The sequence below is a fragment of the Rivularia sp. UHCC 0363 genome (assembly GCF_034931125.1).
Classification (GTDB): domain Bacteria; phylum Cyanobacteriota; class Cyanobacteriia; order Cyanobacteriales; family Nostocaceae; genus Rivularia.
This window is the reverse complement of record NZ_JAYGHM010000001.1, coordinates 127,366-171,073: the sequence shown is the minus strand read 5'-3', so window position 1 is coordinate 171,073 and position 43,708 is coordinate 127,366. Positions and strand designations below refer to the sequence as shown.

Genomic DNA, 43,708 nt, shown 5'->3' with positions numbered 1-43,708 from the left:
TAATTGTTCACTGGTCACTATTTAAAGAATTGTTGCAAAATATTAAATAGTAACGTGTAGAGAGTAATCAGCTAGTGGTAATTTACGCCCCTCGTACCTCGTCTAATGATGAGCAAATGCTTGAAGGAAGTGAATCGTTAATTTCTTTTGCAGAAAGACATATTGGACCATGCTCTGATGATGTCGCAAAAATGCTGAAGATTTTGGGTTTTGATAGCTTGGATGAATTGATTGATAAAGCGGTTCCACGAACAATTCGCGCTGAGGGTAGTTTAAATTTACCGTCAGCTTTAAGCGAATATGCTGCGCTAGCAAAGTTAAAAGAAATTGCTCAGCAAAACCAAGTTTTTCGTTCGTTTATCGGTATGGGATATTACGACAGTATTACTCCAGGGGTAATTCAAAGAAATATTTTGGAAAATCCCGGTTGGTATACTGCTTATACTCCTTATCAACCAGAAATTGCTCAAGGAAGACTGGAAGCGCTGCTGAATTTCCAAACTTTAATTATCGATTTAACGGGTTTGGAAATTGCTAATGCTTCACTGCTTGATGAAGCTACCGCAGCAGCGGAAGCAATGAGTATGAGCTATGGTGCTTGCAAAAATAAAGCAGATACTTTCTTTGTTTCTCAAGAATGTTATCCCCAAACAATCGCCGTGTTGCGGACACGGGCAGAACCTTTGGGAATTAAGATTGTTGTTGGGAACCACGAAGAATTTGATTTTTCTCAATCGATTTTTGGGGCTATTGTTCAATACCCCGCTACAGACGGTGCGATTTACGATTATGGCGATTTTATCAAAAAAGCCCATGAATCGGGAGCTTTGGTAACAGTTGCGGCTGACCCTTTGAGTTTGAGTTTGTTAACTCCACCGGGAGAATTGGGCGCTGATATCGCGATCGGTAGTACTCAACGTTTTGGTATTCCGTTGGGTTTTGGGGGACCCCATGCGGCATATTTTGCAACGAAGGAGAAGTATAAACGTCAGGTTCCCGGACGGATTGTTGGTTTATCAAAAGATGTTCAAAGTAAACCCGCATTGCGTTTAGCATTACAAACCCGCGAACAGCATATCCGACGTGAAAAAGCAACTAGCAATATTTGTACCGCACAGGTATTATTGGCGGTGATGGCTAGTATGTATGCGGTTTATCATGGGCCTGATGGAATTAAGCAGATTGCTCAAAAGATTCATTCTTTAACTACGAAGTTGGCTGAAGGGCTCAAGCAGCTTGATTACAGCATTAAAAATGAATATTTCTTCGATACGCTGCGAGTGAACTTAGGAAACCGCACTCAAGAAGAGATTTTAAAAGGTTGTCAAAATAAGAAAATAAATCTTCGCATTTTTGATGATAATTCCGTCGGAATTTCCTTAGATGAAACTACCACAGAGGAAGATGTAGAAGATTTATTAGAGATTTTTGCTCTTGGAGACAAGTTAACTTTCTCTTGGAAAGAGTTAGAAAATCTAAAATCTATTGACGCGAAAGCGTCTTCCGGTAGGGTAATCCAAAATCCAAAATTACTCAGAAAAACCGACTTCCTAACTCACCCAGTATTCAACCGCTACCATTCGGAAACGGAATTATTGCGTTATATACATAAACTCGAAGCCAAGGATTTATCCTTAACTACATCAATGATTCCTTTGGGTTCATGTACGATGAAGCTTAATGCAACTGCGGAAATGATACCCGTAAGCTGGGCGGAATTTGGCAAAATACACCCGTTTGTTCCTTTATCGCAAACCCAGGGCTATTCGCTTTTATTTGAACAACTTGAGAAATGGTTGGGAGAAATCACGGGTTTTGCAGGAATTTCGCTACAGCCGAACGCTGGTTCTCAAGGCGAATATGCGGGGCTTCTATCAATTCGGAGATATCACGAAAGCCGTGGAGAAGCACATCGCAATATCTGTTTAATTCCGACTTCTGCTCACGGGACAAACCCGGCAAGTGCGGTAATGTGCGGGATGAAAGTTGTTACGGTAGCTTGCGACTCAGAAGGTAATATTGATATCAACGACTTGAAAGAAAGAACGCAAAAACACGCAAGCCAACTTGCAGCGTTGATGGTGACATATCCTTCAACTCACGGCGTATTTGAAGAAGGAATCAAAGAAATTTGTGAAATTGTCCATATTCACGGGGGACAAGTTTATATGGACGGTGCGAACATGAACGCCCAAGTTGGTATTTGTCGTCCCGGTGATTTTGGTGCAGATGTGTGTCATCTGAATTTACACAAAACCTTCTGTATTCCCCACGGTGGCGGCGGTCCGGGTATGGGACCAATTGGTGTAGCCGCTCATTTAGTGCCGTTTTTACCCGGAAATCCGGTAGCTGCTGACTCAAATGGTTCGGTTTCCGCTGCTCCTTGGGGAAGCGCCAGTATTTTAACGATTTCCTGGATGTACATCGCTATGATGGGTGCAAAAGGTTTAACTCAAGCAACCAAGGTAGCAATTCTTAACGCTAATTACATGGCGAAAAGGTTAGAAAAACACTATCCCGTGCTGTATGCAGGGAAAAATGGTTTAGTCGCTCATGAATGCATCTTGGATTTACGTTCATTGAAGAGAACGGCGAATATTGAAATTGATGATATTGCCAAACGCTTGATGGATTACGGTTTTCATGCTCCTACGGTATCATGGCCCGTAGCAGGTACCGTGATGGTAGAACCAACTGAAAGCGAATCTCTTGAGGAATTAGATCGATTTTGCGATGCGATGATTTCCATCCGCGAGGAAGTTGCTGAAATAGAAGCGGGTAAAGTGGATGCTCAAGACAATGTTTTGAAAAACGCACCTCATACCGCAGAAAGTTTAATTATCGGTGAATGGAATCATCCTTACACCCGCGAACAAGCCGCTTACCCGGCTCCGTGGACGCGAGAACATAAATTCTGGGTTGCTGTAGGGCGGATTGATGCTGCTTTTGGTGACAGGAATTTTATTTGTTCTTGTCCTTCGATGGAAGAGTATTCGGAAGAAAGTTAAAAATGTAGAGATGTAGCAGTGCTACGCAGGATAAACGCATCTTAATTTTAAAGGTATAGAGTTTATTGTACTCTATACCTTTTGTGCGATACGCCGTCTTCGTTGCCCTTTAGGCGATTGGTTGCTTTTAGCTAGACCCATCAAAATTAATATGGTGGACTACTACTTCGCCACATAAGTTATAAGGTGTCATGGTAGTGCGAGCGTCCCGCTCGCTGGTTGCTTTTAGCTTGATGATTTTAACGAGCGTTTGCGTAAGCGCAGATTCGCGCAGCGATCGCAACCGTGGGTACCCCGCAAAGTTGGTGTGACAGACTACTAGTATTCCACCACATAAGTTATGAGGGGTTAACGTAGTGCGAGCGTCCCGCGATCTATTGGTAACGAGCGAGCTAGAAGCTCGCACTACGAGCGCATTACCCCGTAAAATCAATGTGGCGGAGTACTAGTTTGGCCCGCCCGATATCCTAGTAAACGTTGCCGAAATTCGTATAAAGTGTTTGGGCTTAATGCGAAAGGTGCGTTCTTTTGTATGCGAAAAGCGACGCGACGATTCAATAACAATGGACGGATCGTGAATATTTCTAGTGGACTGGTAGTTCGTCCACCCGCAGGATACGGTCTCCACGTGGGCAGTAAAGCAGCCGTCGAACGCATGAGCAAAGTGCTGTCGATTGAATTGGGAGATCGCGGTATTACCCTAAATTGTGTGGCTTCTAAACCAACCAACTCCTAATCTTTGCAGAAGCTAAATCAATAAGACTTGTCGCTACTATCAAAATAATCAGAATTGCACAAACTTTTTGATATTCAAAAGATCCGAAGCTTTGATATAAAGAAAAACCAATACCACCAGCACCGACAATTCCTAATACTGAAGCAGAACGTACATTAGCTTCAAAACGGTACAAGGTAAAAGAAGTCCACAAAGGAATAACTTGAGGAATTACTCCATAAATTATTTCTTGTATTTTACTTGCACCAGTGGCGCGAATTCCTTCTACAGGAGCGGGTTCGATCGCTTCGACAGTTTCGGAGAATAATTTACCTAAAGTTCCGGCAGTATGGAGAAATAACGCTAATACACCCGCAAACGGTCCCAAACCGACGGCGACTATAAATATCAGCGCAAATACTAATTCATTGATAGCACGCATCGCATCTAAAAGTCGGCGCGTTGGTTGGACTACCACTGACGGGAAAATATTATTTGATGCGAAAATTGACAGCGGAATTGCTGCAATAGCCGCTAACAAAGTTCCCCAAATTCCCATTGATATAGTAATAAGTGTATCTTCTAAATAAGTTTTCCAATCAGTAAAATCTGGTGGAAAGTATTGGGGAATATAGTTAGCTATTCTACTAATACGTTCTGGTTTAAGAAATAATAAAAAATTTATTTCGCTTTGCAGAGCAGATAGAAAGAGAATTAATATTATTACAATTAAGTATACAATCCTAGTATTAGTTACTAATTTTGCTTCTTGCTCTAACATTGCTGCTACAGCAGGATTATTAATATTTTGAAAATTTGATTTGTGTTGCTTCATTCAGGATAGAATTTTAATTATCTAATTATTTAACTACTCTTGTTACAAGGTTCTACCTTGTAATACATTTCTAGAGGCTCTGCCTCGTGTTTGTATAAAGGCAGAGCCTTTAAAAAGTCGGTTCCCAGCCAGAGACTGGGAACCAGTTGAAGCCTCTGGCTGGGAACCAGTAGAACCAGTTGTTACGAATTAGAAATTACTTCTTGATTTCCTTGATTTCCTTGTCAAATTCTTCAAGTTGTTTTTTCTTTTCTCCTGGTTTTAAGTCTTTATTTGATTCAATTTCTGCCTTCTTTTTAGAAATTTCTAAGACGCGAATTGTATCCCAGGTTTTATCTTCTGCGGGGACAAATCCTTGCCATTTTAACGGTTTAAGAACTTTTTCGTCTTTATAGCTGTAGAAGAAATTTTTAATCTTATTTTTAAGCTCTTCTGGTAAATCTTTGCGGTATGCAATGGGGTCGCTGGGAATAAGAACTGAAGTCCAGATTATTTCAATTTTCTTGCGGGTTTCTGGGTTGATTCCTTCTAAACGCGATAAAGATTCGCTGTTGTTTGTAGCGACATCTATTTGATTGTTGGCTACTGCTGATGCTGTTGCTTCGTGATTACCTGCAAATATTAAACGCTTGAATGCTTTTTTCGGATCGACGTTATTTTTAGCAAATATATAGAAACTGGGAACTAAAAAACCAGAAGTGGAATTGGGTTCGTTAAATGCAAAGGTGAGGTTTTTGGCATTTTTGATTACATACTCATCACCTTTGTTTTTTCCTAATGCTTTAGCTTGTGCTGCGATCGCACTATCTTTGTTAACAATCAGGTGAGATGTGTAACCCGTTGTTCCATCATGATTAATAGTCTGAGCAAATACTTCAGCGTTGGATCTTCTTGCAGCTTCAATATAAGATTTACCTCCGTACCAAGCTAGTTGAACATCACCAGCAGCCATTGCTTCTATGACACCAGAGTATTGAGTAACATAGTAAGGCTTAATGGAAATACCAACTTGTTTTTCCATTTCTTTAACAAAAGGTTCCCAAGCCGGTTTTTGATTAGCCTGAGATTCCATAGAAACGATGCCAAATTTAATTTCCTTTATGTCTTTATTTTGATTATTTTGAGAACTACAAGCAGCAAGAAATACGGTACCTGTCAAAGCCAATCTAAACAAACCAATGCGTTTAGTAAAAGAACGTCTCTTCATTGTTATTCTAAGTAGATAAATATTTAATTAAGACTTAATAAGGACATAAATTACGCAATATCACTATGTCCTCTCATCACAAGTTCATCTGTTGCTGCACCATAAATTTCTTGAAGTTTGGCGTTATTAAGTTCTAAAGTTGCGCCGTCAAACATTACTTTACCAGTTCTTAGAGCAATTGTACGATTAAAATAATTACGTACTACTTGAATTTGATGTAAAGAAGTTACTACTGTAATTCCATTTTCTCGATTTAGTTCGACTAACAATTCCATCACCTTACGGGAAGATTCTGGATCTAAAGAAGCGATGGGTTCATCTGCCAGAATGATTTTGGCACCTTGAACTAAACAACGAGCGATCGCCACTCTTTGTTGTTGTCCTCCTGATAGCATGGAAGCCCGTTTGTAAGCTTGTTCGAGGATTCCCACTCGTTCTAGTGCTGCTAATGCTTGCAATTTTTCTTGTTTGGTAAATAGGTGAAGTATCGAACGTACTAGAGATAATCGCGATAGATTGCCGATCAGAACGTTTTCAATTACGCTCAGACGATTTACCAAATTAAACTGCTGAAAAATGCAGCCCATCTGACTTCTTAAAGATCTAATTTTTGAGTGATTTCGTCCATCGGTTTGTAAAGCTGTACCAAAAATCGCCACACGACCCGAATCTCCAGACAGTAAGCCATTCAGATGACGCAATAATGTAGATTTCCCCGAACCAGAAGCACCAACAACAGCAACCATTTCACCTTGTTTTATAGTACAAAATATGTTTTTGAGTGCGGGTTTACTTTTGAAACTTTTTGATAAGTCAGTAACTTCGATTGCAACCGTAGTAGTCATTTTTTGTAATTTAAATGTATCCGATATTAGTATCCGGCAATTATAATTCGTCAAGGCTACTTTATTGCCTATTAAAATATTACATAATAATAGATATAGCCGATTTCTGAATCAGGTATATATAGCTAAGTATATTAATTATTGATTCAAAAATATTATTCATACTCAATGCCCAATCTCCAATCCCCTATGCCCCATTTCCTAATATAAAAATATTTCTTTTTTTTGTTTGAATGTTCTCAATTATACACACAAAAATAGATGATATCTGATAGATTCAGTACAGATAGCTCAAGGAAGGGATTTAACGAATAAGCCTAATGATAAACAGTCAATCCTTATGAAGTGAATGACTCTACGATTAGTTAGAAGCGAAGGTTTGAATTAAGCAATCGGAGGCAGAGTCGAAAAGAATCGGGGGTGGATACTGTATTGGGTAAAAGTTATTGTATCAGTAGTTACAAGAGAAGTTTGTGACTTCTTGATGACTTACTGACGCTACACCTGACGTGAGATATCTAGCAAATTAAATACAAATCGAGAAAGTTTGTATTAAAGAGTTGAAACACTCATCCATACCGCAGAAAAATTTCCCAAATCCCAATAGTGTGAGGAGACAAATTAGCATGGCTAAGCTTTTGTTCAACGTATTGAAGCTAAGTCCAATCGTTCTTGCTGCAACATTTTTCGTTTCCAACGGTGCTTTTGCTGCTGAAGAAAAAGTTAATTCTGTTGATGAATTAGCTCAAGTAACTTCCGTTTCTCAGTTGTCTGATGTACAGCCTTCTGACTGGGCTTTCCAAGCTGTTCAATCCTTGGTTGAACGTTACGGCTGTATCGCTGGTTATCCTGATGGAACTTTCAAGGGAAGCCGCGCTTTAACTCGTTATGAATTTGCTGCTGGTTTAAACGCTTGTTTAGAGCGCATGACCCAGTTAATCGCAGCTAGCGGTAATGGCAACGTATCTACTGAAGATATGGCTACCGTTGACAAGCTACGTCAAGAGTTTGGAGATGAATTGGCTGCTCTACGCGGTTCAGTTGATGCTCTAGAATATCGCACCGGCGAATTGGAGTCTAACCAGTTCTCTACCACCACTAAGTTGAAAGGTGAAGCAATCTTCGCTGTTTCTGATGTTTTCGGTGGAAAAGATTTCGGTGGAGCAGAGAAAAACAATGGAGACAACGCTAAGACAACTCTTAGCGATCGCGTTCGCTTAACTCTCTCCAGCAGTTTCAACGGTAAGGATGAGTTGGCTTTGCGTTTGCAAGCTAACAATATTACTTCGACAGGATCTGGCCTCACTGGTACTAACATGACCCGTCTGGGCTTTGAAGGTGACAACAAAAACGCAGTTGAAGTAGACAAGTTATACTACTCCTTCAAACCTAGCGACAAGCTCACCATTAAAGTTGATGCTATCGGTGCTGAAATGCAGGATAACACCAACACCTTTAACCCTATATTTCAGAGCAGTGGTTCTGGTGCTATCTCTCGTTATGGACGTTTCAACCCTATCTACCGTGTAGCTAACGGTCAAAGTGCTGTTACCGCTACTTACGGTGACAAAAATACTCCTTTCGGCTTAACTGCGGCTTATGTTAGTGCTAAAAACTCTAACAACCCTGCTACAGGTATTTTTGAGGGTGACGAGACCTTCTTCGGTCAAGTTGAATTCAAGCCTAGCAAGAAGCTCAGCCTTGGTTTAGCTTACGCTAACGCTAACAAAGCCCAGTTCCTTGACAGCAATAGCAAAAATGCGGTTGACAGCATAATTGGTAGTACAGGTTCTGGTAATGCTAACAAGCCTTTTGGTAACGTTTCTACTAGCGCTAACTACTACAGTGCAATGGCTAGCTACCAACTCAACACCAAGACTACTCTTTCTGGTTGGTACGGTTTCGCTAACGCTGACGAAAAGAATAGTACTAATAGCGCAGACATCAACTACTGGGCTGCTACTTTAGGTATCAAGGACTTTGGTGCTGAGGGTAACACCTTGGGTCTAATCTTCGGTCAGCCTCCTAAAGTAACTGGTGGTAGCGGAACTTTCAGAGAAGATACCAATGGTACTTCCTACCACTTGGAAGGTCTTTACAAGATCAAGATGAACGACAGAATCGAAGTTACTCCTGGCTTGTTGGTTATCTTCAACCCAGAGCATAACAACGCTAACGACACCGTTTACGTTGGTACAGTACGTACTACATTCAAGTTCTAATTGAATTAGTCTAACTAGGGAGGTGCGGCGCAGCCGCGCCTCTTTTTATCAGAGCAGATATCTAGTCAGGACTTACGCAATTGTTACAAGACCCTGGTTGGTGCGTGACACTACAACCTCTATGTATTACGTTAAAAATTAGTCAAAGTGTCACAGCACCCTACAAGAAAATATGCCTTTTTGCTAAGTCCTACTAATAATACTCAACGTTAGATAAATGTAATTCAGTCATTCCCAGGTTGATTTTTCTCGTGCTTTGTCAAATTCCGCAATATTTTAGATAAAATATTAATTACTAATTATTAAAAAGTGCAATATAAATTATCTCTCGTAGGGTGGTTTTCATTCCATGAAGAAAGTAGATGTATTGTTTTGAGCAAATTCTAATATTCAATTAATCTCATAATTTTTTACAAGTTTTTCTGCTTAATAAGTAGTTACAAATATTGGATGCGAAATCACTAGTTTCAAGTTGCGTCCAACCTGTCTTCTCACTCACACGGTAAAGGCATTAGGGATAATCCCTTTTATGCCTTTTTTCTTGTTTAAAATTCTTTGTTTAAAGGGAATTGATGTAGACTTCTCATTCCCAGGCTCCAGCCTGGGAATACCTATTAAGTAAGTCTTCGCCTTACACCGGAGGAGCCAAAGAAAATATTTTTTGACTGCTTTTATAGCTGTCGGTAAATGCAATTTCTAGTTGTGATTTCAACTTGTTTGAGACGTAACATTACGTCTCTACAAGGGTTTTCCTCAGCCTCTAGATTAGAAAAAGTGCCTATGAACAATCGGTAATTGATACTTGGTAATTATAGCGGTTTTCATCTGCATAGAATACAAAATGAACCTCACCCCCATCCCCTCTCCTTGGTAAGGAGAGGGGTGCCGAAGTGTATTGCACTCAACCAAAAAGGCTATGTTCACTGACAATTGATTTTGATTTGCCCAACTTGCTTGTCGTAATTGGCTAGTTGCTGCTGTAAATCTTTCCAGCTAACACCATCTAAACTCGGTAATACAACATGGGCTTTACCCACTCGCTCGTTGGGACCTAATCCTACAACTTTCATATCCGCTGCAAGTCCCGCTTCGATTCCTGCTGTTGCGTCTTCTACGACGATGCAGTTTTGAGGTGGTACTCCTAGCTTTTCCGCTGCGAACAAAAACAAATCCGGTGCTGGTTTGGATTTAGCTACGCTATAACCATCAGCGATCGCCGTAAATTTATCGGCTATTCCCAAACGTTCGATGACCGTGCGAGCGTTTTTACTTGAGGAACCCAAAGCTATCTTAATCCCAGCCGCTTGCAATTGTGCGAGTAAGTCAGTTGCTCCGGGAAGCAAGTCGTTGGGTGTAATGCTTTGCATTAGTTCCACGTAGTAATTATTTTTACGTTCCATCATCTCCTGAATTTGTGATTCAGTGGCGGGATGACCGTTTAAAATACCCATCAATGATTCTCTGCGCGGTATACCCCGTAAGCCTTCGTTGGCTTCTCTGTCGAAGGGAATTCCCTCTTCATCTGCTAGTTTTTTCCAGGCTAAGTAATGGAATTCTGAAGTATCAGTAATTACTCCGTCTAAGTCGAAGATAATTCCTTCTATGGAAGTGGAAACTTCAGAAGCGGTTTGAGATGAAGGAGAAATCGGAGTAATAGGGGAAAGCGGAATACCTTCACTTTGTATACTTTCATCTGCTTGGTTAGCATTCAAATCAACTTGATACCATTGATTTTGCCATTTCAAACGGAATTTCAACCGCTTCCAATGCGAAGGAAGGTTGGGATTAGTAGTAATGCCGTTTTCTGTAATTCTAATTCCTGCAAATCCGAAGACTACTGCTTGCCATACTCCACCGGCACTAGCTGAGTGAATTCCCTGAGTTGCATTACCGCGCACGTTATCTAAATCTACTAGTGCAGCACGCATAAAGTGGGTATAGGCTTCGGTGGTTTGATTCAAGTCGCAAGCTATGATAGCGTTGATTGCCGGGCCCAAGGAGGAACCATAAACGTGGTCGGTACGGGGTGTATAATAATCCCAATTTTTAGCAATGGTTTTCAAATCAAACTGATCGCGCATCAAATAAAACAGCATTAATACATCTGGCTGTTTAAGAATTTGTGTAGCTTGGGTTTCTTCAACTCCCAAAATCCCCTGCATTGATTTACTACGCGGTTCGTAATGGTCTAAGTTGACGTATTCTAAATTGAAGAAGCCATCAAATTGTTCGATTAAACCTGTTTTTAGGTCGTGATTTAAGTAGATATTGTTAGCAATAAAAGCAAAATTTTCCAATCTTTGAGGAACTATATTTAGCTTCACTGCTAATTGTGCGGCTTTTTGGGGATAATTTGCTGTTAACCATTCCCATACCGCCCCAACAGTCTGTAAGTGCCACCGCACCATCACATTAGTAAAGGCATTGTTATCAACCTGCTCGTGATTCTCATCAGGTCCAATAACATTAAGAATATCGTAACTTTGACGCTGTTCGTTCCATGTAACCCGACTTTCCCAGAAAACAGCGGTATCTAAAATTATTTCTGCACCATAGTCGCTCATCCATTGATTATCGCCGGTATGCTGCCAATAGTTCCAACTAGCATAGGCAATATCTGCATTGATATGAATTTCTAGCTCCCCACACCAGATACGGACTAATTTACCGTTGGGATCGTGTACCCATTGAGGAGTTACTTCGTCCCCCGTGATGGCACTTTCCCAAGCAAACATTGCTCCTTTGTACCCTAGTTGCTGGGCTTTGCGTCTGGCTCCGGGTAAGGTATGGTAGCGGTAGTTGAGCAAATTACGAGCTAATGCTGGTTGAGTAAAGGTAAGTAAGGGCAGGATAAATATTTCTGTATCCCAAAAGATGTGTCCGCGATATTCAAAACCGGATAGAGTTTTGGGAGGAATGCTGACTTTATCATTGTGACGCGGAGTTGCAGCGAGAATTTGGAAGATATTGTAACGCACGCTCAACTGGGCTTTTTCGTCACCTTCAATAATCACATCGCTAGTTCGCCATACTCGTTCCCATGCTGCAATATGAGTTGCGAGTAAGGTGCTGTAACTGGGTGCTTCCACCAAGTCAATTAAGGCGATTTCCGCTGGAGTCGATGTTTCTCGCGAGGTGTAAACTGCGACTATCTTTTCCAGACTTACGGTTTCTCCCGGCTCGATCTGGAATTTTCTTGTCAGTTCCGAACTGCATTCAACTTCACGCGCAAAAGTATCGGCTTCATTTTCTACCACCAACTTTGCAGCCATACCTAATTCAATTTCTGAGTGCAAAGTTTTACTGTGCAGCCAAATGATTTTATCCGTACCACCTGCTTTGAGAGTTTGCCAATGTTCAATTCCCAAGGTGTGGGGTTCGGCTTCAAAGCCAGCGGTAACTTCAACTTCACCTGCAAAATCTAGAGAAGTAATTTCGCAGCGCACCGCTAAAAAGTGCTGACTAGCTAAAGAAACAAACCGCTCAAAGTGTAATTCGATCTGGTGTCCCGAAGGCGATCGCCAGCGAACATCACGACTAACGATACCCAAACGCATATCTAATTGACGCTTGTATTCGAGTATCTCACCGCTATCCATCCGAAAAGTTTCACCAGCTATTTTTATACTCAAAGGTAGCCAGTTGGGACAGTTTACAATTTCAGTTGCGGCGATCGCTACATCATCGTAGACACCATTAATAATCGTACCCGCATGGTCGTGAGTGTATCCTTCTTCAAAACTACCCCGTACTCCTAAATAACCATTACCAAGCGTAAAAACTGTTTCTTTATGATGTAATTCCTGCGGATTAAAACTTGTTTCTATAATCTTCCAGGCTTGGGAATCATTCAGTTGCTGGGTTTGTTGAGAATTATTAACTGATACGCTTAACATTATTTATAGAACCTCGGTTCGCCTTGTACTGTGTTGGGATGTGATTGGATTTACCAAAAATATTTGTGACGATTTCTGTAATTGTCGCCATTTAACCTGAATGCAGCAAAAATGCTTAGAAGCGGCATCCATAATAAAACCTTAACTGGATATTCCCCTATAGATAGATAAGATTCAGAATTTGTTCTTAAACTGGGAAATCCGCAAAAAGATATTAATTGACACATTTGGTTCCCAAACGTACAAAATTACACGTTTTAGATACAATTTGTCATATTTTCCAGCTTATGGACTGAGTAACCGGAATCTTTCGCGTATTAATAACTGCTAATTGTTTTGACTTCTTTGCACAAAAGACTTAACTTGCTGACAAAGAGTTTCGTTATTTTTACTTATTAATCGTGAATAAACTATTTAAGAAAGTAATCATCCAGAAAATATTTGTTTCAAGCATTGCAATTAACTTGATTTTTACCAGTACAGATTATCCGATAAAAGCGATACCGGCAACTTGCGGGTTTCAACCAATTATAAAAGCTACTGGGATAACAGTTTACTACAATAATCGCCAAACTATCAAAAAACAATATATAACTGTAATTCAAGCTACAAAAGCAAAAATAGTAAATTTAACTGGTACTGTTTTCAAAATTCCTGCGAGTCGAGTCAGCAAAAAATCGCTTTCTCAATTTTGGCAAGATGCAGCTAGTAATAATACATCAACTGGAAAAGCTAGAGTTGTAATTAACGGGACATTTTTTTCTACCAAACAAGACCCTACAGGAATTGCCTTTGGTTTAAAAGCACGCGATCAAATCATTACCTACGGTTACGGCATCGCTAACGAATATCCGGGAGAAATCCGCACGTTTTCGTTCAATCCTCAAGCTGGAACTGCCAGCATCCAATCCTATACTACAGCATCATTTCGACGTTTTCCGGAAGTAGTCGGCGCACTTGATGCAAACGCGAATAAAGCTGCGACAAAGTACTTACCCAGAACCTTTGTAGGAGTACGGGACGATAACGGCGATAATTTAAATGAAACAGTTATATTCTATTCGAGTAATTACGCTCGTCAGGTAGATGCTAGGAATGCATTAAAATGTTTTGGTGCGAATGCGAGTGCAATGTTAGATGGTGGTGGAAGCACCGGAATAATTGTAGATGGGAAACCATTGATAGATACCCCACGGAAGATTCCTCATGCGATCGCGGTTTATGAGGGGAGGTGAGGGAGATGGCGAGAAATTTAAATTAAAATAATAATTATGACAGTTAACTTATCTCTTAATCTGCACTATTTACCTGATAATTTACCTTGAGATAATGCAGTTCGGATTGAATTAGTTGAAGGAATACCAATATTCCGTGCTTCTAGTCAGGTTCAGCAACGTATTGAGAAGTTAATCTATAAGCAACAAGACTCTACTCTTAGTGTTGAAGAAGAAAAAGAATTAGATAAATACGAAGAATTGGATGATTATCTTAGTTTTGTGAACAGGATTGTAAGTAAGGAATACTTTGTTAAGCCGGGAATTATTGTCATCTTATCGTTATAGAATTTCTGTAAAAAGATACGCCTAATTTAACCCACACAGGTGGGTTTCGCTTGTGTAGCAGCGGTTTCAACCGCCAGGTAAAATGCTTTTCTATACAATTCAGGAATTAGAAAAATTGTTTGCTGCTATTAATTATATTTTTCAACAGTGCGAATTACAGTTAGATAAATAATATAGGAATTAGTAATGTGAGCCGTAGATTAGATCCCCCCAACCCCCCTTAAAAAGGGGGGCTTTTGATGACAAAATTCTTTTTAAAAAGCGCACTTTTAATTAAACAAAAATCATGATACTATAAAAATATAATGACAATAGGTGCGCCCATTTATAGTAATTTTCTAAATAATCAACTCCTAAAAAGCAACCAAATCAATAATTACCTTACCCACAACATCTGATTACCACCTTTTTGAAATTCGTAATCAACTTTCCTCACTTCAACTTGGAAACCGCGATCGGTTAATTGATTAATTACAGGTTCGAGATGGGGAGAAGTTTCACCGCTGAATTGAGTTATTACGGGAAAAACTCGCACTTCCGAAGCAACTCGTCGCATTTCCACAATTGAGGAGACGTGAAAATCTGCTGACAATATATTGGAATAGATAAACAAAAAATGAGAGCATAACGCTAAATCAAATTTACCCTCGGTGAAGGGAAGATTTGGTAATTCCGATTTAACATAGCGTTTTTGTGAAATACCTTGTGGGAAGTCAGCAAGAAACTTATTCATTGCAGCCATTCTTACTTTCCCTAGTTCATCGGGAGAAGCAATATCTTGCCAAACAAAATTTTCTAAAGTTGCTTTTTGTGCTTCAATTATCTGGGAATAAACTTGTTGAATGCGACTTTGAATTTCTTCAACGGTAAACTGATAAATAGGGTCGCAAGATATAACTTTACCACCGAGTTGCGTCATCTCGAAGTTGAAACTCGCAGGTCCCCCACCACAATCAACTATATTTAATTTGAGATCGTCTGACGTTAGATCGAACATCTTAACGTACTCTTCTAAGCAGCGTCCCCAAGGTACGACGTTTTCTAACTTTAAAGCCATTCTTTTGAGTTGGGATATAAGTTAGGAGTGAGGAGTTAGGAGTGAGGAGTTAGGAGTTAAAAACTTTATGTAAGATAGAATTGAGTAAATCATTTAAGTAAATAATCTTCCTCTTTTTTAACAGAAGCATCCCTGCGGATTTTAATTTGTAGTGCGAGCATCTTGCTCGCTTGATATACAGATGTTCTATTTACAACTTACATTATTCCTAATTCTCAACTCCTCACTCCTCACTCCTAACTATTTAATAAGTTGGAACTGAAGAATCGACTTCTTTACTCCAAGCGTTAATACCACCTTTAACGTTGGTACCTTCAATTCCCGCTTGTTTGAGAATTCCTAAAGCTTTTGCGGAACGTCCGCCCATTTTACAATGAGCTATGAGACGATGACCGTTGAGCATTTCTTTAACTTTTTCAACACCAGGACCGTTTTCGATTTCCGATAAAGGTACTAAAATGGAGCCGGGAATTTTAGCAATTTCGTATTCATGGGGATTGCGAACATCTAGCAGTACAAAGTCTTCTGCACCGCTATCAATTAATTGTTTCAAATCCTTGACAGTCATCTCTGGAATATCCATTTGCTGTTGAGCCTCTTGTGCTTTTGCTTGAGGAATACCGCAGAACTGTTCGTAGTCTATCAGTTTTTCGATCACCGGACGCACAGGATTAGGACGTAATTTTAATTCCCGGAAACTCATATCAAGAGCATTGTATAACATCAAACGTCCGCTGAGGGTTCTACCTTGTCCGATAATAATTTTTACCGTTTCTGTAGCTTGAATAGTGCCGATAATTCCGCACAAAACGCCTAAAACCCCACCCTCAGCACAAGATGGAACCATTCCCGGCGGTGGTGGCTCTGGGTATAAATCGCGATAGTTTGGACCACCTTCGTAGTTAAATACCGTAGCTTGTCCTTCAAAGCGGAAAATCGAACCGTAAACGTTGGGTTTATCTAATAACACGCAAGCATCGTTTACTAAATACCGAGTCGGGAAGTTATCGGTACCATCCACTACGACATCATAAGGTTTAAGGATATCGAGGGCATTTTCGCTACTAATGCGAGTTTCGTACAAATCAACCTGACAATCGGGGTTAATCTCGTGAATGCGATTTTTTGCAGATTCAATCTTAGGTTTACCCACCCAAGAAGTACCGTGAATCACCTGACGTTGTAAGTTGGAATGATCGACAACATCGAAATCAACAATACCGATACGTCCGATACCAGCAGCAGCTAAATATAACAGTAACGGGGAACCCAGTCCACCAGTACCAATACACAAAACAGCAGCAGCCTTCAAACGCTTTTGTCCCTCCAACCCAACTTCAGGTAAAATCAGGTGGCGGGAATAGCGTTCGTAATCGTCCTTCGTCAATTGGATTTCATCCAAGTTGGGATTGAGCATAACGAGAATGAGTTGGAGGAGCAGACCTTTTATACTACCGAATAATGGGATAATTAGTAATTGATATTTTGTAATTCGTAATTATTAATTAGGGAATAGGGTTAAATATTTGTAGATTATATAGGGGATAAGCAATGGGGTTAAATATTTGTAGATTATATAGGGGATAAGTAATGGGGTTAAATATTTATATTTGTAGTGCGAGCGTCTCGCTCGCTGGTGACTGCTAGCGAGCGAGACGCTCGCACTACTAACCATTTTTATAACTGCTAACTCCTAACTGCTAAGTGCTAACTCTACGGCTGTTAAGGTGTACTAATAAAGTACTAGCTAAAAGCTTATTATTACGTTGCAACCCCTGTTTTGAAATCTAAAATTGAGCGTAAATATCGCTTTTTGACTTCAAATTTTAATAGGTGCAAGGCTAAAACCCTTATTATTCGTTAGTACAAATGCTCACCCTAACAGGGCTACTCCTAACTCCTAACTCATAACTCCCTGATCTCTTCCTGCTGAAACTGAGAATCATCGTCAAGTACCCAACTGTTAACGTCACCTGCTTGACCTTTTTGTACGGAAACGATGATATAAGAATATTCTTGCCAAGCGTAGTTACGGTCAAATTCTGAAGGAATGGCTGGATTATCGGGGTGGGAATGGAAAATGCCGATTATATTCAAGTTGCGTTCTCTGGCAGATTTTTGCAATTGAAACATTTCTTGGGGTGATATGGTATATCTGCGTTTTTTGCCGTGATTTACGTCATCATCGGAAAAATTATTTGCATCTCCATTCCAAGCATTTTCGGTGGGGATGATTTCAATTACCGTTTTGCGATCGCGATACATATGACCAAATATCACACCACAACATTCTTCAGGATAGGTGCTTTCGGCATGGGTCAAGATTGTTTGTAACTGTTCTTTGTTAAGTTCAATCATGCTAATAATATCAAAAGATTGCAACTCACGAAGCACGTACCTATTAGCCTTTGGGATTATATTAGCTGCATTAGTAACTGTTGGCAATCTAATTATTGGTCTGCTGTACGACCAAAGATATATTGCAGCTACTTGGATGATGCCTATTTTATGTTGCGGAATGTGGTTTTCTTTGTTCGCGATCGCATTTAGCGATTTGCCTTTATATATAGTCAATCTTTATGGACTTTGGCAAGAAAAATTATTTTGCTTTGCTGAAGATGTCCAAACTACTATATTTTATATCGTCGTACTTAGCTTATTTTTATCTATTCGTTATAGTTTGGGTTTTGGATTGCCAATTCAGCAATTACTTTAATGTTTTTGATTGCTCATTACCTTTTACTGTCTTTCCTTTCTGACCGATAAATTAAACGATACTTCCTGAGAAATAGTTAAATTTACTCAAAATATTCCTGCCGAAAGATTTATTTATCAAGCTTAAAGCACAAAATAACTGTATGGTGCGAGTAATTAAACAATACTTCTTATTCGATAACTGCCGATTGCTATTTAGATAGGAACTATTAGCTAAAAGTAGTAAGAGCAGGGTATGTTTATTGCCTAAACCTGGTTCTATACTTTTTTGGTTTTCAACAAATATATGGCAAAGCCCATTGAATTTAATCTTTTTGCTCCTTATAACGAAGAAGCAGCTTTACTTGGTTCTTTTTCTAATTGGGAACCAATTGCTATGGAAAAAGGTGAAGATGGTTATTTTCGCGTAAAAGTAGATTTAGAAGACGATACTTACAAATATAAGTTTAAAGTACGTACTAAATCTTGGTTCTTTGAAGAAAATGAATGGGTAGAAGTAACTGACCCTTATGCAACTAATATTGATGCATTGGGTGGTTATGAAAATGCAATTGTTCGTATTAAAGATGGGCAAAAAGTTCTCGATACTTATGTTTGGCAAAATGACGACAAACCTCTACCAGCAGATAATGAATTAGTCATTTACGAGTTACACGTTGCAGACTTCTCTGGTGGAGAAGACGACAAATATAAGCGAGGAAAATATCAACACGTTGTTGAAAAATTAGATTATTTAGTAGATTTAGGAATCAATGCGATCGAATTGATGCCAATTAAAGAATATCCCGGTGATTACAGTTGGGGATATAATCCGCGTCATTTCTTTGCAACTGAGACCAGCTATGGTGAAACGGCGGATTTAAAAAAGTTAATTGATGAATGTCATGGAAAGGGAATTCGTGTTTTTATGGATGGTATTTTTAACCATTCAGAATCATCAGCCCCTTTAACGCAAATCGACCACGATTACTGGTACCACCACGAACCCCGCGACCCCGATAATAACTGGGGACCAGAATTTAATTACGAAAAATATGATGAGAATTTAGATACTTATCCAGCACGAAAATTTGTCGGCGATACAATACGTTTTTGGATTCAAGAGTATCATATTGACGGTATTCGTTACGATGCAGCGCGACAAATTGCTAACTATGATTTCATGCACTGGATCGTAAATGAAGCTAAAAATACCGCTGGAGCCAAACCTTTTTATAATATTGCCGAACACATCCCCGAAACTACAAGTATTACCAACGTCGATGGTCCGATGGATGGTTGCTGGCACGATAGTTTCTATCATTGCATAAAAGAACATATTAGCGGCGAAAAATTCGATTTAGAACAGCTTAAAGATGTCATCGATTGCAAGCGTCAAGGCTTCATGGGTGCGACAAACGTTGTAAATTACATCACCAACCACGACCACAATCGAATCATGGTAGAGTTGGGCGATCGCGAAATTTTCGATCAAGAAGCGTTTCATAGGTTAAAGTTTGCAGCAGCGCTATTAATGACAGCAGTTGGTGTACCGATGGTGTGGATGGGACAGGAATTTGGTGAGTACAAACCCCAGACTCAAGAATCATCTAAAATTGAGTGGGGATTATTAGAAAATGATTTGAATAAAGGTTTGTTTGAATATTACAAAGGTTTAATTAACCTGCGTAAAAATAATCATGCCTTATATACGGAAAACATTGAATTTATTCATGAGAATCCTGAAGCAAAGGTTTTAGCTTACACCCGCTGGAATGATGAAGGTTCTCGTCTGGTAGTTGTAACTAACTTCTCTGAAAATTTCCTAGCTGGTTATCATGTTCCTAACTTCCCTGCTGCGGGTAAATGGCACGAATGGACGGCTAATTACGATATAGAATCTGGTGATGATGGTATTGTGACCGATTTAGGACCCTTTGAAGCAAAAGTGTTTGTCTGGAGTTAAATTTAGTTAAATGACGATAGCGTAATCATAGAAAACCATGTAGAGACGTTGCAGTGCAACGTCTCTATTTTATTGTAAGTTTCAAAAAGAGCTTTAAGAGATGTGAGTTTAAAGCCAAAATCCGAAATACATTAACATCAAGCTGTATAAAAAAGCATTAAGCCTAATAAAGCTAAAAAATCAACAAATATTACAATTAATATTTGGTTTCATTGCCGTTTATAAGTGACGCATTAAATTGCTGCGATGAAAAATATCCTTTATTAACTATCAAGATATAAATCGTAAACTTATGGAAATAACAACAATAATTCAACCAGAAACGACAAGAGATTTAGAAAAACTACCTTTTTTAGTGGAAATAATCGAAAATTTTGAAGATGGTATTTTACTTTTAACTGAAACTGGCGAATTAGTCCATAGTAACGCTAGTGCTTACAATATTTGCAGTCAAATCGAGCAATGTCATGTCAATCAAAATTCCATACTGTCCATAATTCGCAATCTTTGCAGGTCATCGTTCAAAAACCAAATTTATTGCGATAATTCAAATATATGGTCGGAAGATATTGTCATTGCTCCTTCAACTATCTTTCGATTAAGAGTAAGATGGTTGAATCTAGAATTAACTAAGCAACCTTATTTATTAGTCACAATCGAAAATCGCTACGAAACTTTGAAAAATTCAGCTTTATCCGAAGCGAATAAATACCATTTAACGCAGCGTGAAGCAGAAATTTGGAGCCTTTACCGAGCTACATCTAGCTATAAACAGATTGCTAATAAGCTTTATATTACTGTTAATACGGTAAAGAAGCATATTAAAAATATTCGCGCAAAACAGCAAAGATTTTATCTTACCGAAATTCACTCCGGGATAACGTAAAATTTGTCTATCTCACTCAACTTATAAAAAACATCAATATTTTACCCCGGAGATTAAATATAGCCCTTTTGGGTTGAATCGAGTACAAAATTAGACCTCACCTCCTACCCCTCTCCGTATCCACCTGAGAGGGGTGTCCCACAGGACGGGGTGAGGTATGAAGTAAGATCTGTATTTTACCCAAGTGAAAACCGCCATAATTGCATTACCCTAACGAGTCGTACTGCGTTAAACGTGTAGCGTCTCGAAGGGAAATTGCAAATTTTTGATTGTTTTAACTTCCAGGCGTATTGTTTTTTTTGACCGAGAAATATGATTTTTAGCTTAAATTTTGCCTAAGTCTAATTAGGCTTTTTTTGTAGGCGAATTAAAGTATTATAAATCTGCCTTTTCAAACTTTCATCATTTTGTAATTTTAAAGTAATATTGTTGAAGCGTTCAATGCTCAGACCATTATCTTGAACAATCGTCTGAGAACGCTGACAGTACTTTTTGACAATATCTCTAGCTTTTCCCGTTGATAGAGATTCTATGGTTTTAGGCTGATTACAAACAATTGCCGGAAGTTCTTTACCTCCAGAAATTTTCTTGATTTCTTCAAATGCTTGGATGCGGCTTTGCTCTATTGTTAACAAAGCTCTAGAATAATTGGTAATCTCAGTGCTATCAATAGGTGAAGGAGTTTGAGCGTTAGCTTTTGAACTCGTCGTAACTATACTGCTAGCAACAATACTTACAGTGGCCAAAAGACCCAAAATAATAGACTTAGAAAGTATTCGAGCTATGTTAATCCTCTTTAAAGAATGAGTAATTCTCTTCATATACTTTGCGATAATTAACTACAGTAATAAGATGTTAATAAGTTTGAATTGTTTAAAGCGTCAGTTGTTCCCTTAAAGAACGAGCATAAATTCAATAAATATTTTTATTTTCATCTTTTTTTACAGATTTGGCACAGTTCAATGACTTTAGTTTGCAGGATTAAAACTTGTGCAGTTCCTTGTTTTAAATTCACTTCCAATTCAAGTAGTATAGGCAAGCAGGATACTAGTTGCTGCACCGAAAGAAACTGAACTTCGTTAAGCAAATATTTGATGCGGTAATGATTACGAACCTCAGCAGCACTTGCGATCGCTTGTGAAGAACGTTCACCAGTTTCCATCATAATTTTAATCCACAACCAAGTGCGAAACTGACCAATGAGTGTAGCAACTATTCGTAAAGAAGGTTCGGAAGCATTGAGCAAATCTGCTACTAAACTCAATGCTTGGGGAGTATTTCCCATTCTAATCGCACCAGCTAGCTCTAGGCTACTTCTCGTTCCATTTGTGACTAATTGAGCAGCGGTATCAACGTCTACTGGTTTCTTACTATCTTGGACATAAAGCTGTAATTTTTCTAACTCGTTATAAAGTAAGCGTGTATCGTTACCTACAGCCTCTACCAAAAATTCCGCGCACTTAGAAGTTAATTTTAGTCCTAGGGAATTTGCAGCCTTGTTGACAGATTCGATCAGCAAATCCGTCTTCCAGGGCGAAACAAGAGGAAATTCGCGAATTTGGGCAAATTTTTTGAATAATTTCGTTGATTTTAATCTTTCGTCGGGTTTACTAGAATTAGTAATTAATAAGTGAGAATTTTCGGGAATTACGGGTAATGTACGCTGTAACTCAGATAACACCATTTCATCAGATTGCTGAATAATAGAGGCATTCATCAGGCACACCAAACGTCCACCAGTTCCGAAAGGTGGTGTCATCGCTTGATTTAGAGCATCAATTGCAGCATTAGGATGTTCTGGGGGAAAAGTCGTGTAATTAAACGAAATCCAATTCGCATCGAGAACCTCGTCACGTAAATTGGCGATCGCCTTAGACATCGCAAAATCATCTTCGCCCCAGTATATGTGGATTGGCATTGTGAGAGAGGGATTGGGGGACAAGGAGATGGGGGGATGGGGAGAAAGATAATTATGAATTCATAAGTCCTAACTCCTCACTCCTAACTCATAACTCTTTATCTTGGTTAAATTGAGTGATTTTGCCTACAATTTATCCAATGAGTGCGGGAGAATATCAAGCTTGGACGACAATTATCAAACTTACATGAATCGAGTGGCGCGGATGACTCTGCTGTCAGCTTATACTTCTCAAGTTCAGCATCTACAGGAATCTGCTAAATTTGCCTCACATCCAGGGGGAGACAAAAAAGCCGTATCTTTTCCTGGGTATACGCTAATTACCCCACCTCATGGGGAAGAAGATTCAATGAACTCTACTTTCTGCTCGAAGTTACGGGATTATCAACAAGAACTTTTGCAGATGCCGATCTGTTCGGATCTAATTATTCCTATACCTCCTGATAGCTTTCATTTGACTTTAGCGGATTTGATTTGGGATAGCGCTTATCGTGACGCGATCGCAACAAATCCAGATTTTGAAGCACAATTAAAGTCATGTTTTGATGATATTTTTCAACAATATCAAAATTCTGTGACTCCAAATCCTTCAAAATGGCAAATGTTAGGATTAATGCTTATGCCAAGAGCTGTAGCAATTTGTTTGGTACCGCTAGATGAAAATAGCTACGAGCAAATTATTAACCTACGTCGGGCAATTTATCAAAATCCTAAATTGATCGCGTTGGGAATTGAGCAGCAGTATAATTTTACGCCACACGTTACTCTAGGTTACTTTAGCGAGATTACGCCCGATCTAGACCGAGCTAATTTCGCCACCATGCTTTCAGAATTAAATCAGAAATGGACTGAAAACATACCTACATTAACAGTGAGTCGCGCCGAATTACGTAAATTTGATGACATGACCCATTATTACCGAAAACCAAATTTCCCAGTTTTGGCTCTTAGTTAATAAAGTCTTGGGTAATAGGTAATCGGTAATCGGTAATGTGAAGATTGGGAGACAAGCACACACAAGGAAAGACTTATAAACTATTTGTAGTGAGAGCATCTTGCTCCCTAGTTGTTTCTCATCTAGAAAATTCTATTACCAATTACCAATTACCAATTACCAATTCCAAATTTTTATTCCCAACTCCTAAGTTCTCCATTCTTTTCTTGATAAGCAACATAAATAGCTTCTAAAAAAACATCGGAACTAATATTTTGAGGTACATTTTCTAGATGAATAATTTCTTTGATTTGTTTGGCTAATTTTAAAGATAAATCACTTTTCGCTTTTGGTAACATTGCTACCCGTCGCCGTAAGTATTCGCTAATTACAGCAAAATCATCGGGTAACATTGGCGAAAAGTCGGCGATTTGCAGTAACTCAGAACTGAATGCTTTAGCTGGTTCTGAAACTACAATTGTTGTTGATGCTATGGGGAGTTGATTTTGAATCACAATTGTACCAGCTACTAAATCTCCTAAACGTTTTTCTTTACCACCAAGCATAATTAGAAAAGCTCCGATAAATAAGAGCTCATCAACTGGTCTTAATAAAGCCCGTAAAGTTGCTTGGGGTAATCCTACAGGTTTACCGTCATCTCTAATGACGCGAATTTTTGCAAAGCGTTTACCAGGTGTTTGTCCTTGCCATAACGCTTCAAAGAATACAAAATAGCTTACGTAAATCGCGAACACAATAAAAAAGGCGATCGCTAACATCCATAGAGGAGTTTGAGTACCAAAAATTGAGATCCAAAATTGGCTCAGTTGAGTCCAAATCGTTGTCCAAACGACTATAAATAACGCTATTGTTAATCCTAAAACGTGATAGTCAATTAACAATGCCCAAGCACGATTACCAATTCCAGCAAGGGTAAATTCTAATTCTATACTTTCAGGAGTACGGAATTTTACACGTTTAAATATGTGCATGATTAAAGAATTTTTTAATTAAATATCATGGTCGCGTAATTGCAAACCCAAACCTTCGCGACGACTGCGGAGGTCGTAATAAATAGTTGCTTTGATTGCTTGCCAAAAAGGTACTACTATTGCAGCACTTACTAAACTAATAGCTATGTTAATTAAAGATGAAAGTAACAACAATGATGGATTCTCTTGAGTTTGAGCTAATCTACCCAAAGCAAACTGTATCAAAACGTTGACGATAGAAAGCGGAGCCTGTATGGGTATGGTTATTAAATAACCAACCAGCAAAATTCCTACAATTCGCCATACCTGACCCTTGGTTAACTCCCAACTTCTACTAATAGTTGAAGTAGCATCAATATTATCTTCAATTGCCAAAGGTATTTCAACTACAAAAAGTCGAGCCTGTATCCAAAGGGTAGCTGTTAATATAGCGCCCAAGAAAATAATTCCGAACAATATTAGTAATATTACAATACCAGGATTAAGCGTATTCCCTCCACTAGTAAGTGCAGTAATCAAGCCAGCAATTGCTACTGCTGCAATTAAATATAAAATAATTAGAACAATTAAAAAAACTGAGAAAATTACTAACATTAGTAAGTTCATCAGCAAAAACTGCCACAAGCGCGAATTGATGACTTTGCGTCCCGATCTTACGCTTTCAGGCTGATTTACTAATTCACCAAAACATAACCGCGAGATCAAAGCTAAAATCGCCGAACATTTTGCCCAGCCATAAACTGGTACGATTATCCATACATAGGCATTAAATGCTAAACCAAGGTAAGACTTCAGATGAGAACTATACATCCGCAAACCGGCACTGATAACATTACCTAGACTTAGAGGCTGTACTGGATCGGGATTTAAATTAGAAGACATAATACAAATAAGAGCGTTTTTTTGTCTGGAATTTGTTCAAAGGCTATATTAAATTAACTTAAAAGATAGTTTTTCCCAAAAAATTACATGAATATTCAACGTTGGATTGCAAGACGAGAACCAAATTGGCAACGCTTGGATTCTTTGTTGAGACAAATAGAGAAAAAAGGTTTAAAGTCCCTCACAGCCAAGGAAATCAGGGAACTCGCAAGTTTATATCGTTCCGTTGCGGCAGATTTAGCCCGCGCTCGGACTCAAAATTTAGGCAATACTATTATTCAAAATTTACAAACTTTAACAACTCGTGCATATACGCAAGTTTATCAAGGTTCGCGACGGCAAGAGTGGTTGGGAGCAGTAAAGTTTTATCGTTGGGGATTACCTGCAATAGTAAGGCAGACTTTTCCGTATATCGCTTTCGCGACAGCTTTATTTCTTTTAGGGGGAATAGTAGCTTGGTGGTACGCTTGGCAAGACCCAACCTTTATATCTTTAATAGTACCTCCAACAATAATTTCTAAAGTTCGCGACGATGGGGAATTATGGATGGGTTCGATTGTCGGCGTTGAACCTCTAGCATCTTCAGGGATTACAATTAATAACTTAAGAGTATCTTTTGGTGCGGTTGCTGGTGGAATAACCGCTGGAGCCTTCACAGTTTATTTAATGATATTCAATGGTTTATTAATTGGTGCAGTTGCAACTTTAGTCGGTCAAAATAGTTTAGCTTATCCTTTTTGGGCGTTTGTACTTCCGCATGGTTCCTTAGAATTACCTGCCATCTTTCTAGCTGGAGGTGCGGGATTATTAATTGGTAAAGCTATATTATTTCCCGGAAAATATCGTCGTCTAGATGCGATCAAACTTCATGGTTCTCAAGCGGTACAGTTAGTATTTGGGATTGTACCGATGTTAATTATTGCCGGGGTTATAGAAGGTTTTTTCTCTCCTAATCCCAGCATCCCAGACCCCATTAAATATTTAACAGGATTGGGCTTATTCATACTTTTAATTCTGTACTTCGGTCAGAAATCAGCGAACAGCGAACAGTGAATTTTGAATTTTAGATTTTAGATTTTAAGAAACATAGGGAATGGGGAATAGGGAGTAGAAAAAATGTGTTTATTTCATCTAAAACCTCCAGGAGACCCCGACTGTAACGGTACTCCGTTCAGTGGCGGGAGGAATGGAGGGGAAATTACGAAACGTTCCTTGAATGTATTTGAGTTTTAGCAAAAACAATGAGAGGAACAGTTGAGTAATTCCCAATTTCTTGGGTTTAAGTTGCATATGAGTATCCATCCTTTGAGTGAATGCGTTTACAAAACTTGTACGATATTCCTTGAACTAATCCGTGTAAGCCAGAAATATTGAAACTGCCTGATGAACGAATAGCCACTTTTCCGACGTAACAGCCAACTTTTTTACCAGTTTTGACAACTGCTTTAACGATGTCCCCAGTTTGAAAACCAAAATGGATTTTATTACTAGGTACGTATCGATTTGGAAAACCGTATTTATCGGTTCTACAGGATTGTCTAGAACCATGACCGACTGTTTTAATTAACAAAGGCTTAGTTGTCAAAACTTCTAAACTGTCAACAGTACCAACACATCCAGCATCTAACCAATGGGTTTTAGGAAGTTTGAGTCTCGTTCTGTTGAATTTAGTTAAACCGCCTGAGCCCGTGCTAACTGGTAGATTTGTTGTTTTCAATGCGTTAAATAATGCCCATCTGGTAGAATTCACAGCAGCCGCATCTTTTAGTGGACGCTTGGCTTGCAATTGTATTTTCTTACTTAGTTCTGGTTTTTTTGATAGAAAGGTTTTAATATCTTGCGTTCCTTTTTTCTTATTACATTTGTCACAAGCTAGGCAAAGATTTGATATTTTATTGCTCCCCCCTTTGGCTTTTGGATGAATATGTTCTACCTGAAGTGGTACATTTTCTACACCACAGTAGGTGCATTTTCTATCCCATTTGTTGAGTAGATATTCTCTAACTTCGTAGCCCAAAAGTTCACCTTGTTGATACTCAACACCTGATATTTCTGGATTCTCTAGCTGTTGCAAATCAAACCTTACTAGCTCTTGAGAAATGCCAGTTACAGGAGTTAATTTGATGAATTTTTTGACCCAAGTTAATACGGTTTCTACCCGATGCCGCAAAGACGGTGCTAACCATCCTTTTGGTCTAGCTCTATTTGAAAATTTTGGCTTGCGGTATTTAGTGTGTCTTGCTCTTCTACCGCGTCTTAACGATTTTCTAGATTCTAAAGACGCTTTGATGGCGGAACCTCTATGCGTTAATTCCGCACCAAAAACAACTTTATTATCTTTAACTAAAGCGAATCCTGTTACTCTTGAACCGGGATCGATTTTAATTTGAACGGATGAAAGTTTCTTCGTTGAAACATTTTTTAGAATGATTGTGAACGGGTAAGTCCGGTACACAGCAGCTTTTTTAGAAGTTAACAATTTTCTAGCTGTGGCAGGGTGTATAGGGTTACAAGGCTTTTTATCAGTATCGATTACAAAAACAAAATTGGACATAAAGTCCCTCCTTTGCAGGGTAATGTTAGCTTCGACAAAGTTAATAGTCGGTACTTTCCAAACAACACTTCCTTAACCCATTAAAGATGTTTAATTGTTCGGTTCTAGAGCAACGGACTAGCAACAATCCCTTGGTAGGTCTCTTAACACTTGCTATTAACGTAGTACTCGAAGTACTTAGTCTGGTAAACGTTAGGCTCTTTCAAAAGCCCTCACCTACCCGAAGGGAGGTGATGGGTAGTTTACTCGCTTTTAAGGAGATATAGCACTACGTTTTAGGGTTAGGACGTTTTCCGTTCCCTGTTCCCTATTCCCTGTTCTCTTGTAATGCTATACAAGCTACAAAATCCATTGACGCGAAAGCGTCTTCCCGCAGGGTAATCCAAAATCTAAAATCGAATTATGCCATCACCATTCCACCATCAACGTTGAAAACTTGTCCGGTAATGTATGCTGCTGCGGCATCTGCGGCTAAGAAACGCACCATTCCAGCGATTTCTTCTGGTTTACCGTAACGTCCTAAAGGTATCGCTTTGAGAATTTCTTCTGATTGAAGATTGCTTGTCATATCAGTTTCAATAAACCCAGGAGAAACAGCATTAACTGTAATACCGCGAGAGGAAAATTCTTTTGCTAAAGTTTTAGTTAAACCAATTACTCCCGCTTTGGCTGCGCTATAGTTCGCTTGTCCGGGATTACCCATTTGACCCGCAACTGAAGCAATATTTATAATCCTTCCCGAACGCTTTTTCAACATAGTTTTACTGACGGCGCGAGTACACAAAAATACGCCAGTTAAATTAATATTTATTACAGCTTGCCAATCTTCCGGCTTCATCCGTAAAAGTAAAGTATCGCGGGTTATTCCGGCATTGTTAACTAAAATATCAATCCGATTAAACTTTTCTAAAACAGTATTAATTAGCCGATCTACTTCTTCAACTTGAGAAACATCAGCTTGCAGCGCGATCGCACTTCCTCCGGCTGCGGTAATTTCCGATACCAACTCTTCGGCAGCTTGACTAGAATTGGCATAATTAACAACTACGGTTGCCCCTAATGTTGCTAGTTCTTGAGCAATTGCTCTTCCAATTCCCCGCGAAGCACCAGTAACAACGGCAACTTGTTCGCGTAAACTCTGCAAACTTTCGCTCATTAGTTCCATTAGTCTTCCTCAATATAATTTCATCATCTCAACCCGCTAAATATAATAGGCTGATTTGTACCGACGATTTACGTTAATTTTGGTTTAGATATTAGTATTAAACAGCAAAGGTAAAAAACAGGTTTTGTGATATGGCTAGTAAAAAGCAATTCAACAACTTTGAAGAAATGTTATCTGGTGCCGATGTACCAGTATTAGTAGATTTTTACGCTGAATGGTGCGGACCTTGCCAAATGATGGCACCGATTTTAGATCAAGTTAATTCCCAACTGCAAGGAAAAATAAGAATTGTTAAAATTGACACTGAAAAATATCCGGCATTAGCAAGTCAGTATCAAATTTATGCCCTTCCTACATTAGTGTTGTTTAAACAAGGTCAGCCAGTAGATAAAATTGAAGGTGCAATGCAAGCACCGCAGTTAGTTCAACATTTGCAACAATTTCTCTAATTACTTCCGCAAAAGTTTTGTTTGTAGACATTAAAGCTATGCGAGAAAGTTGGGAAGATATAAAAAGAAATGGCTCAGTTAGTTACTAATACTCAGAACCCGGTTTATTTTTAAATCGGGTTTTTTTACGTAAAAAGGGGAAAAATTTTAACTTTTATCCTTTAACCTTTGACCTATATCATCTACTAGTAACGGTGTTTACTGAAAAATACTGATAAATAGTGTAAAAAAAGTGTATGTTAGTCAGAGTCGGATGATATGCCGTCTTAAATATAGGATTTTATGAGCAAGCGTGAAAGTCCGGTTGGATTGATTTCTATTCTAGGAGCTACTTTCGGTCTTAGCATTGCTGGTATTTGGTTGGCGTATCAGTTTGGATTTGGTTCCCATTCGGATGTAGAATATACTTATGTCACAGATACAAAAAGTACATCTGTGAGGGATGAATCTAATAAGTCGGAAGCAGTAATTATTTCTACTCCCACTTCCACCCCTACTCCTACTCCTAAAAAGCTTAAAACAGCAGATGATATTGCTGAAAATCCTTTACAGGTAGAGGTTGCATTTTTAGTTGACTCTAACAAAATTACCAATCAAGGTGTAGAAACGCTAGATAAATTAGAAAAGCAAGTTGTAGAATTTGACCATAAAAGTGTTGGTATACGAATTTTTTCTAATCCTGGTGAATCGGAGTTGAGTCAAGAAATTGCCAGAGAGCGAGGTGAGGAAATAGCTGGTTATTTACGTTATCTAGGATTGAAACACAAGATAGTAATTTCTAAAAGAAGCGCTGACATTCCAGAAGATCGACAATCGAATCAATCCTTAGTGGTTCAATTGTACAAACTTTAATGATGAAGAGGTTGCTAACTTCTCCTCACATTCAAACAACACCATTCTTTCCGCTTCCATAAAGTCGCAACCAACCAGCCATTTTTCTCTAAAACCTCGGTGACAGCGTTAGATTGTTCTAATAAAATACCGCTAAAAATAGCCCAGGTAGTAGGTTTAACGATCGCGCTCATTGAGGGAACTAATTCCATAATAATGTCGGCTAAAATATTGCAGACAATACCGTCTACTGGTTCTGCAATCAGTTTTTGAATTGCTTCTACACTCCCCTGCGCTACCATCAAACGTTCGCTGTCAATGCCGTTAAATTCGCGATTTTCTATGGTCGCATTTACTGCTAAGGAGTCAACATCTACAGCGTAAGCTTTTTTTGCTCCTAATAGTAATGCTCCGATGGAAAGTATACCCGAACCGCAGCCAATATCAGCAATTACCGCAGCTTCTTTTTTTTCTTCCGAGCCAACAAAAGATTGTGGTATATCGCTAAAGCGCATTTCTAGGGATTCCAAACAAAGCTGAGTAGTCGCGTGAGCGCCAGTACCAAAAGCTACACCTGGGTCAAGTTTCACAACGATCCGCTCGGTGTTTTGGGGAGCCGGTATCCAAGAGGGATTAATTAAAAAGCGATCGCCAATTTCTTGAGGTTGCCAATGTTGTTTCCAGCTACTCGACCAGTCTTCTTCGTCGATTAGTTTCCACTGTAAAGAAGGTAACGGAGTTTCCAAACAAAGAGCATCTTGACGCAACCACAGCGATAGTGCAGCTAAGTCTAATAAGTGTGCTTGAAATTCCGGTAAGTATGCTTGTACTGAAATTAAATTACCTTTTTTTTGGCTGGCAGTTCCCCGACAGCCAAATTCCTCAAGCCGCCAAAACACCGAATCTTCAATCTCTGGAGAGCAGAGAATCTGTAGTTCCCACCAAGTTTTTGCCATCGGATTAAAAGAGTTAGGAGTTAGGAGTTAGGAGTTAGGAGTTAGGAGTTATGAGTTAGGAGTTAGAAATAAGAAAATTTATAAGTAAAGATTGTGTCCGAACTCCCAATTACTAAATCCAGTGGTTCTATTTTTCAAACTTTCATCTTCCTAACTTTCAACTCTTAACTCCACACTCCTAACTCCTAACTTTTCATAGGGTTACTGTATATGCATCTCGAATGCCGGGTACCTTGGTAATCTCTTTCAAGATTCCGTCTGGTAAGGGATCGTCTATACTCAAGACCATTACCGCATCACCGCGAATAATTTTACGTCCTACCTGCATACTGGCAATATTAACGTTAAAACTGCCCAACAAAGAACCTATTTTACCGATAAGTCCCGGCATATCGCGATGTACGGTAAATAGCATATAGCGGCTTGGTGGTACGTTGATGGGAAAATCATCAAGGCTAGTAATCCGAATTTCTCCACCACCCAACAAAGCACCCGTTACTGAATGAGTTCCCAAATTACCCGTAGCTTGTAAATGCAGCGAACCGGCATAATCTTTAACTGAATCATCCCGCGTTTCAATCACGCGAATTCCTCTTTCCTTAGCTTCAATGCTAGCGTTAACGTAATTCACTCTTTCGCGTAAAGCTTGATAAAGCAATCCTTTAAGAGAAGCTACAACTAAAGGTTGGCTCTTGTTAGTTGCGAGTTCTCCTTGTAGGCTGACATTAAGTAATTCTACTCTGCCACCGGCAAGCTGTCCGACCAAGTTACCTAATGTTTCCGCTAGCTCCATATAAGGCTTGAGTTCTTCCAAGACATTGGGATTAAGTCCGGGAATATTTACCGCAGAACGAGCTGGTAATCCTAGTAATACATCACGAATTTGTTCGGCTACATCGATCGCCACGTTTACTTGTGCTTCGTTAGTGGATGCTCCCAAGTGCGGAGTCAAAATCACTTCTTTTCCTAAAGCTTTCAAGGGAGAATCACCCAAAGGTTCCGACTCGTAAACATCCAACGCCGCGCCCTTGATTGTACCTTGCTTAAGGGCTGCTGCTAAAGCTTCCTCATCAATGATTCCACCGCGAGCGCAGTTGATAATGCGAGCGTTAGGTTTCATTTTCGCCAACATTTCGGCGTTAATGATATGAGTGGTTTCTGGAGTTTTGGGAATATGCAGCGTGATGTAATCGGCTTGTCGTACCAGTAAATCTAAATCTACTAGCTGAACTCCCATTTGTTCCGCTCTTTCGTTAGAAATAAACGGGTCAAAAGCGAGTAATTTCATTCCCATTGCTTTCGCAACGCTAGCTACATGAGAACCAATTTTGCCTAAACCAACGATACCCAAAGTCTTTTTATAAACTTCAACACCAACAAAACTTTTGCGGTTCCATTCACCGGATTTTACCGAAGCATTTGCATCTGGAATATTGCGAGACATTGCCATCATCATCGCTAAAGCGTGTTCGGCTGCTGCAATGGTATTACCTTCAGGAGAATTTACTACTACAATTCCTTTGCGAGTGGCTGCGGGTACATCCACATTATCAACACCCACACCAGCACGACCGATAATTTTTAGATTTGTAGCAGCTTCAATTACGGATTGAGTCACGGTTGTACCCGAACGAATCATCAGCGCATCATATTCACCAATAATTTGCTGTAATTCTTCCGGCTTTAAATCTAATTTGACATCAACGTTAGCAACTTGAGACAAGATGTCAATTCCTGCCTGGTCAATTGAATCGGAAACTAGAACCTTAGACATAACTGCTTATTTTAAAGCTAATAAGTGTTTGTGGAGAGAACTGTAGAACTTAAACTCAAACGAATGGCGATTTATATATAAATTACTATTTACAATATCTCACGAGAATGACACGCCGACCTATACAGTCTGAAGAAGTTTTCACCGGCACCATGTGGCGTTTTTCTTCATATCCCATCTGTGCCATCCGAATGGCGATCGCCACTCGTACAGGAAGTAAATACAATCCACCAATAACACGATCAGGCATCTACAGTTCATCTATTTATAAAAACTTCAGAAAACCCAAAATATTGTTCAAAATATTATATGTAAAAGTATTTACCGTACAAATTAAGTGACTGTGGTTTATTTGAATAAAAAAGATAATCAATCGTATAAATTTAAACTTGTAAAGTGATATTAATCAAAAAAAATTGGGAATTATATCAGGACTTCCAAATTAAAAAATATTCAATTTTCCGTCCCTAGTGCAAACTATAAGCTCGCTACAAGTACCTGTGCAAAATTAATTTAACATTTCGTTTAGATAGGGAACGGTTATATAACTGAGTAGTAAATATATAAATAATCTTGCTTAACTACTTACTTATGTCTCAAGCGAGCATCTTGTTCACTTACTTATGTCTCAAGCGAGCATCTTGTTCACTTACTTATGTCTCAAGCGAGCATCTTGTTCACTTACTTATGTCTCAAGCGAGCAAGATGCTCGCACTACGATTTAACTTTTCAATAAGCCTAATTACCAAATAATCCAAAATTTCTATATTCCTAACTCCTCACTCCTAACTCCTAACTTTTAACTCCTCACTCCTTCAAAACTTCCCTTCCCGAACTTCTTGACTAAACTCACTTACAGCTTGAGTAATTGTCTCGCGCAAATTTGTATAAACTTTGGCAAACGGCGGTTGTTTTTCAGAAAGTCCAAGTAAATCGGAAGTGACTAAAACCTGCCCGTCGCAGTGAGAACCGGCTCCAATTCCAATAGTAGGAATGCTAACTTTTTGAGTAATTTCTAATGCCAAATCTGCGGGAATATGCTCCAAAATCATTGAAAAAACACCCCCTTGTTCTAAAGCGATCGCCTCTTGCAAAATATTGTTTCGGGCTGCTTCGGTTTTACCTTGTTGCCGTAAACCCATTTGATTTACCGATTGCGGTGTTAAACCAACGTGTCCCATCACCGGAATTCCCGCTTGTACCAAACGAGCGATCGTATCAATCATGGACGGATATCCGCCTTCTAATTTTACTGCCGTAGCTCCCGTCTCTTTTAATACCCTACCCGCCGAATGCATCGCTTGAGCAACGCTTTCTTGATAAGTCATAAATGGTAAATCAACTACCATCAAAGCTTGCTTTACCCCGCGTCTTACAGCTTTAGCATGGTATATCATTTCTTCCAGAGAAATCGGCAGCGTATTTTGATAACCCAAAACCCCAGCCATCGAGTCACCAACCAAAATTAAATCCACCCCACTATCATCTAATAACTGAGCAATCAGATAATCCCAAGCAGTTAGCACCACAATGGGACGATTTTGTTGCTTATATTGAATTAACTTTTGGATAGTAATAGCCATTAAAGGATTTTGGATTTTGGAATTGGGAATTGGGAATTGGGAATTGGGGATTGGGGATTGGGAATTGGTAATTGGTAATTGGGAATTCTCCCCATCTCCCCATCTCCCCATCTCCTACTGCACTGCGCGAGTAAATGCAAGATGCGCTTTTGCTTTTTCCATTTTGGGCATTAGCCAAGCTAAACCTTCACTGGTACCAATCCATAGTTTGTTGCCAACGTCGGGTGCAATAGAAATAATTCTACTGGAAGGAAGACCGGCGACTTTATCTAGAACAGCTCCCGTATATGGATTTAATCTTAACAAACCGTTATCGGTGCCAACCCAAACGCTCTTATCATTAGCAAAACTGATAGATGTCACATTGCGTCCCCGTAAAGCTGTTACAGAACGTAATATTGCCCCAGTTTTCGAGTTAATAACTAGTAAATTATTGGGTGTTCCCGCCCAAATTAATCCTAAAGAGTCAATAGCCAATGTTTGTACGGTTGTACCCGGCAACTCTTTAATCTGTTTCATTACAACAGCTTTGGCGGTATTGACTCGCACCAAACCATCCAAAGTTCCCACCCAAAGATGACCTTGAGCGTCCATTGTCATGGCATTTGCACTGACACCGGGAAGTTTTTTTAATGTGGTCATAATCAATCCTTCATCGGGACTAATCAAAGCCAAACCGTTATCTGTACCCGCCCAAACATAACCGCGTTTGTCAACTTGTAAAGATAATACTCTTTTGGAAGGTAAAAATAAATTCTGGGCTGTAATTTCATTACTGCGGGGGTCTACTCGTTTCAATCCTTCATAGCTTCCGACCCATAAGCGTCCAACTTTATCTTGCACCATTGCCCCAATAGCGTAATTAGGTAAATTAACGCGAGCTAATATTTCGCCTGTATTAGGATTAATCCGTGTTAAACCTCGTCCGTAACCGACCCAAAGATCTCCCGTGTAGTCTGCCTGCAAAGCTTTGACGCTAAAATCGGTTTCTTGGATATTTTCGATTTGTCGTCTTTGCTCTGGTAAAGGCTGTTGTCGCGGTGGTGGTGGTGAAACAGGATAAGCCGGAGTTAGTTCCGATGGATCGACACGCAGAATTTTTTCTGCCGCAACGCGATCGCCAAAACCCGAAAATGTCACCAATCCCAGTAAGGAAGAACAGAAGAATAAACTAGTACGCTGACTAAAAAACACCACGATGATAATCTCTACGAAAACAACTAATCTCAGTGTTCCCTTTTGACAGTTATCAATTATCAGCTAGAGCTAATTCGAGTAATTTTATATTCCATACCCAAAACCCTTATCAAAAAGTAACTATTATAACGACCATTTTGTAAAGGCTTCTTAATAAAAAGTTAAAATATACGTATGATAAGAAATTCAAATATAAAAGTTAAAAAGATTCAAATAATAACCATTCAAATTCTTGATATATTGTGAGACAGGCTACAGATTGCTTCGCGTACAGTTTTGACTTCCGCCGATCGCTTATCTAAATCTCAACGAATAAGTTGAAGTGTGAACCACTTTTTCCTGTTGATTGAGTGAAATTAAGGATTATGCAAGGTAGGCAAAAACAAGTTGTTTGTATCCGAAAGTCCGTGGGACACACGGCTGAAAAGCTCAGTTAATGTCATCATCGATGAGTGGCTGAGAAACCTATACTTACGTAAGAGAAGTGTAAGTATGTCACAGGAGTTGCGGAACGAACAAAGAAATTTTTTTGATTCGCTTGAAGTTTGCAAGGAGAATAATCCCTTGAATACTTTAGACAAACTCTAAGAAAAGAAATCAGTAAGTCCTTCCGAGAATCAGAAGGAAATATTCGATTGTAAGTTCGGCTGTCGCGTAATTTGTAAGCAAAAAGATTAACTTTTAGGATTGGATAAAATATGTCTTACTCTCAAACGAGAACTCAGTCTAAATCAGGGTATGAAGCTGGGGTAAAAGATTATAGATTAACTTATTACACCCCGGACTACACTCCAAAAGATACAGACCTTTTGGCGGCTTTCCGGATGACTCCTCAACCCGGAGTTCCTCCAGAAGAAGCTGGTGCTGCTGTAGCTGCTGAATCTTCTACAGGTACCTGGACAACTGTATGGACTGACTTGCTCACCGACCTAGACCGCTACAAAGGTCGTTGCTATGATATCGAGCCAGTTCGCGGTGAAGATAATCAGTACATTTGTTATGTAGCTTATCCTTTGGATTTGTTTGAAGAAGGTTCTGTTACTAACGTTTTGACCTCGATTGTAGGTAACGTATTTGGTTTCAAAGCTTTGCGGGCGCTACGTTTGGAAGATTTGCGTATACCTGTTGCTTATCTAAAAACTTTCCAAGGACCTCCTCACGGTATTCAGGTAGAGCGCGATAAGTTGAACAAGTATGGTCGTCCTCTATTGGGTTGTACCATTAAGCCTAAATTAGGTTTATCCGCTAAAAACTACGGACGCGCTGTATACGAGTGTTTGCGCGGTGGTTTGGACTTCACCAAAGACGACGAAAATATTAACTCCGCACCTTTCCAAAGATGGAGAGACCGTTTTACCTTTGTTGCTGATGCTATCTATAAAGCACAAGCAGAAACCGGCGAAATCAAGGGTCACTACCTCAACGTAACCGCTCCTACTTGTGAAGAAATGCTCAAGCGGGCTGAGTATGCAAAAGAACTCAAGATGCCCATCATCATGCATGACTACCTGACCGCAGGTTTTACTGCTAACACCACCTTGGCTCACTGGTGTCGCGACAACGGTATATTGCTACACATCCACAGAGCAATGCACGCGGTAATTGACCGTCAAAAGAATCACGGTATTCACTTCCGCGTATTAGCTAAAGCATTACGTATGTCTGGTGGAGACCACATCCACACTGGTACTGTGGTTGGTAAACTTGAAGGCGAACGCGGTATTACAATGGGTTTCGTTGACCTGTTGCGTGAAAACTACATCGAGCAAGATAAGTCTCGCGGTATTTACTTTACTCAAGATTGGGCTTCCATGCCCGGAGTAATGGCTGTTGCTTCTGGTGGTATCCACGTATGGCATATGCCCGCACTATTAGAAATCTTCGGTGATGACTCCGTACTACAGTTTGGTGGTGGTACTTTAGGACACCCTTGGGGGAATGCTCCTGGTGCAACTGCAAACCGCGTTGCGTTGGAAGCTTGTGTTCAAGCACGTAACGAAGGACGCAGCTTGGCTCGCGAAGGTAACGATATTATCCGCGAAGCTGCAAAATGGTCTCCTGAATTAGCTGCGGCTTGCGAACTTTGGAAAGAAATCAAGTTCGAGTTCGAGGCAATGGATACCGTCTAAATGTATTAGTTGTGAGTGTTTCGTTTCGGGTTTTAAGTTTAAAATCGCTTTAATTTAAAACTCAAAACTTATAACTCATAATTATTATGGGCTGGGGTCATGTATGGATATAAAGCAAATTGCCAAAGACACAGCCAAGATGCTGCAAAGCTACTTGACATATCAAGCAGTGAGAACGGTATCGGCTCAAATTAACGAAACGAATCCTTATGTTGCAGCTTGGCTGCATCGCTTTTCTACCAAGGAAAAAATCCAAGATGGAGAAGCGTATATTGAAGAATTATTCCGAGAAAAGCCTGAATTAGCTTTACGGATTATGACAGTCAGGCAGCATTTAGCGGAGGAAGTAGCCGAATTTTTGCCCGAAATGGTAAGTACTGGAATTGTGCAAGCCAACATGGAACATCGTCGTCAGCATCTTGAGCGGATTACGCAATTAGATTTATCTAACCCCAGCGTTCAACAAGAACAACCAACTTTAGATAGTAGCTCGGATGATTCGAGCGAAAACAGTTAGGAGTTAAGAGTTAGGAATGAGGAGTTAGGAGTTTTCATTAACAACTAACAACTATCAACTAACAACTATCAACTAACAACTAACCACTAATAACTAATCAAAAATATGCAAACTTTACCAAAAGAGCGTCGGTACGAAACCCTTTCTTACTTACCACCATTAACCGATGCTCAAATTGCGCGTCAGATTCAATTTATTTTAGACCAGGGTTATTTTCCTGCGATTGAGTTCAACGAAGTTTCTGAACCAACAGAAATGTATTGGACAATGTGGAAGTTACCTTTGTTTAATGCTAGATCTCCACAAGAAGTATTAGCTGAAGTTCAAGGTTGTCGTTCTCAGTTTCCTAACTGCTTCATTCGTGTAGTTGGTTTTGACAACATTAAGCAATGTCAAATTCTTAGCTTCATGGTACACAAGCCCAACCAAGGTGGCGGCGGTTACAGATACTAAGCTTTGAATTTTAGAATATTTTCCCTTCCTACTAAATGTAGGGAGGGAATTTTGGTTTTTATCTACACAATTTGTAGGGTGTGTTACGGCACGGAAAAATATTGATTAAACATTACTATTTGAATAATGCCGTAACGCACCGTTAATTATCGGTTAAAATAATGCGTTTTATATTAAATCGGTTGACATCGGGATTATATATTTTTGAACGTAGAACAACACAAAATTTGTAGATTGGGTTAGGCACAAAAACCAATTTGATTTATAACGAAAAATTATATAAATCGTGTTGTAACCTAACATTACGAATTCAAGGATACAAGATATTTTTAGTTGGGTTAGTAACCCAACATGGCGATCGCGAACAAAAAGTTGGTAGTTGGTAGGTTGGGTTAGACACGAAAGTTAATTTGATTTGTGACGAAAAATTATATAAATCGTGTTGTAACCCAATATTACGAATTGAAGAATACAAGATATTTGTAGTGGTCTTTTTCATTAATTACGATCGGTAATAAATTCGTAGTGCGTTCACGAAGTGTGCGCGAAGCGCAAGCTTCTAGCTGGCTCGTTACAACCAGCGAGCGAGACGCTCGCACTACCCAAACCTGTCAAAACAAATGAAAAGCAGTAGTAGTATACCGGCGATCGGATGTTGGGTTACGGCACAAGATGAATTCTGGTGTTGAAAATCAAAGTTATAAGTGTGCCGTGAAGCCAACCTACGAACTACGGATTATTCCGGTTATCTACGATCCCAGAATCGGTAATAAAATTTCTATATTAGTATTCATATTAATCGCATCTTATATAAAATGACTGAAGCAGATACTATTTCTAATACACAATTACCCCGCACTCGCAAGTCTTTAACACAAGACTTAATTAACGCAGGTTTATCTCCAGGAATAACGGTAATTCTACATTCTTCTCTTAGTTCTTTGGGATGGATTTGTGGTGGTGCAGTTACAGTTATGCAAGCTTTGATGGATGTAATTACACCGTCCGGAACTTTGGTAATGCCTACCCATAATAGCGATTATTCAGATCCAGAACCTTGGCAAAATCCAGCAGTTCCTAGTAAGTGGTGGCAGATTATTCGCGATACAATGCCAGCTTACGACCCAAAAGTTACTCCTACAAGAAAGATGGGGAAAATTGTTGAAGTTTTCCGAACTTATGAAAACGTTTTACGAAGTTCTCACCCAACTTATTCTTTTGCTGCTTGGGGGAATCATGCTGAAATTATTATCAAAAACCATTCTCTTGATTATTCGCTTGGGGAAGAATCACCTTTAGCTCGTCTTTACGATTTGAACGGTTATGTACTTTTATTAGGAACCCCATACGATACTTGTACAGCTTTCCATTTAGCGGAATATCGAATAGGTGATATTAGAACAGTTGATTACGGAGCGCCGATTTTGTCAGCGGGAAAACGAGTGTGGAAAAATTATTTAGATCTTGATTTTAATACCGATTGTTTGCTCGATATGGGTGAGGATTTTGAAAAAGCTGGTTATGTCAAGACTTCACAAGTTGGTTCGGCACCAACCAAGTTATTTAATGTTAGAGATGCCGTTGATTTTGGCGTAAACTGGTTGAAGGATCGAGAAAATAATCCAAAATAGTAGATGGTAGGTTGGGTTAGACACGAAAATCAATTTGATTTGTGACGAAAATATATATTAATCGTGTCGTAACCCAACATTGCGACTGCGGACAAACAAAAATTATCCGTCATCAGAATACAACATAATTATACAATACCGGCGATAAGATGTTGGGTTACGGCACAATATGAATTATGGGATTAAAAACCAACATTACAAGTGTGCCGTGAAGCCAACCTACAAACTAATAGATGGTAGGTTGGGTTAGACACGAAAATCAATTTGATTTGTGACGAAAATATACATTAATCGTGTCGTAACCCAACATTGCGGCTGCGGACAAACAAAAATTATTCGTCATCAGAATACAACATATTGTAGAATACCAGCGATAAGATGTTGGGTTACGGCACAATATGAATTATGGGATTAAAAACCAACATTACAAGTGTGCCGTGAAGCCAACCTACAAACTAAGTATATTTACTGCGACTCGTTCAAGAGTCTGTGGCTTATAATTCGTTGTTAAAATCCAAGATAGAAATGACTTCACAACTATTAAAAGAAATCAGAATTTGCTTTGTTGGCGAATCATTTGTAAACGGTACCGGCGACCCGGAATGTTTGGGTTGGGCTGGTAGAATATGTCAAGATGCCTTTTTGAAAGGTTTTGATATTACTTACTATAATTTGGGAGTTCGGAGAGAAACGAGTACTGAGTTGAGAAAGCGGTGGTTGCAGGAAGTTTCTTATCGTTTAACTCAAGAATGCGACGGTAGAGTTGTATTTTCTTTCGGTGCCAATGATACGACTATAGAAAATGGTAAAACTCGCATTTCTTTACAAGATTCTATTACTAATTTACGGGATATTTTAAGTATAGCTAAAGATTTATACCCGGTTTTAGTAGTTAGTCCACCACCGATAGAAGATAAGCAGCAAAATCAAAGAATGGACGATCTATCAAAAGAGTTTGCGAAAGTTTGTAACGAATTAAATGTTCCCTATTTAAATATTTTCCCAGAATTGATAAGATCGGATACCTGGATGGATGAAGTTAAAAAATATGATGGCGCTCATCCGAGAGCCGCAGGATATCAAGCATTTGCTGATATTGTACAAAACTGGGAAGGTTGGTTAAATTGGTTGAAGCTAGATTAGGTGGTTTTCTTGAAATATTTATCTTTGACCTACAATTTGTGGCTGTTCTCGTTTCGCGGTATTTTGAGGAACAAGCTCTCCTTTTATGCCATATTTAACTAAACCCATATACTCATAAAACATCATCATTGCTTTTCTCGTTTGAGTTAAATGGGGAGCAGGACTTTTATGAGGAATCACTTCAAACCCGACATTGCGAAATGTTAATAGCGATCGCAACATATGAGGAGGGTCTGTGACCAAAATAATTCGCTTGACTCCTTGGGGTTGCAGTACTGAAGCTGTGAATAAAGCGTTTTCTTTGGTAGTTTGAGAACAGTGTTCTTCTTCAAGTGCTGTTTTGGGAATACCTTCTTGTTCTAACTTTTGAACTATTTCGGTTCCATCACCAGCACCGCTCGCAAAAATTAAAGGCGCTCTTTGCGATTCCCAAAGATTTGCTGCAACTTTAACTCTTGAATTTCTAAATACTTGTCCGCGCCCTAATATTACAATAGCATCTGCACTTTGACCTCTATCGGCAGGAACAAATGCAACTAAACCTTTATTTGCGACAGCTGTTATTAACGGAAATTGAGCGCTAAAATAAGTTATTAATAATAAAGTTGCGAATCCACTCCATAAACGTTTCCAACGAAATCTGGGAACAATCCAAGGTAAGAAAATCAAAAATAACAGCGGCAATACTACTAAAATTGGATTCATTAACCAGTCCGCGATCGCGGATTTTAGTTCGAGCCACTGACTGGGAGGACGATTACATAAAGCTTGGTCAAGCATTGGATTTGTCTGTTAAGAAATATAAATGCTCTTTACTGTTATATTAAACTACTTTTTCAATAGATGCCTGTTCGCTACAAACCATTATCAAAACTAACGTTGAGGAGATAAAGTCAATATTTGAAGTTAATTCGAGAGCGATAAATTTAAATTATTAATTTTTTGCTTATATTAATTAAATAAACCTGATTTATTCCGGATTTATTTCAGAAAATATTTTTAAATGATATCCTAAATAATGTAATTAAAAACACATTTAGCCAATTCTAAATTATCACTTATTAGAGGTCAATTATGGCAATTTTAGAGTTAGAAAATGGAAAAATTTATACCGACTTGCAATCTATTAGTAAGGAATTAGCGCCATTAAATATTCAACTTGATTATTGGGCGATCGCAGAGAACCAAGAGTTAGCTCAAAAGCTTGCACAAGCTAGCCTTGATGATAGCGAGAAGGAAGAAGTATTGCAAAGCTTAGATAAGTATTTTGAGCTACTTAAGCAAACAGCAGGCTATAAAGAACGAGATTTAATAGTTTTACATCCAGGAATTTCCAACCTAGATCAAATGTTGCAGAAATTCGACAGCATACACACCCACGCAGACGATGAAGTACGCTATATCATCGAGGGAGAAGGAATATTCGGTTTCGTGCGTCCTGATGGTAGCCAAGTAGAACTTACCGTACAGCCCCAAGAATATATCAATGTACCCGCCGGATGCGAACACTGGTTTTATTTAACACCTAAACGTCGGATTAAAGCAGTACGTTATTTTATCGGTAGAGAAGGTTGGGTTCCTGAATATACGGGTACGGAAAAGGTTAAAGGTCAAAGGTTAAAGGTTAGGAGTTAGTAGTGCGAGCGTCTCGCTCGCTATCAATCCCCCATGTCCCCCCATCTCCCCATCCCCTCATCTCCCCCTACT

The 43,708-nt window shown here is 39.2% G+C and carries 37 protein-coding genes; 17 read left to right on the top strand and 20 right to left on the bottom strand.

The genetic code is table 11. The features are described 5' to 3' along the window. Nucleotides 1–74 precede the first annotated feature (74 nt). Nucleotides 75–3,008: an aminomethyl-transferring glycine dehydrogenase gene (gcvP, locus tag VB797_RS00700; protein WP_323235689.1), complete on the top strand. Its 2,934-nt coding sequence runs from the start codon at nt 75–77 to the stop codon at nt 3,006–3,008. Nucleotides 3,009–3,135: 127 nt separating this feature from the next. Here the strand turns inward: gcvP and VB797_RS00695 are convergent, their stop codons facing one another. Next, on the bottom strand, nt 3,136–3,414 hold the full coding sequence (locus VB797_RS00695; protein ID WP_323235688.1) for a hypothetical protein: 279 nt from the start codon (nt 3,412–3,414) through the stop codon (nt 3,136–3,138). Between the two features lie 126 nt (nt 3,415–3,540). Between VB797_RS00695 and VB797_RS34900 the strand changes: the two genes are divergently transcribed. Then, the gene (locus tag VB797_RS34900; RefSeq protein WP_416350822.1) at nt 3,541–3,744 is read left to right on the top strand and encodes an SDR family oxidoreductase; all 204 of its coding nucleotides are present in this window, start codon (nt 3,541–3,543) and stop codon (nt 3,742–3,744) included. Here the strand turns inward: VB797_RS34900 and phnE are convergent. From phnE to phnC, 3 genes are all read right to left on the bottom strand, one after another. Continuing rightward, on the bottom strand, nt 3,725–4,558 hold the full coding sequence (phnE, locus tag VB797_RS00690; RefSeq protein WP_323235687.1) for a phosphonate ABC transporter, permease protein PhnE: 834 nt from the start codon (nt 4,556–4,558) through the stop codon (nt 3,725–3,727). The two genes, VB797_RS34900 and phnE, sit on opposite strands and share 20 nt — an antisense overlap. A gap of 196 nt (nt 4,559–4,754) precedes the next feature. Further along, nucleotides 4,755–5,765: a phosphonate ABC transporter substrate-binding protein gene (gene phnD, locus VB797_RS00685; RefSeq protein ID WP_323235686.1), complete on the bottom strand. Its 1,011-nt coding sequence runs from the start codon at nt 5,763–5,765 to the stop codon at nt 4,755–4,757. Between the two features lie 50 nt (nt 5,766–5,815). Further along, entirely contained in the window at nt 5,816–6,610 is a 795-nt protein-coding gene (gene phnC / locus VB797_RS00680; RefSeq protein WP_323235685.1) for a phosphonate ABC transporter ATP-binding protein, read from the bottom strand. A gap of 626 nt (nt 6,611–7,236) precedes the next feature. On the opposite strand from phnC, the gene VB797_RS00675 reads away from it, so the two are divergent. Next, the gene (locus tag VB797_RS00675) at nt 7,237–8,832 is read left to right on the top strand and encodes an iron uptake porin (RefSeq protein ID WP_323235684.1); all 1,596 of its coding nucleotides are present in this window, start codon (nt 7,237–7,239) and stop codon (nt 8,830–8,832) included. Nucleotides 8,833–9,752: 920 nt separating this feature from the next. On the opposite strand, the gene pgmB is transcribed toward VB797_RS00675, so the two are convergent. Next, nucleotides 9,753–12,728, bottom strand: coding sequence for a beta-phosphoglucomutase (gene pgmB, locus VB797_RS00670; RefSeq protein WP_323235683.1), 2,976 nt, complete (start codon nt 12,726–12,728; stop codon nt 9,753–9,755). Between the two features lie 401 nt (nt 12,729–13,129). Between pgmB and VB797_RS00665 the strand changes: the two genes are divergently transcribed. Beyond that, entirely contained in the window at nt 13,130–13,963 is an 834-nt protein-coding gene (locus tag VB797_RS00665) for a phosphodiester glycosidase family protein (protein ID WP_323235682.1), read from the top strand. Between the two features lie 703 nt (nt 13,964–14,666). Here the strand turns inward: VB797_RS00665 and VB797_RS00655 are convergent. The 3 genes from VB797_RS00655 to VB797_RS00645 form a co-directional block, all read right to left on the bottom strand. Continuing rightward, the gene (locus VB797_RS00655) at nt 14,667–15,347 is read right to left on the bottom strand and encodes an SAM-dependent methyltransferase (protein WP_323235681.1); all 681 of its coding nucleotides are present in this window, start codon (nt 15,345–15,347) and stop codon (nt 14,667–14,669) included. A gap of 244 nt (nt 15,348–15,591) precedes the next feature. Further along, on the bottom strand, nt 15,592–16,764 hold the full coding sequence (moeB, locus tag VB797_RS00650) for a molybdopterin-synthase adenylyltransferase MoeB (protein WP_323235680.1): 1,173 nt from the start codon (nt 16,762–16,764) through the stop codon (nt 15,592–15,594). A gap of 488 nt (nt 16,765–17,252) precedes the next feature. Then, entirely contained in the window at nt 17,253–17,705 is a 453-nt protein-coding gene (locus VB797_RS00645; RefSeq protein ID WP_323235679.1) for a M67 family metallopeptidase, read from the bottom strand. On the opposite strand from VB797_RS00645, the gene VB797_RS00640 reads away from it, so the two are divergent. From VB797_RS00640 to VB797_RS00630, 3 genes are all read left to right on the top strand, one after another. Beyond that, a complete protein-coding gene (locus VB797_RS00640; protein WP_416350821.1) occupies nt 17,704–18,063 on the top strand; it encodes a hypothetical protein in 360 nt (119 codons plus the stop codon). The two genes, VB797_RS00645 and VB797_RS00640, sit on opposite strands and share 2 nt — an antisense overlap. A gap of 285 nt (nt 18,064–18,348) precedes the next feature. Further along, nucleotides 18,349–20,007 (top strand): alpha-amylase family glycosyl hydrolase, encoded by a 1,659-nt coding sequence (locus VB797_RS00635; protein ID WP_323235678.1) that lies wholly within the window; start codon nt 18,349–18,351, stop codon nt 20,005–20,007. 292 nt (nt 20,008–20,299) lie between these two features. Beyond that, entirely contained in the window at nt 20,300–20,893 is a 594-nt protein-coding gene (locus VB797_RS00630) for a helix-turn-helix transcriptional regulator (RefSeq protein WP_323235677.1), read from the top strand. A 341-nt stretch (nt 20,894–21,234) separates the two neighbouring features. Here VB797_RS00630 and VB797_RS00625 read toward each other — a convergent pair whose 3' ends face one another. After that, entirely contained in the window at nt 21,235–21,714 is a 480-nt protein-coding gene (locus tag VB797_RS00625) for a DUF4168 domain-containing protein (protein WP_323235676.1), read from the bottom strand. 110 nt (nt 21,715–21,824) lie between these two features. Then, on the bottom strand, nt 21,825–22,811 hold the full coding sequence (gene holA / locus VB797_RS00620) for a DNA polymerase III subunit delta (protein WP_323235675.1): 987 nt from the start codon (nt 22,809–22,811) through the stop codon (nt 21,825–21,827). A gap of 163 nt (nt 22,812–22,974) precedes the next feature. On the opposite strand from holA, the gene VB797_RS00615 reads away from it, so the two are divergent. Further along, nucleotides 22,975–23,766 (top strand): DUF1868 domain-containing protein, encoded by a 792-nt coding sequence (locus VB797_RS00615; RefSeq protein WP_323235674.1) that lies wholly within the window; start codon nt 22,975–22,977, stop codon nt 23,764–23,766. 173 nt (nt 23,767–23,939) lie between these two features. Here the strand turns inward: VB797_RS00615 and VB797_RS00610 are convergent, their stop codons facing one another. Together VB797_RS00610 and VB797_RS00605 are read right to left on the bottom strand one after the other, a co-directional pair. Continuing rightward, entirely contained in the window at nt 23,940–24,737 is a 798-nt protein-coding gene (locus VB797_RS00610; protein ID WP_323235673.1) for an RDD family protein, read from the bottom strand. Nucleotides 24,738–24,755: 18 nt separating this feature from the next. Beyond that, nucleotides 24,756–25,619, bottom strand: coding sequence for a glycerophosphoryl diester phosphodiesterase membrane domain-containing protein (locus VB797_RS00605; RefSeq protein WP_323235672.1), 864 nt, complete (start codon nt 25,617–25,619; stop codon nt 24,756–24,758). 87 nt (nt 25,620–25,706) lie between these two features. Between VB797_RS00605 and VB797_RS00600 the strand changes: the two genes are divergently transcribed. Next, nucleotides 25,707–26,672 (top strand): stage II sporulation protein M, encoded by a 966-nt coding sequence (locus VB797_RS00600; RefSeq protein ID WP_323235671.1) that lies wholly within the window; start codon nt 25,707–25,709, stop codon nt 26,670–26,672. 226 nt (nt 26,673–26,898) lie between these two features. Here VB797_RS00600 and iscB read toward each other — a convergent pair whose 3' ends face one another. Both iscB and fabG read right to left on the bottom strand, forming a co-directional pair. Continuing rightward, a complete protein-coding gene (iscB, locus tag VB797_RS00595) occupies nt 26,899–28,173 on the bottom strand; it encodes an RNA-guided endonuclease IscB (RefSeq protein ID WP_323235670.1) in 1,275 nt (424 codons plus the stop codon). A 400-nt stretch (nt 28,174–28,573) separates the two neighbouring features. Then, a complete protein-coding gene (gene fabG, locus VB797_RS00590; protein WP_323235669.1) occupies nt 28,574–29,338 on the bottom strand; it encodes a 3-oxoacyl-[acyl-carrier-protein] reductase in 765 nt (254 codons plus the stop codon). Nucleotides 29,339–29,469: 131 nt separating this feature from the next. On the opposite strand from fabG, the gene trxA reads away from it, so the two are divergent. Continuing rightward, nucleotides 29,470–29,787, top strand: coding sequence for a thioredoxin (trxA, locus tag VB797_RS00585; RefSeq protein WP_323235668.1), 318 nt, complete (start codon nt 29,470–29,472; stop codon nt 29,785–29,787). 282 nt (nt 29,788–30,069) lie between these two features. Further along, entirely contained in the window at nt 30,070–30,639 is a 570-nt protein-coding gene (locus VB797_RS00580; protein WP_323235667.1) for a hypothetical protein, read from the top strand. Between the two features lie 14 nt (nt 30,640–30,653). Here VB797_RS00580 and prmA read toward each other — a convergent pair whose 3' ends face one another. The 5 genes from prmA to VB797_RS00555 all read right to left on the bottom strand — a co-directional run bounded on the left by prmA (nt 30,654) and on the right by VB797_RS00555 (nt 36,128). Continuing rightward, complete coding sequence (prmA, locus tag VB797_RS00575; RefSeq protein WP_323235666.1) at nt 30,654–31,574, bottom strand: 50S ribosomal protein L11 methyltransferase; 921 nt, start codon at nt 31,572–31,574, stop codon at nt 30,654–30,656. A 193-nt stretch (nt 31,575–31,767) separates the two neighbouring features. Next, on the bottom strand, nt 31,768–33,348 hold the full coding sequence (gene serA / locus VB797_RS00570; protein WP_323235665.1) for a phosphoglycerate dehydrogenase: 1,581 nt from the start codon (nt 33,346–33,348) through the stop codon (nt 31,768–31,770). Between the two features lie 85 nt (nt 33,349–33,433). Further along, on the bottom strand, nt 33,434–33,598 hold the full coding sequence (locus tag VB797_RS00565; RefSeq protein ID WP_323235664.1) for a hypothetical protein: 165 nt from the start codon (nt 33,596–33,598) through the stop codon (nt 33,434–33,436). Nucleotides 33,599–34,163: 565 nt separating this feature from the next. Continuing rightward, complete coding sequence (panB, locus tag VB797_RS00560; RefSeq protein WP_323235801.1) at nt 34,164–34,931, bottom strand: 3-methyl-2-oxobutanoate hydroxymethyltransferase; 768 nt, start codon at nt 34,929–34,931, stop codon at nt 34,164–34,166. A 114-nt stretch (nt 34,932–35,045) separates the two neighbouring features. Then, entirely contained in the window at nt 35,046–36,128 is a 1,083-nt protein-coding gene (locus VB797_RS00555; protein WP_323235663.1) for a ligand-binding sensor domain-containing protein, read from the bottom strand. A gap of 698 nt (nt 36,129–36,826) precedes the next feature. On the opposite strand from VB797_RS00555, the gene VB797_RS00550 reads away from it, so the two are divergent. The 5 genes from VB797_RS00550 to VB797_RS00530 all read left to right on the top strand — a co-directional run bounded on the left by VB797_RS00550 (nt 36,827) and on the right by VB797_RS00530 (nt 42,001). Next, on the top strand, nt 36,827–38,257 hold the full coding sequence (locus VB797_RS00550) for a form I ribulose bisphosphate carboxylase large subunit (protein WP_193924011.1): 1,431 nt from the start codon (nt 36,827–36,829) through the stop codon (nt 38,255–38,257). A gap of 103 nt (nt 38,258–38,360) precedes the next feature. Then, entirely contained in the window at nt 38,361–38,774 is a 414-nt protein-coding gene (gene rcbX, locus VB797_RS00545) for a RuBisCO chaperone RbcX (protein ID WP_323235662.1), read from the top strand. A 105-nt stretch (nt 38,775–38,879) separates the two neighbouring features. Further along, nucleotides 38,880–39,227, top strand: a complete 348-nt coding sequence (locus VB797_RS00540; protein WP_323235661.1) for a ribulose bisphosphate carboxylase small subunit — start codon at nt 38,880–38,882, stop codon at nt 39,225–39,227. A gap of 815 nt (nt 39,228–40,042) precedes the next feature. Beyond that, nucleotides 40,043–40,858: an AAC(3) family N-acetyltransferase gene (locus VB797_RS00535; protein WP_323235660.1), complete on the top strand. Its 816-nt coding sequence runs from the start codon at nt 40,043–40,045 to the stop codon at nt 40,856–40,858. A gap of 525 nt (nt 40,859–41,383) precedes the next feature. After that, nucleotides 41,384–42,001, top strand: a complete 618-nt coding sequence (locus tag VB797_RS00530) for a GDSL-type esterase/lipase family protein (RefSeq protein WP_323235659.1) — start codon at nt 41,384–41,386, stop codon at nt 41,999–42,001. 18 nt (nt 42,002–42,019) lie between these two features. Here the strand turns inward: VB797_RS00530 and VB797_RS00525 are convergent, their stop codons facing one another. Next, a complete protein-coding gene (locus VB797_RS00525) occupies nt 42,020–42,781 on the bottom strand; it encodes a YdcF family protein (RefSeq protein ID WP_323235658.1) in 762 nt (253 codons plus the stop codon). Nucleotides 42,782–43,075: 294 nt separating this feature from the next. Here VB797_RS00525 and VB797_RS00520 point away from each other — a divergent pair, with 294 nt between their 5' ends. Then, nucleotides 43,076–43,636 (top strand): 1,2-dihydroxy-3-keto-5-methylthiopentene dioxygenase, encoded by a 561-nt coding sequence (locus VB797_RS00520; RefSeq protein ID WP_323235657.1) that lies wholly within the window; start codon nt 43,076–43,078, stop codon nt 43,634–43,636. The last annotated feature ends 72 nt before the right edge of the window (nt 43,637–43,708 follow it).

What these genes read in the sequence shown, in the direction of transcription:
- VB797_RS34900 (WP_416350822.1), top strand. Translation starts at nt 3,541, where the DNA reads ATGCGAAAAGCGACGCGACGATTCAATAACAATGGACGGATCGTGAAT.
- phnE (WP_323235687.1), bottom strand. Translation starts at nt 4,558, where the DNA reads ATGAAGCAACACAAATCAAATTTTCAAAATATTAATAATCCTGCTGTA.
- phnD (WP_323235686.1), bottom strand. Translation starts at nt 5,765, where the DNA reads ATGAAGAGACGTTCTTTTACTAAACGCATTGGTTTGTTTAGATTGGCT.
- phnC (WP_323235685.1), bottom strand. Translation starts at nt 6,610, where the DNA reads ATGACTACTACGGTTGCAATCGAAGTTACTGACTTATCAAAAAGTTTC.
- VB797_RS00675 (WP_323235684.1), top strand. Translation starts at nt 7,237, where the DNA reads ATGGCTAAGCTTTTGTTCAACGTATTGAAGCTAAGTCCAATCGTTCTT.
- pgmB (WP_323235683.1), bottom strand. Translation starts at nt 12,728, where the DNA reads ATGTTAAGCGTATCAGTTAATAATTCTCAACAAACCCAGCAACTGAAT.
- VB797_RS00655 (WP_323235681.1), bottom strand. Translation starts at nt 15,347, where the DNA reads ATGGCTTTAAAGTTAGAAAACGTCGTACCTTGGGGACGCTGCTTAGAA.
- moeB (WP_323235680.1), bottom strand. Translation starts at nt 16,764, where the DNA reads ATGCTCAATCCCAACTTGGATGAAATCCAATTGACGAAGGACGATTAC.
- VB797_RS00640 (WP_416350821.1), top strand. Translation starts at nt 17,704, where the DNA reads ATGCTAATAATATCAAAAGATTGCAACTCACGAAGCACGTACCTATTA.
- VB797_RS00645 (WP_323235679.1), bottom strand. Translation starts at nt 17,705, where the DNA reads ATGATTGAACTTAACAAAGAACAGTTACAAACAATCTTGACCCATGCC.
- VB797_RS00635 (WP_323235678.1), top strand. Translation starts at nt 18,349, where the DNA reads ATGGCAAAGCCCATTGAATTTAATCTTTTTGCTCCTTATAACGAAGAA.
- VB797_RS00630 (WP_323235677.1), top strand. Translation starts at nt 20,300, where the DNA reads ATGGAAATAACAACAATAATTCAACCAGAAACGACAAGAGATTTAGAA.
- VB797_RS00625 (WP_323235676.1), bottom strand. Translation starts at nt 21,714, where the DNA reads ATGAAGAGAATTACTCATTCTTTAAAGAGGATTAACATAGCTCGAATA.
- holA (WP_323235675.1), bottom strand. Translation starts at nt 22,811, where the DNA reads ATGCCAATCCACATATACTGGGGCGAAGATGATTTTGCGATGTCTAAG.
- VB797_RS00610 (WP_323235673.1), bottom strand. Translation starts at nt 24,737, where the DNA reads ATGCACATATTTAAACGTGTAAAATTCCGTACTCCTGAAAGTATAGAA.
- VB797_RS00605 (WP_323235672.1), bottom strand. Translation starts at nt 25,619, where the DNA reads ATGTCTTCTAATTTAAATCCCGATCCAGTACAGCCTCTAAGTCTAGGT.
- VB797_RS00600 (WP_323235671.1), top strand. Translation starts at nt 25,707, where the DNA reads ATGAATATTCAACGTTGGATTGCAAGACGAGAACCAAATTGGCAACGC.
- iscB (WP_323235670.1), bottom strand. Translation starts at nt 28,173, where the DNA reads ATGTCCAATTTTGTTTTTGTAATCGATACTGATAAAAAGCCTTGTAAC.
- fabG (WP_323235669.1), bottom strand. Translation starts at nt 29,338, where the DNA reads ATGGAACTAATGAGCGAAAGTTTGCAGAGTTTACGCGAACAAGTTGCC.
- trxA (WP_323235668.1), top strand. Translation starts at nt 29,470, where the DNA reads ATGGCTAGTAAAAAGCAATTCAACAACTTTGAAGAAATGTTATCTGGT.
- VB797_RS00580 (WP_323235667.1), top strand. Translation starts at nt 30,070, where the DNA reads ATGAGCAAGCGTGAAAGTCCGGTTGGATTGATTTCTATTCTAGGAGCT.
- prmA (WP_323235666.1), bottom strand. Translation starts at nt 31,574, where the DNA reads ATGGCAAAAACTTGGTGGGAACTACAGATTCTCTGCTCTCCAGAGATT.
- serA (WP_323235665.1), bottom strand. Translation starts at nt 33,348, where the DNA reads ATGTCTAAGGTTCTAGTTTCCGATTCAATTGACCAGGCAGGAATTGAC.
- VB797_RS00565 (WP_323235664.1), bottom strand. Translation starts at nt 33,598, where the DNA reads ATGCCTGATCGTGTTATTGGTGGATTGTATTTACTTCCTGTACGAGTG.
- panB (WP_323235801.1), bottom strand. Translation starts at nt 34,931, where the DNA reads ATGGCTATTACTATCCAAAAGTTAATTCAATATAAGCAACAAAATCGT.
- VB797_RS00550 (WP_193924011.1), top strand. Translation starts at nt 36,827, where the DNA reads ATGTCTTACTCTCAAACGAGAACTCAGTCTAAATCAGGGTATGAAGCT.
- rcbX (WP_323235662.1), top strand. Translation starts at nt 38,361, where the DNA reads ATGGATATAAAGCAAATTGCCAAAGACACAGCCAAGATGCTGCAAAGC.
- VB797_RS00540 (WP_323235661.1), top strand. Translation starts at nt 38,880, where the DNA reads ATGCAAACTTTACCAAAAGAGCGTCGGTACGAAACCCTTTCTTACTTA.
- VB797_RS00535 (WP_323235660.1), top strand. Translation starts at nt 40,043, where the DNA reads ATGACTGAAGCAGATACTATTTCTAATACACAATTACCCCGCACTCGC.
- VB797_RS00530 (WP_323235659.1), top strand. Translation starts at nt 41,384, where the DNA reads ATGACTTCACAACTATTAAAAGAAATCAGAATTTGCTTTGTTGGCGAA.
- VB797_RS00525 (WP_323235658.1), bottom strand. Translation starts at nt 42,781, where the DNA reads ATGCTTGACCAAGCTTTATGTAATCGTCCTCCCAGTCAGTGGCTCGAA.
- VB797_RS00520 (WP_323235657.1), top strand. Translation starts at nt 43,076, where the DNA reads ATGGCAATTTTAGAGTTAGAAAATGGAAAAATTTATACCGACTTGCAA.